The organism is Blautia sp. HCP3S3_H10_2 (assembly GCF_052122375.1).
Taxonomy (GTDB): Bacteria; Bacillota; Clostridia; order Lachnospirales; family Lachnospiraceae; genus Blautia_A.
In genome coordinates this window covers 115344-173014 of the sequence record NZ_JBQKCL010000009.1, presented here as the reverse complement: position 1 = coordinate 173014, position 57671 = coordinate 115344, and the positions used below count along the sequence as shown (strand labels likewise).

Below are 57671 nucleotides of genomic sequence, written 5' to 3'. Positions count from 1 at the left end.
GTTTATACTGCTCCTTCTAGAATATATTACAAATACAGCCTTACCAGATTTTACAGAAATCCATCCTGAATCTTTAGCATTTATTCCATCAATCACATACTCTCCATAATTAGCATATATCCCAGAATCATATTTCCAATCATCTCCAGTGTCAGTTACCAATTCTGTTACATCTGACACAACTATTTTGGCTCGCCCTGAAACTGGTAAATTAAGTTCCAAATAATAATCATTCCCATAGTCCCTACACATTTCATTCATTTTATAATATTTATTGGGTTCAATTATATTAGTAGTATAATACCCATACTTACCAGTCTCAATATTTGTTTGGAATTCTGCGATATCATTCGTGTCTTCTAAAATTTCATCCGTAAATTCAGAATTTTCTTCTATTGACTTATTTTCATCTAATAAACCATTTGACTCATTCTCATTTATCTGATTTATATTACTCACAAATTCACTTTCATCATAATCAGTTACTACATCTTCATCCAATGCAGAAAAACCATTTATCTCCGAATCATCAACAACTACCTCTTGCTCTTCCGCCCAAACTGACGTTCCAGGCACAACTCCCAGTGCCAAGACAGCTGCCATCACTAAACTTAACGCTTTTTTCTTCTTCATGCTTGTCTCCTCCTTGTACATGTTATAGAAATTCAACGCCGTCCGTTTTGTTCTATCGTTAAAATTATACGACACTACATATTAATTTGCAACGCATTATCGTCTAAAATTAACGATATCTTATATAGAAAGTTGGTGATACCGTGGTTCCTGTACTGGATCGTATTACACACTACCGTGATCAGAAAGGTTGGTCTGAATACCAGCTTGCTACCGAGTCTGGTTTGACACAATCTACAATTTCATCCTGGTATCGAAAAAAACTATTACCTTCTATTCCCTCACTTGAAAAAATATGTAATGCCTTCGGTATTACGCTTTCTCAGTTCTTCGCAGAGAGTGAAATGCCTTATACTCTTACTAAAACTCAGGCACAGTTATTGGAGGCTTCCACAGCCCTCTCAGAAGAACAACAGCGTGCATTAATTGAATTTATAAAGACTCTTTAAAAGGCTATGCGTATTCCCCACGCATAGCCTTCTCTTTAATATCTTGTACCATTTGAACCTATTCCCTTCTGCATTCCATAAAAAGCTGAAAGGCACATTTGAATCCTTGTGTAAAACCAATTTCTTCTCCTATCTCAGCAATCGCAAACGCCAGATCAACGCCCTCACGTCCAGTTTTATCTTCCATCTGGATAGAAGCCTTGTTCTTTTCCAGAAGTTTTCTGACTTCTGACAGTAATTTTTCATCCTGCCAGCCGCTCCGTCCCAGTTCTTCCAGTTCCATGTCATACAATTTTCTTATCATACTGTCCATAATGTTCCGAACCTGCTCTGGTTCCAATTCTCCCTTCTATGAGCATATTTAAACTTTCACACCTTGTTGCAAATTTGAATACACAAAAAAAGAGACCAGAACTCTCATTCCAGTCTCTTCCATTCACATATCCTACCATACTTCTTCAAAAATCTCCGAATGATTGGTACAAAATTGGTACAAACTCTCGAAAATTGGTACAAAGCATAGTGTTATTTTTTGATATTCTTTTATTAATACAGTTTAGCACCAGCCGGGATGTGGTTATCAACCATCAGAAGGTGAAGTTTTTCCTCTCCTTCTTCCTCGTGGATTGCACTGAGAAGCATTCCACAGGATTCAATTCCCATCATTGCTCTTGGCGGCAGGTTTGTGATAGCGATCAAGGTCTTGCCTACCAGTTCTTCTGGCTCATAATAAGCGTGGATTCCGCTTAAAATGGTGCGGTCTGTGCCTGTTCCATCATCCAGTGTAAACTGAAGGAGCTTTTTGCTCTTCGGAACTGCAACACACTCTTTAACCTTAACGGCTCTGAAATCTGACTTGCTGAAAGTATCAAAGTCTACATAATCAGTGAACAGCGGCTCAATCTGTACCTTGGAGAAATCAATTTTCTCTTCAACTACAGGTGCAGCCTGTGCTGAATCAGTGCTATTTTTTGACTTTGAGGAAGCCTTGTCAGCATCAAGAGATCTCATTGTCGGGAAGAGCAGCACGTCACGGATAGCCGCGCTGTCTGTCAGCAGCATAACCAGACGGTCAATTCCGTATCCAATACCACCTGTAGGCGGCATACCGATCTCCAGTGCATTCAGGAAATCTTCGTCTGTATGGTTCGCTTCCTCATCACCTGCGTCTGCAAGAGCATCCTGTGCTTTGAAACGCTCTCTCTGATCGATCGGGTCGTTCAGCTCGGAGTAAGCATTACACATTTCCCATGTATTGATGAAAAGCTCGAAACGCTCTACCTTGGTCGGATCAGAAGGTTTCTTCTTGGTCAGCGGAGAAATCTCAATCGGATGATCCATGATAAAGGTCGGCTGAATCAGCTCTTTCTCACAGTATTCCTCGAAGAACAGATTGATGATATCGCCCTTCTTATGACGCTCCTCATATTCAATATGATGCTCAGCAGCAAGCTTCTTGGCTGCTTCGTCATCTGCTACTTCATCAAAATCAATTCCTGCATATTTCTTGATCGCATCATTCATGGTCAGACGCTCGAAAGGCTTTCCAAGGTCGATCTCGATGCCATTGTAGGAAATCTTGGTAGAACCGCAGACTTTTTCTGCCAGATAACGGAACATGGACTCTGTAAGTTCCATCATTCCCTCATAATCTGTATATGCCTGGTAAAGCTCCATCAGTGTAAATTCCGGATTGTGACGGGTGTCAACACCTTCATTACGGAATACACGGCCAATCTCATAAACTCTCTCAAGTCCACCAACGATCAGTCGTTTCAGATAAAGCTCCAGTGAAATACGAAGCTTAACATCTTCGTTCAGTGCATTGTAATGTGTCTCAAATGGTCTCGCAGCAGCTCCACCAGCGTTAGAAACAAGCATTGGAGTCTCTACTTCCATGAAGTCATGGTCTGCAAGGAAGTTACGGATCTCTTTAAGGATTTTGGAACGTTTGATAAATACGTTCTTGCTATCCTGATTCATGATCAGATCCACATATCTCTGACGATAACGCATATCTGTGTCTGTCAGTCCGTGGAATTTCTCAGGAAGGATCTGTAAACTTTTGGAAAGAAGAGTCATGCTCTCTGCGTGAATGGAAATTTCACCGGTTCTTGTTCTGAACGCAAAACCTTCCAGACCAAAGATATCTCCGATATCGGATTTCTTAAAGTCTGCATAGGAATCTGCTCCAATAACGTCTCTTGCTACGTATACCTGGATATTTCCCTGTAAATCCTGGATGTTGCAGAAAGAAGCTTTTCCCATGACTCTCTTGAACATCATACGTCCAGCGATTGTCACGTGGATCGGGCTGGCGTCCATGATACTTCTTCTCTCTTCGTAGTCCTTCTTCAGGACTTCTTTCGCCTGCTCTTCATCAAGACCTGTTACATCTGGCTCAGTGCGGTCCTTAAGGAGCTCAGCCTCATGTGCCTCATAAAGGTTCTTTACTTCCAGTGAATGATGGGTCTGGTTAAATTTGGTTATCTGAAATGGATCCTTGCCATTCGCCTGAAGCTCTGCCAGTTTATCACGGCGGATTTTCAGAAGCTGATTCAGATCCTGATTCTTCTGCTCTGCCACTTTTGTGCCTCCCTTAAATATTACGCTGGATTTCCAGCACTTTGTACTTCATGATACCGGATGGCAGCTCAACTTCTACGATATCACCTGTGTGTGCGCCCATAAGAGCCTTTCCTACAGGAGATTCATTGGAGATCTTGCCTTCCAGGCTGTTGGCCTCTGTAGAACCAACCAGTTTCAGTTCTATATCTTCTTCGAATTCGAAGTCATGTACTTTCACCTTGCAGCCTACGCTGATCTTGTCAAGGTCAACTTCGTCCTCAACTACAACTTCTGCGTTCTTCAGGATTTTCTCAATCTCTTCAATACGTGCTTCGATATCTCTCTGCTCATCTTTAGCTGCATCGTACTCTGCATTCTCGGACAGGTCTCCCTGCTCTCTTGCCTCTTTGATCTTACCTGCTACTTCTTTTCTTTTTACTACCTTTAAATCATGCAGCTCTTCTTCCAGTTTTTTAAGTCCTGCATAGGTTAGTAAGTTCTTCTTTTCTTCCATTTTAGCCTTACTCCCTTTCATTCCGGCGGCTTATATGCCCCGTGTCATACACTTCTTATATGCTGTTTCTCCCGGAAAATTCCATTTTCCCGCTGATGCGGACGCTTAATCCCTTCTAAAAGGGTACAAATTCACTAGGATATTCACAGTTTCACCATTATAGCGAAATCAGGAACCATTGTCAAGACAACAATCTTGCCTTTTTATAAAACCTTTTTATAAACTTTCTATAAACTTTCCCGTAAACCGGGATTCCTACAGAATTTTTAATTTGCTATTACAAAAAAGGCACCCCGGAACCACTTTTATAAATAATTCCGGAATGCCTTTTTAATTATTTACTTCTTATTATATACTGCGTTATACAGCTATCGAAACATTTCCCAAGAGGGGTAACCCTTATCCCTCAATGGCGATATGCTTCTTCTCCTCAACTGCTGGTTTCGCTTCTTTCTTCGGAACGAACAGTTTCAGAATACCATGTTTGAATTCAGCCTTTACATCCTCCTGCTGGACATCCTCGCCTACATAAAAGCTTCTGCTGCAGGCACCTGCATAACGCTCCCTGCGGATGTAACGTCCGGATTCTTTCTCCTTCTCGTCCTTATCCAGGCCCTTCTCAGCACTGATGGTCAGATAACCATTCTCAAGGGAAGCCTTGATCTCATCTTTGGTAAATCCCGGAAGATCCACAACCAGCTCGTATCCGTTATCCATTTCCTTAATATCGGTCTTCATAACGTGGCTGGCTCTCTTACCATAGAGTTTCTTCTCGGTATCTTTCAGTGCTTTATCATCATAATAGAATGGAAATTCATTAAAGAAATCATCAAATAAGTTTTCTCCAAAAATACTAGGCATTAACATAAGTCATCTCTCCTTTTCATATTTAAAATATATGTTGTCTGCCTTTTCAGGTTTTTATTATATTAACGGAACTCTGGATTGGTGAGAACCTATAACCTTTCGTTCTCTTTTTATCCCCTTCCTTTGTTCTATTTGTAATATAGCACTTATTATTAGCACTGTCAAGAGGTGAGTGCTATTTTCACAATTTCTTTACATTTCCCGTAAAATGAAAAAGTAACTTCCACCCTTAGTCTATTTTGTTCTGTACTTAAAAACAAGGGTGGAAGTTAATGCTGCAATCGTTTATTCTATAAGAAATACCAGAGCCACCTCTGGTCATATCCTCCGACTGCCCGGGAACCAGTTCATTTTTATTACACAGGAGGATTTTTTTATGTCTACCAAAGCTATCGGAAACAAAAAACATCTTACTCTCGCTGATCGTGCTGCCATTGAACATGGTATCAGCAATGGAGAGAATTTTACCCAGATTGCTCTCCGGATCAATAAGGATTCTTCTACAATATCCAAGGAGATCCGCCGGCATCTTATATGTGTTCCTCATTTTCAGAACGAGGCACAGCGCAAACGTTCAGAGTGTCAGCATTACCAGAATTGTGAAAAACAGCATATCTGCGGCAACCAGTCCTGCCATTCCTTATGCTGGAAATGCCGGCCTAAACGCTGTTCTATGTATTGTTCTGACTTTACTTCCAGAATCTGTACCAGGCTGCAAAAGCCTCCTTATGTCTGCAATAACTGCACTCAGATACGCAGCTGTTCCCATGATTTTTATTTTTACAGAGCCAATTATGCAAACGATGTTTACACAGAAACCCGGTCCGTTTCCCGTTCCGGTATAAATCAGACCCCTGAATCCCTCGAACAGCTGGACCGCCTGGTTTCCCCTCTTCTCCTGCAGGGTCAGCCTTTATCCCATATTTATGCTTCCAATCAGGAATCTGTTGACTGCTCTATAAGAACTCTATACAACTATATAGACCAGGGATATTTCACTGCGATCAATCTTGACCTTCCACGTAAAGTCCGCTACAAAAAGCGCAGGAAAGTCCATAGGAAGTCAGATAATACAGGATATAGAAAAAACCGCTCCTATCAGGATTTTGAGAACTATCTAAAAGAACATCCTGATACAAGCGTTGTAGAATTAGATGTAGTTGAAGGTGCCGGGGGCAAATCAGAAAAAGTATTGCTGACCATGCTTTTTCGCAACTGTAGCCTTATGCTTATCTTCCTGATGGATGCAGACAGACATAATAATGTACAGGCAGTATTTCAATGGATATATGACCATCTGGGTACTGATCTCTACAGTAGACTTTTCCCTGTTATACTTACAGACAATGGTTCCTCTTTTAAAGATCCAGAGATTTTTGAATGTCCGGGAAATGGACCACTCTTATCTCATGTCTTTTATTGTGATCCAATGGCATCCTGGCAGAAAGGCCGGCTGGAAAAGAACCATGAATTTATACGCTACATTCTTCCAAAAGGAATGACATTTGCAGGTTTAGACCAAGAGCAGGTAACTCTGATTGCAAATCATATCAACAGCGTAGCAAGAGCCAGTTTGAACGGCTGCACTCCGTTCAAACTGGCTCAGTTACTAATAGACAGAAAACTGCTGGATCTCTGTGGCCTGGAAAGTATCCCCGCTAACCAGGTGATTCTTAAACCATCACTATTGAAAAAGTAAACGCAGGATCCATCCCCGAGTATCGGTTTTCTCCTCAGACCGGTGGAAGTTACTTTTGCAAAAAGTTTCCCAGCGGTCCCAAAATGATGCCAATTTTCCAGAAAAAACACTGTTTTCCACCTTTATTATATGCTAAAGCAATAAATTTATCCAGAGCTATCTGGAAGTTAGTCCTGCATCAAAACCTTATTTTTCCAGTTCTAATGCAAGGTTGAAATTACTTTTTCATTCAACCTCTTCACATTTCCCACACATATTTACAGCTTATCCTTAATGCTCTCATAATACTCTTCGGCCACGTCTTCAAAGTCTTCCCCGTCTACGTCACATTTTGCATTCATAGCGATCACATCTTCTTTGGTAAGAAGTGCTGTAACCTTATTGGCGATTTCTTCTGCTTCCGGCCACTGTTCCAGTGCATCATCACGGACCAGAGGGCAGATATAATATGGAGGCCATACACCCTGGTCATCTTTTAGTTCCACAAACTCACCGGTGGACAACATTCCGTTGGTCGTATACTGATTAAATACATCGATCTGTCCGCTTCTGCACGCCTCAAAGTTCAATGCATAATCAATAACCAGCTCATCTTTAAACTTCACATCACCGTAAACATCTTTTATATCCTGATACAGGTCTTCATAAAATTCTCCAAATGCTCCCAGGACCAGAGAATCTGCCTGTTCCCATAACTGGGTATAATCTGTGATTCCTAATTCTTCTGCTTTTGTTTTCAGCATGAATAATCCTTCGGAATCATTTATATCTGTTGAGTCAAGCCATGTGATCTTCCACTTATCTTCATAAGCTTTTTTTACTGTGTCGTAGCATTCCTGTGGATCCTGGATCGTGTCCATTCCAAGACGCGTTATCAGACCCGTACCTGTATAACCCACATAGAAATCCACCTCATCATTTACGATGGCATCATGGATCAGAGAGGAACCGATATTCATTTTTCTTTCCACTTTAATTCCTGCGTCCTCAAAGGCCAATGCGTAAACCTCTCCAAGGACCTGGGATTCTGTAAAATCCTTTGAGGAAACAACAAGTGGGTCTTTGTCTTCTGAGCCAGAAGAACTTCCACAGCCAGTCACTGTTGTCATTGCCATAACTCCTGCTAAAATCGCAGCACACCATCTTCTTTTTTTCATAATAATCGCTCCTCTCATGTTCTTTCCCAAGTTTCAACTGTTCTTCTTACTCATTGTAAAATATTTCCCATTTCATCCGATGTCATAAATGCGTAAATCTTTTTGATTTCTTCGTGCATATTTCTGTTTTCATCCAGGAATGGAATACAGCTTCGGATTGCTTTATAAGCTTTTCCAGTGTATTTTCCAAGCTTCAGCTCTCCGAATTTCATCTGCCGCAAATCCACTGCCTGTGCAGCATAAAGAGCTTCCATTCCAGCCAGATAATATATATTATCCACCATTTTTAATGCTTTTTCTGCTGCCAGTGGCAGATTTGCCCCATGATCCTCGATCATTCCCTCCATTGGATAAAAATCCACAGAAGAAGGATTGGTCAGAAAACGATTTTCCACATCCAGCGCTGTATAGGTATTCTGGATCGTTGCATATCCCAGACTGGAACCGTCCCAGGCCGCCAGATATCTGGTCAGCCCGGTAAAATGCGGATCTGTCATCTTAATCATCCGGTAACTGATTGCTTTTGACATATGGCTTAATGTGATTGCCAGCATCTCCACCGCCGCTGCAAGCGTAGCCGTTTCGAAATTGGCTGTAACAAAGGTGTTCTCTTTTTCCAGTACAATTGCAGGATTATCAGAGGGAGAATTTATCTGTATCGCCAGAAATTTTTCAACCACATGTAACGCATCCAGCACTGTTCCCTGAATGGCAAACCCTCCCCGGAATGTAAGAGAGTCCTGAAGTGCCCGGTTCTCATCCGGCTCATACAGATAACTGCCCTCCAGAAATTCCCTGCATCTGGCTGCGCTTTCCATCTGTCCTGGTAATCCTCTGATCTCATTTACCTCTTTGCACATAGCCTCCACATTTCCATTCAGGCCTTCATAATCCAGACAGTAGATCAGATTCACCAGATCCACCAGCTGCCTTGTTTTTACTGCCAGAAGTGCTGTCAGACCTTCTCCCTGTGCATTTGAAAGGATAATGGTATGGGCATCTTTTAATTTCAGCCTGTATTCCGGAAGCCCTTCCTCTTTAATTGCTTCTTCAGCTGGAACCACTTCCCCATGATAACGGACATCCCCTTCTCCGGAAAAAGCCAGTCCCATATGAGACAGGGTGGTAATATCCGCATCTCCCACAGATCCCCTTTGGGGAATCAGAGGATGAATGCCATGATTGAGAAAATCCCTGTACCGCTTTGCCAGTTCATCAGTGGCACAGGCAGTGCCAATAAGCATATTATTCAGGCGGATCACCATCATCGCCCTTACTTCTTCATCCGTGTGATAAGGTGGAACACCCAGGGCATGTGTCCGGATCAGTTCATAATTATAAGCATCGATTTCATCCTGCGCCACGCAGATATCTTTGTTCCAGCCTACTCCTCTGTTAAATCCATAGATGGCCTTTCCGGAGTCTGCCAGGCTCTGCATAAGCTCCCGGCCTTTTTTCAACCGTCCGAAGGCTTCTTCTGCTATTTCCACTTTTCTGCCTTTGAGGGCCACCTCCGCAACCTCCTCCACGGTAAGCCCTTTTCCATTCAAAATCAGTACATCCACAGCATTCATCCTTTCTCTGCTACAATCGGCCTTCCTTTTTTATTTCAAAATGTTTCCTGCTTCCGTATCATACCCGTCGTAGAAACCACTTCCGGTTTTCATCCCAAGATGCCCTGCATCTATCAGATCTTTTAACTTCTGAGGTGGTTTATCTCTTTCATCCTTGCTGGCTGCATAGTAAGAATTTTCAATATTGTAAACAGTCTGAAGCCCGATCAGATCCATTAACCGGAAGGGTCCTATATCCGTTCCCCACTCGATCATCCAGCCCGGTCAAATTCAGCAGGATCACAATACCCATTTGCCCAGAGATACAGGCATTCCCGTTTAACAGCTCTCCATACCCGGTTTATGGAATATCCCTTTATTTCCTTTTCTGTTATAACAGGCTGGAATCCCAGCTTATGGTAATGTGCCAGTGCTTTTTCCTTTGTTTCTTCCGAGGTCCAGGGATTCCACATCATTTCCAGATAACTATTTCTTACCGGACCGTCATGATCCACTGAAAATGTTTTTGTTTTTCTTTCATCTGATATTCCGGCTGCAATATCACTCATCAGCAGGGAAGATGTATTTGAATTCAGCAGGGTATCCTCCGGACAATATTCATCCAATTTTTTAAATATTTCCTGCTTCAGTTCCAGCTTTTCCGGTACATTCTCCACCACCAGATCTGCATCCTGGCAGCATTTCCTCAAATCGGTAGTATACCGGATCCTTCCTGCCAGTTCTTTAGCTTCATCCGGTGTAAGTCTGCCAGTTTTCACATAATACTGGCCCCACTTCTCTATTTTATTTTTGCAGGTATGTATGGAAGCTTCTGTGCGGCTGTATCCTGTCACGCTTTTTCCATAAAGTGCGTTTCGGAATGCGATCATCGAGCCCTGGGTTCCGACTCCCACAATTGCAACATTTTTTATTTTGTCTTCCACCCTGGTCACCTCTTTCAGTCTTTATATGTGTCTTCTACTGCCTTACCGATCAGGCTTTCATCTGCAAGGTACGGAACTGTGATCTGGCTTTCCCCTTCATATTTTTCGTTATATTCTTTTACTACAGACATTGCATTTTCATTTCGTGCCCAGCTTCTTCTTGCAACGCCGCCCATAACATCCCAGAGGATGGCATCTTTGATAACCTCGTCAACACGCTTGCTTCCATCCAGAACAAGACCAAATCCACCATTGATGGCTTTTCCGATTCCAACACCGCCGCCATTGTGAAGTGCCACCAGGCTCATACCTCTGGCTGCATTTCCTACATAACACTGGACAGCCATATCCGCCATTACATTAGATCCGTCTTTAATATTTGAAGTTTCACGGAATGGAGAATCTGTTCCACTGACATCGTGATGATCACGTCCGATCATGACCGGTCCGATCACTCCTTTTCGTACCAGCTCGTTAAATTTCAGGGCAATGTTTACTCTTCCAATTGCATCCTGATACAGAATTCTTGCCTGGGTTCCAACTACCAGTTTATTTTTCTTTGCATCCCGGATCCAGTTATAGTTATCCAGATCCTGATATCTGCGTTCCTTGTCGATACAGCTCATAGCCGCATGGTCTGTAGTCTCCAGGTCTTCTGCTTTTCCGGAAAGGCATACCCATCTGAATGGTCCATATCCATAATCAAACAGCTGCGGTCCCATAATATCTTCCACATAAGATGGGAAAATAAAGCCATCTTTTACATCGCCTGTTTTTGATACTTCTGTTAATCCCGCGTCATAGACAGCTTTCAGGAATGAATTTCCGTAGTCGAAGAAATAGGTTCCATCTTCATGGCATTTTACAATACACTCAAAATGCTTTCTCAAAGACTTGTCTACCAGCTTGCAGAAGTTTTCCCGGTCATCTGCCAGCATCCGTGTTCTCTCTTCAAAGGTAATTCCCTGTGGACAATAACCGCCTTCATATGGCACATGGCAGGAAGTCTGGTCGGAAAGAAGATCAATGTGGATCTTATGTTCAATGGCATATTCCAGAAGGTCCACAACATTTCCATGATAAGCGATGGAGTAGGCTTCTTTTTTGTCCAGCCATTTCTTCGCAGATGCAAATACTTCCGGCAGGCTGTCTGAATATTCTCTTACCCATCCCTGATCCAGTCTTGTTTTGATTCTGGAGAGATCTACCTCTGCGATAATACCTACTGCACCGGCAATTTCTGCTGCTTTTGGCTGTGCTCCACTCATACCGCCAAGTCCTGAACTTACGAAAAGCTTGCCTGCCAGGTTTCCGTCCATTGGAACACCAAGCTCCAGACGTCCGGCATTCAGAAGGGTGTTGTATGTTCCATGTACAATTCCCTGTGGTCCGATATACATCCAGCCACCAGCTGTCATCTGTCCATAATTGGCAACGCCCATTTCTTCTGCGATCTCCCAGTCCTTCTGATTGTCAAACTCACCGATCATGATCGCATTTGTGGTGGTTACACGGGGAGCTTCCGGACGTGATTTAAATAAGCCTAACGGATGTCCGGATTCCATAACCAATGTGGTATCCTCTGTCAGATTTTCCAGATATTTCTTTATCAGTCTGTACTGCATCCAGTTCTGGCACACAGAACCAGTTTCTCCATAAGTTACCAGCTCGTAAGGATATAATGCCACTTCGAAATCAAGGTTATTGTCGATCATAACCTGAAAGGCTTTTCCTTCCACACATTTTCCTTTGTATTCATCAATAGGCTTTCCATAAATACGTCCTGCCGGGCGGAAACGGTATCCGTAAATTCTTCCATATGTATATAATTCATCCAGGAATTCCGGAATCAGCTTTTCATGGTATTTCGGGTCAATATAGCGGAGTGCATTTTTTAAAGCGGTTTTTGTCTGCTCCTTGGTCAGATGGAAACCTCTGGATGGTGCACGTCTGATTCCAGGGACAAATTCTGGCATTTCGGGGAGCTCATCGTCTAATCTGATCGTCATTACTTTTTCCATAACAAATTCTTCCTTTCTGCTATTCTTTTATATTGAAAAATATTTTTTTATCTCTCTACAATCTCTATCGCCTGTTTGGGACAGGCGGTGCTGCATATTCCACAGCCAATACATTTCTCTGGGTAAAAGGAAACCACTTTATCTTTTTTTACGAATGCTTCCATTGGACATCTTCTGGCACATTTTCCACAATGAATACAGGTATCTTCTTTCCAGCTGGCAATGGTATGTGTGATCGGAAATGTCCCGATCAGATTCAGCTTTTTCGAAGTCCGGTACTCGAAGCAGCAATCTCCGCAGCAGTTACACATTCCTGAAGTTCCTTCCAATGTATGAACCAGACCTTCCTTATCAAGAGCTTTCACCAGTTCTTTTGCTTCATCCCTGCTTATCTCTCTGGCATGTCCCCTGTCCGCCGGGGAATTTATTCCACTATAGAAAGAAATGCAGGTCTCCCTGGAATGTGTGCAATTTTCAAAAATACTTCTGCAGTCGCACAGGCAGAGGTAAAGAGGATCGTCCTGTGCATCCAATGCTTCCAGCGCCTCATGTAACGGCACTACCCTGTCATTTCTTTCACCTTTTTCCCACCGTGGGCGGTTCAGACGGATAAATTCATCCAGATACCAGTTTCCTATTTTCACTCTGTCATCTTCCGGTATCTGATGCCATTTTTCATTTTCAAACTGGCAAAACACACCAAGTCTGGAATAGAAATCTGACGCCCGGTAAGTCAGTGGATTTTCTTCGTCTTTATTAAGTACCGCCCGACTATATGCTGTTTTTATGATTTTTTCTGCCTGTTCTACTTCCAGGTGCATAATTTCTGCAAGCTGGAGAGGAAAGAAATTATTTGTTCCCATATGTGTAAGCATTTCCATTTCCTCACAGGTAAACCATTTATCCAGGTATTTCTGTGCACATACAGGAATCTGGAAAACTTCACATAAGTACTTTTCATCCATCGGCCTTATCACCCGCTTTCCTGTTATTGTGAAATCAAAAAAGTCGTAACTAAAACCTTCCGGTTTCAGTCACGACTTTGTGCCTCTTTGTTTCTATGCCCATTAATATAACAGCAGATAGTCAAAAAAGCGTCAAAATATTCTGTTCTTTCAAGGCCTCCTGGATATGTGCTTCCATACCAGCCTTTAAGCGCTGGCTGTCTCTCAGGTAGAAATCTGCTGATTCCTTTAGCAGCTCCCGGTATTCCTCCGGATGCGTTGCAAGAAGCTTCGCCTGCATCCTTCTCAATAAGTATTTCTCCTTTGGGGAACCGAGCTTCCTGCAGGCTTCCATTGCCTCCTGCATTGCAGTTCCAGATTTTTCAAAATCTCCCTGCTGGCAGTAATACAGACTGCAATATATTTTCGCTGTGCTTCGTCCCATCAGAGTAAATGAATTGTCATAAAGCTCGGATGCTTTCAGGAACATTTTCCACGCATCCTCCTGCTGTCCGATTTCATAATACGTGCATCCAAGATTTGTGTAAAAGGTTGAGCTGGCTGCAATGTTATGCTCTGCACAAATACTCACTGCGTACTGGAAATGATAAACTGCCTCTGTATACTGCTGCCGGGCTCTGGCAAGCTCACCCATATAATTATAAACAGCAGCCTCATTCATCACCATCCCTGGATCATTTCCACTGTATCGCTCGAAAAGATCAATAGATGCTCCAAGTGTCCTTTCTGCGGCCTCGTACTGACGGGTCATAATATAGTAAAGTCCTTCCAGCCTTTTCAAAATAGCTTTTTCTGTCCATAAATCGTGCTCTTCTGCAAGAGCTATACTCTTCTTCAGATAAATCCACATGGTCTCAGGCTCATAAAGCTGGATTCCATAATAGATCATTTCCCTGCAGACTTTAATATAATATGCCGGATGGGACAAAACATACAGATGCTCCAGAGCTGCTTTTACATCCCGCACACCTTCCCCATACTGCCCGGTCAAGATTTCATATCTTCCTGTTGTTATCAACAGCCTGGCAGACAATTCCTGATATAATCCGCCCTCCTCAAACTGACTACCCGATTGTTTCAGCTTCTGGGCAAGCTCCTTGAAATAAGCTCCCATATCTGTTGGCAATGTTTCTTCATATCCCTTTGTCATCGTAGGATATAATTCAAACATGGAAATAGAAATTTCTTCATATGGACAGATCTGATACTGCAATGTTTTGGGAATATTAGATGCTTTACTGAAATGATATACCATCTGATGATAATAATAATCCCGTCTCTCGCCAGTGAAATGTGCTTCCATTGCAAGACCGATCTTGTTATGCAGAACCTTGCGTTTGGTAGGTGGAATCTCTGACACAACATACTTCTGCATCTTTTTCTGCTTGAAAAAAAGCCGGATCTCTTTCTGTACCATCTGTTCCCCGATCAGGGAACGTAATTCCAGCTCTTCCACAGCTTCTACCACATTCATGGTATCCATGCCGCTTACAAGCTCCAGCAATTCCAAAACTGCATAATCACTGAACAGGGATATAATATCCAGCAGCTTTCTGGATTTTGGATTCAGACCTCGCAGGCATTTTCCCAGATTCTCCTTGCCAGATCCCTGGCGCTCCTTCCTGTCTCCCACAGGCTGCACTACCATTCTGGTAAGCTTTCCTTCTCCCTCTAATACATCAAAAAAATTGTCCAGCTCCTGGCTGACAACATCCAGGGAGGTCATTGTAACCAGTAAATGCTCCTGGATTCCTTCCAGCAGCATCAGCAGAAGTCTCCTGCTGTACACGTCTGCATACTGGATGTCCTTCACATTCAACAGCACCGTGTGGTTTTCCGTAATGGTCTGAATAATCTGGAAAATCCCGTTCTGCACAGCGCGGATATTAAAACTGCTGGCCATATCAATAGGAAGAGGTACTTCCACCTTTTCATTTCCAAAGGTAGGGAAAAACTGTGCAACTGCCTGCAAAATGGTTTTGGAAATCTGAAGCCTATTCGCCCTTATATATTCATCAAGCTGCATAACTACCGAATTCCACATAGACAAGGGAATATGCCGGTCTGAGTAATAACAGCCTGCATCTATTTTTAATACTGCTGTTTTATCTATCTTTGCCGTTACTTTCTGCACCAGTTCTGATTTTCCAGCCCCGTACTCTCCCAGTAAAGCTATCGCTTCAACTGTCCCGGAACTGACTCTGTCCATACTTTTCTGAATCTGCAGAACTTCCTGCTCCCTTCCTGGAATCAACACTTCTTCTGCATTTTTTTCCGCAGTATTATTCACCCATTCTACCCGGATTGTCCGGTAAAGTCTGGTAATTTCCGGCCCAGGCACGATTCCCATTTCTTTTTCCAGCAAATGATAAAGACGCTCATAGACATCAATTGCCTTCAGATAAAGGTGATTTTTACTGTAGGCTTTCATCATCCGGCTGCTGACCCTTTCATCGTAGGGATCCATAAGCCAATATCTGGAACATGCCTCTTCCAGATGGGAAAGCTCTTCATCTGGTGTTTCTGAAATATCCCGGTATAACCGGCTGAGATAAATATTACGGTAATAATCCCGCCAGTGTTCCATCCATTCCTCATAAGATTCGGAATTCTTAACAAAAAATCCACTTAAGAAATCTCCTTTATATAAGGAAGTATCGTCCTGTTCTGCAAAATTATCAATATCTGTGATAAGACAGATTTCAGGGCTCAGTCCCAGATTAAAATGTTGTTCAGAAATTACGATTTCAAATCCAAAAGTCTTTTTCAGCATGTAAATCGCATGCCGCAGATTTTTTCTGGAATTCTCTTCATCGGCATCTTCCCACAAAAGTGTAGCTGCCTGCTCCCTGGAAACATGCTTTTCTACTGCCAGGTAATACAGCAGGGCTTCTGCCTTCTTATAAGGGAAAATCACTTTGGTGCCATCCACCGTCACTTCAGGCACCTGCAGAAAATGTATCTCAACCTTATACATTTCTACTTCCTCCCTTTTCTTTATCTTTTCTTTTTTATATTTTCTTCTTTTTTATTTTCGTCCATAATAGCATTCCAGTCCGGTTCTGTAAATATTTTTCGAAATTTGCGCAAAAATCCATCAGACTCTGAACAGTTGCCAGTACCAGCATTGCAGCTTACATTGGTGCCGGCGGTCTTGGAGATCTGGTGTTCACTGGGATCGGGTCCAACAGAACAGACATCCTGCTTGCAGGAGGACTTACCATTGCTATTTTGTCCATCATGACGGATCTGCTTCTTTCCACCGTGCAGGCCTATGTCTGCCGTAATCTTTATACAGTTTAGGTATACCAGGAGGTTTTCATATGAATACAAATACAAATCCAGATGTTCCGGTTTTTCAGTTTATCCATACAAGCAAACGTTTCCCAGGCATGGATTCCTACGCAGTACACGATGTCAGTCTTTCTGTAAAACCAGGAGAGTTTATTACTATCCTTGGCACCAGTGGATCTGGAAAAACCACTTTAATGAAAATGGTAAATCGTCTTTATGACATTACAGACGGAGATATTCTTTTCCATGGACAGAGCGTAAAAGAACAGCCAGAAGTGGAATACCGAAGAAAAATCGGTTATGTAGTGCAGCAGAGCGGTCTTTTTCCCCATATGTCTGTTGCAGATAATATTGCAGTTGTTCCCAAAATCCTAAAATGGGATAAAGCCCGGATAGATGCCAGGGTGAGGGAATTGCTTACTCTGGTTGGGCTGGAGCCTTCTGTATATGCGAAGCGTTTCCCAAGACAGCTTTCCGGTGGACAGCAGCAGCGTGTTGGAATCGCACGTGCCCTGGCAGCCAATCCCTCAGCCATGCTTATGGATGAACCATTTGGCGCAATTGATGCGATCACAAGGGAAACTCTTCAGAATGAGCTTCTGCGTATTCAGAAATCCACTCAGAAATCCATCCTGTTCGTCACACATGATATTGGGGAAGCCTTTAAACTAGGCGATCGGGTTATCATCATGCATGGCGGGGAATTACAGCAGTTTGATACGCCTGCAAATATTGTCCTTCATCCGGCCAATGAATTTGTTTCCCGACTTGTTGGCGCGGATGATCCAATGGAACGGGTAAAAGTTGTCTGTGTATCCTCACTGGCTGATAAAAGCCGCATAACAGACAGTAAACTCAGCCTGGAAGGAAGCAGCACCATCAATGATACCCTTCCATTTTTGCTTGCACATCCCTCAGAGGATATCGCGATCTGCAACAACGGCGAAGTGATCGGAACCCTTGACCGTGACCGCCTCGCTGATCTGATGAAAAAATAGGAGGCTGCGCTATGGAAAAATTTTTTAACTATGCTGTCCGGCACTATGATAAAATGCTTGGTTATCTGGGAGACCATATCATGATGTGCGTTTCAGCTCTTCTTCTCTCCCTTTTAATCGCAATTCCTCTTTGTGCCCTGCTAATGCGGAGCAAAAAAGTAACGAAGATTGTCCTGACCATCTACAGCCAGTTTATTCTGGTCCGCAATATTCTGGCAGGCTTTAATGGAATCGATAGTTCCCTTCTGGAAGCAGCAAAGGGAATGGGAATGTCTCCTGTGCAGATTTTTTTCAAGGTACAACTTCCACTGGCTATGCCCGTTATCGTCAGTGGAATACACATTGCCTCAGTTGTCATTATCGGAAGTGCCACAATCGCACAGACTGTCAATGCAGGAGGCATCGGGGTTTTGCTCTTCGAGGGACTCCGTACACAGAATTATGTAAAAATGATCTGGGGCACGATCCTGACCGCTGCCCTGGCTCTCAGTGTCAATTATCTGCTGGCCAGACTGGAAAAGTTCGCCCAGCGAAAAGCTAAAGGAGGTATCGCATGAATTACACAATTTGTATTGCCCGCCAATTTGGAAGTCTCGGCCGTCCAATTGCACAAAAGCTGGCACAGAAGCTTGGAATCGAATACTATGACCGTGATATTGTAGAAGCCGTTTCTGCTGAAATGCATCTTCCCGTTTCCACCATCAGCGATCTGGAGGAAACTGCCGGAAAAACCACTTTCTTTAATATGCGTTTTCCACTTGGTACACAGACCAGTGCGAAACAGGATATGATCTTTGATGTACAAAAGGATGTTATCCTGTCTCTTGCAGAAAAGAAATCCTGTATTTTTGTAGGACGCTGCTCTGATTACATTCTGGAAAACCGTCCTAACAATCTGAATTTTTACATTTATGCTCCGTATAAAGCCCGTCTGGAAAACTGCACCGGATACCTGAAAATGTCTCTGGAAGAAGCGGAACGTTCTATTGAGGCAGTGGACCGGGCCCGAAATGCCTACCACAAGCGATATGCCGGATATCTTCCAGATGACTGCCTGCACAAGCATATGCTTCTGGATTCCAGTGTGCTTGGAATTGATGGTTCTGCTGAATTATTAGCCCAGATGGTTCAGCAACGTTTCTTTTCCTAGATTATTAACTTCTATCTTTCCAACACTTTCCCGATCAGGCTTGTTACCAGAAATGCCACAATATCTACCGCTACGATGGTAGAACCCACCGGCGTACCGCCCAGAATGGAAACGATGATTCCAAGGAAAGCACACACCACTGACAAAACTGCGGAACAGATGATCACAGCCCCGAACCGTTTGTAAATCCGCATCGCAGACAATGCCGGGAAAATGATCAGTGCCGAGATCAGCAGGGAACCTACCAGATTCATAGCCAGCACAATGATCACCGCTGTGATCACCGCAATCAGCAGATTATATACATCCGTCTTTGTTCCAGTCGCTTTCGCGAAATTTTCATCAAAGGTAACTGCAAAGATCTTATGGTAAAATACGATAAAAAGTGCAACCACAATTATTGATACTGCCACACACAGCCACACCTCAGCAGTCGTCAGGGTGAGTATGGAGGTGGAGCCAAACAGGCTGCTGCACACATCTCCGGAAATATTGGAGCCTGTGGAAAATACATTCATCAGCAAATATCCCACTGCAAGTGCCCCAACAGAGATCATGGCAATCGCCGCATCTCCTTTGATCCTGGTGCTCTGCCCGGTACGAAGAAGCAGTACTGCACAGATCACAGTTACCGGCATCACAAACAGCATATTATTGCTGAAATTCAGTACAGATGCAATGGCCATGGCACCAAATGCCACATGGGAAAGTCCATCACCGATAAAGGAAAAACGCTTCAGCACCAGTGTTACACCAAGAAGGGAGGAACAAAGGGCAATGAGCACACCTACGATCAGTGCATACCACACGAATGGATACTGGAAATAAAATGCCAGCTTCTCAAATATTCCGCTCATGCTTTTTCCTCCTCTCCTGCGTCTACCAGACGTTTTCCGATCTTACTGTTCAAATATTCCTCTTTCGTTCCGAAAAAAACCTTCTGTCCGATATGCAGCACATGGCTTGCATAAATGGCCACCTCACTGATATCATGGGAAATCATTATGATCGTAACTTTATCTTCTTTATTTAATTCATTAATAATCTGATACATATCCGCCGTCGCCACCGGATCCAGACCAGAGACAGGCTCATCCAGAAGAAGGATTTTCCTGGTGGCACAAAGAGCCCTGGTAAGAAGTACTCTCTGCTGCTGTCCACCGGAAAGCTCCCGATAGCATCGTTTCGCCAGATCTGCGATCCTGGTTTTTTCCATAAGCTCGTAAGCTTCTTTTTTCTCCGCTTTATTGTAAAAAGGACGAAGTCCCATTCTGCCAAGGAAGCCAGACATTACGATTTCCTCCACAGAGGCCGGGAAATCCCTCTGAAGAGCAGTCTGCTGGGGCAGATAACCGATTTCATTGATTTTCAGCCCTTCTCCCATAGTGATGCTGCCGCTCATTGGGGGCTGCAGATGAAGAAGGGTCTTCATCAGGGTAGATTTTCCAGAGCCGTTTTCTCCTACAATACAAAGATAATCTCCGGAATTTACCGTAAAATTCAGTCCGGACAAAATCGCCTTTCCTTCATATCCTAATGTGAGATTTTCACAGGTTATCAGCTTCATAATGCCTCCTTCAGGACCTGCAGATTGTTTTCCATAATAGAAAGATAGGTGGTTCCCTCTTCCACTTCCTGTGTTGTCACAGACTGCATGGAATTCAGGGACAAAATCTTCTGATCCTTGGTTTTCGTATTTTCGATCACAGCCTTCGCCACTTTCTGATCAGAGTTCTCAATGGTAAGCACCACGGGAAGCTTCAGCTCGTCCAGTTTGCCAGCAAGAAATGTAATCGTCTCAAAGCTTGCATCAGTCTCTGCAGAGCAGCCGGTAAAAGCGGCATAATAGGTAAGATCATAATCATCTGTTAAATAACGAAACGGAAAACGGTCTGCAAAAAGCAGGGTTTTCCACTGGGACTGATCCACAGTCTGTTTATATTCCTCGTCAAGAACCGCCAGCTTTTCCTCGTAAGCATCTGCATTCTTCTGATAAAGCTGCGCATGCTCCGGGTCAGCCTGGCCAAGGGTCTCTGCAATGGTATCACAGAAAAGGGACGCATTTTTCAGGGAAAGCCAGACGTGTTCATCGTATTCCAGGTCTTCATGGTCGTGTTCGTGTGCAGACCCCGAAGTTGTGTCTGCATGCACCTCAGCACCATCGGAATCTGTCTCTGCGGATGATTCCTCATTCTCCTGCGCGCTCACATGTGTATGCCCATCCTCGTCCTGCATACCATCAACAACCTCTTCCTCTTTCACCTGATCTCCCAGTACTTCCATCAGATTGATTGCCGTCCGATCCGGATTGCCTGCGCCTTTCAGTGCATCCGCTACCCAGTTGTCTGATTCTCCACCTACATAAATAAATACATCACAGGTGGATACCTTCAGAATGTCTTCCATCGTTGGCTGAAAGCTGTGCATGTCTGTTCCGTTTCCAAGGAGCAGGGTAAGCTCTACATTATCAGCCTGTTCGCCCAGAATTTCCTTTACCCAGTCATATTCCGGGAAAATGGTGGTCACTACCTGGAGCTTCTGTTTGTCGCCGGCCTGGGCACTCTGGTTTCCAGACGTTTCCGCTGAACTGGCTGCTGGATTTTCCGCTGAATCTCCCACTACATTTCCCGCTACATTTCCCGCACCGCAAGCGGTAAGCATAAATGCCGCGCCTGCTGCAACCGCTGATAGTAACAGCTTTTTGACTTTACTTTTTGAATTATATATTTTTTTCAATTTATGCATCTTATCCTCTTTTATTCTAAACGGACATGTCTGCTAATACTCCATCCAGACAGTACGGCTACTGGTCGGATGAAGTACTAGAGCATGTTGGAAAAAGGCTTTCTCTTTCCGCCTTACTTCAATCCTTCAGTTGCTCTGCATTCCTCACAGATTCCATAAAACACAGTTCTGGTAAAATCCCACTGGAATCCATGATCTGCCAGCATATGCTCGCCCAGATGCGTCATCTCTTCACATTCCAGATGAATCACCTTCCCGCATTTTTCACATTTACAGTGGAAGCATACATGTTTATGGCAATGCTCCTCATGTCCAAGATACTCAAAGCAGGCGCTGCTTGTACCATCTACCACATACTTGGCGACCAATCCCTGCTCCACCATCCGGTCAAGCTGCCGGTACACTGTAGTCGTCCCAATGGAAATGCCCTGACTTTTAAAGTATTTACAGATATCACTGACCGTAACGTGTTTCCCCTCCATGGAACACAGATAATTCTCAAGCTCTGTGATCTGCCGGGTACGGTATTGTGCTTTTTCACTCATTCTTTTGCCTCCAAAGTAACATTGCGCTTCCTTTATTTCAAAGATTACCGTTCACCGCAATCTCTAAACAGCTTCTGTTTCTTTCAATTTGAAAATCATTTTCATATTATAGCAGTTTCTTTTTCAAAGTCAATATGAAAATCGTTTTCATTTTATCTTTTTCTCACAATTTATCCAATCTGGAACGTGTTTGAAAAGTTTTCTGCAGGAATGATTTTTCAAACAGACTCTGGTATTTTTTACAGTGCAATCAAAATTTCTCTTGTTTCTAAAACATACAAGTGCTATCCTTATTCACAAGTTACTATGAAAGTCCTGTGCAGCAGCCATGAATCCAGCATGCTTGCATGTTGGATTTATGGATATTGCACAGGCTAGACTGTATGAGTAAGTAGGGCGATAGCCCGGATTACGAATACAGTCGGCGATTGCGGGAGCACCATAGGCGGGTCGCAATCGACTTTCATTTACGCGAGCAACGAGCCAAAGTTCGTGCTTGCACGAAACCTTGGCGACTGCCGCGATAATCATAAGAAACTCGCAATGCGTGTTTCTTATGATTTATGGTGATGTCTGCGTAAACAGACATGTCCGTTTAGAAATAAACCACCAAAATGGAGTGTGCCGATTGAAGACTGCTTTTCCTCACGCTCCAGAGCATATAAAAAGGAGACTGACATCATGGAAAACATAAGTTATGGAAAAATCGTACTGATCGGTGCAGGTCATGTGGGTTCCGCCATTCTGGATTCCCTCCTGCGAATGAATCTTGCTGATGAGATTGTTGTGATAAACAGAAATGAGAAAAAAGCTCTGGGTGTGGTGCTGGATGCCAGCCACACTACTGCTTTTGCATACAGCGCTAACGCCAATATCCGGGTAGGCACTTACGAGGACTGCAAAGATGCCCAGATTATCATTAATACCGCAGGTCCCAGCATCCAGCCTGGCAATTCCAGAGACCGTATGGTTCTTTTGCAGACCAATGTCAAAGTTATGAAAGAAATCATGACACAGATCACCACTTACACCCGGTCCGCCATTATTATCAATGTTTCGAATCCAATGGACATTCTGACCTATATTGCACAGAAGGAATTTGACTATCCGAGAAATCTCCTGATCGGCACCGGTACCCTTCTGGACACCGCCAGATTCAACAAAATGCTGGCTGACCTTTGCGGCGTAGACGCAAAAAATGTCACCGGATTCGTACTTGGCGAACACGGTGGCACCAGCTTCATTCCATGGAATGCAGTTAATATTGTAGGAATTCCTTTTTCCGATTTTCAGAATCAGTTTGGCTTAAAAGAGCCCATCGACCGTGAAAAACTGCTTCACGAGGTAAAAGTCAGTGGACTTGACATTGTAGAATTAAAGGGCTACACAAGCTCCGGCATCGCCTTAAGTGTGTGCCGTCTTGTTGGTGCCATTATGAGAAATGAACGCGCCGTTGTACCGGCTTCCGTTGTTCTGGAAGGGGAATATGGACTAACCGGAATCGCAATGAGCCTTCCATGCGTCATTTCCAGAAATGGTGTGGAACGCACCTTGCAGATTCCGTTGGATGAAGAAGGGGAGAAAAATTTGAAAGCATGCTACGATTATCTTCGTGGTGTGATTGAGAGTATTTCCTAAAATATATTCCAAACGCATTCTGCACATTACACGCTGTAAGTGATTCCATAGCAGCAAAAAATAACCAATACCTGCCAGTTGTAAAAACAATTTACATTTGGCAGGTATTTTTAATTGTAGGTTTTTTAACGCCTCACTCCACTTTTAATCGCATGCGCCGGACACGCCTGCTTGCACCGTCCACAGCGGATACACTCACAGCTGTTGGGATTTTCCACAGGGTTGACCTCCATTCGGCAGGCTTTTGCACATTTTCCACAGTGGATACATTTATCCATATCCACACTGTACCGATAAATGGACACTTTATTAAATATGGAATAAAACGCACCAAGCGGGCAGATATATTTGCAAAATGGCCGGTATATTATAATAGAAAGAATAATCGTCACAATAAGGATCATATTTTTCCATATGTACAGCCATCCGATCGCACCACGCATTGCCTTATTCAAAAGAACAAGCGGTAGTCCACCCTCCAGAGTGCCCGCCGGACAGATCAGCTTGCAGAAATAAGGAGCGCCCTGTCCCATTACGTCTGTGAGCACCAGCGGAAGCAGGATTACAAACACCAGGAAAATCACATACTTCAATTTTCGGAGCACCTTGTCCCATTTAAAGGTACGGATTTTCTTCGGAAAGGGAATCTTGTTCAGCAGATCCTGGACCAGTCCGAATGGGCACAGGAATCCGCAGACCAGTCTTCCCATAAGCGCACCAATGAAAATCAGAAATCCCACCACATAATAAGCAAATTTAAAGTTCCAGCTTCCGATCACTGCCTGCAACGAGCCAATAGGACAGGCACCTGTAGCTCCGGGGCAGGAATAACAATTCAGCCCCGGCACACATAGGTTTTTCGTTTTTCCAGTATAAATCTTTCCCGTTACAAAACCAGCTACATGGGAATTTGTAAATGCAGCCCACAAAGCCTGTATGGTATGTCTGGGCCAGTCTTTTATATTCGTTTTTTTATCCAATTCCAATACACTCCATACAGATATTTACAGCTTTCGTCAGGACGACTTCCATCTCGCCCCTGTATATGCCAAATGCCATCATCAGAATCCCCACAGCTACAAGGGCGATTCCGGTCCATCTGGTCTGTGTTAATTTTTTCATACGCTTAATTCCATCTTTCCTAAACAGTTTGCCTTTTATTTGCCTGCGTTAATTTTCTCCAGTTCGTCCTTAACCGCAGCTTCCCACTCTTCCAGGCTCCTGCTTCCCATGATTGGGTCTCCTACAATGTTTCCATCCTTGTCTACAAAGAAGGATTCGGGAAAACTACTCAATCCACTGATACGACCGTTGAAATTTCCTTCATCTGGAATCAGAAGCGGATAGGTAACTCCTGTTTTTTCCCGCAAAACCTGCGCCTTTTTCACTACGTCCTCGTCCGTTTTTCCATCATCTCCAATGGTATCCATTACCATTCCGACTACGCCGACGCCCTGCTCTTTCATTTCCTGATAAAGCTTATCCAGATCCGGCATTTCATTGACGCATGGGGAACACCAGGTGGTAAAAGCATTTACAAGGGTCAGGTCATAATCGCTGAACACTTTTTCTGTGTATTCATTTCCATCAATATCCGTGGTTGTAAAGGTGCCAACATTCGTTGCATCCGGATTGATATTTTCTGCAGGCTGATCAAAAACAGACAGGTTTGAATTAAATTCAGTCATATCTGTAAGTGTAGTCTCTATTTTTTCAATTTCATCTGTTAATTCTGATTCTGCGTTTTTGTTGATGCTGAGATAGTATTTATATTTTCCGTCTGCGCTGGTTCCCAGTTCTTTATGCTCATTACAGCCGGTAATGGAATCCAGGTCGTCAATCACATCTGTGCTGTAAGCACCCAGTGTACCAATTCGTTCAATACTTGCAAGCCAGTCCTCAAATCCGGTTCCCAGCATGTTTACGTCTTCATCTTTCTGTTCTTCTGTAAGCTTATCCCAGTGAAGGAATCCATAATCAAATCCGGACATATCATCCTTCCATTTTTCAGCTGTAATCATAACCACATCCGAATTATCCATCTGTTTCTTCAGTTCATCCGGAAGAACCGCTTTTAAACCAAGATATGGATATTCATAGGAATCCTGGGATTTCATACTGATGCTGCTGGCTTTCACTGTTTTTTCCAGCGGTGTTCCATCCTCGGAAAATACCATAGTCTCGGAATTATCTGACGCCTCATCAGCGGATACTGCGACACCGGCTCCATCAGCGGATACGGTCACTCCGGCTGCATCGGCAGACACGGCCACTCCGGCTTCGTCAGCAGAAACCGCTGCACCAGTTTCCTCTGCAGACTCTGATTTTTCTGCCGTATCAGCTGCCAGAACTCCCGTCAGATTTACAGATGTCATTGTAAGCATTCCCGCTGCCAGGAATGCGAGAAGTCTTTTTTTATTCATTATATTAAATCTCCTTTTTCTGCTTTATTCCCTCACAGAGTTGACAGGCTGTTGCGGTTTATGCTCTGCATTTTCTTCATCTCTGTGCTTTTATCTGAGCATATTCTAACACCCTTCCTATAAAATCCGTGTTAAGATTTCCTGATTTCACAGAAAAAACATATAAAATTTTTAAATCATACCACTTGAAGCGACACCCCAATACTTTATTCCACATCCGCACTCTCATCTGCAATATACTCAAAGAAATCAAAATCTGCCGTATGCTGATGCATCATGCGGTCACCACAGGTAATTCCCACAAAAGCCCCTGTAAATTCTCCAAATTCTGAATACTCATCCGAGAATTTCGTAGTATCGAAACGTGGCCCGATTTCTTTGTAATTTTCCCCATCCAGCGACCATTCGAAATAAGATTCTCTTCCTTTTACTTCCAGTCTCATCCAGATGTCCTGACCATTCTCCACATAAGTCCGCGCTTCCGGAAATTCCCGTTTGGTTCCGTTTTCCACCTGCATAACAGAAATGGCGCTGTGATTCAGGGTATCGCTGAAATATTTGTATAAATACACAAAATTCATATTGTCATAGTAAAGGATCAGACCAGCTGTGTGCTGATAACTAAGTGGCGTGAAATCAAGTTTCGTCGCAACTGTTGCCTGTACACTGGTTAACTTTCTCGCCAGAATACTTGCTTTATTTAAAGAGCAGCCAGATTCCTGCCCGCGCAGACGGATCCAGCCTGGTCTTGCTTTCAGATCAACAAAGGTCTGAGGATCAATGCGTGGTGCATAATATCCGATTCCAAGAGTTTCGGAATCAAAATCATCCTTCTGTGAAAGTTTCTTCACAGGATACTCTGGCAGCTTGCTTTCCTCTACAAATTCCTGTGCCAGATTCCCGCCACCTTCCATCCGAAGCCAGCCATCCGCTGTCCATTTCATACGCTGGATGGCAGTCTCACGGCCAAGTGTGCAGCGAAGCTCCGGTACAAAAGGTCTGGCAGTAAGATGCACAAGCCAGGTCTCACCATTTGGAAGATCCACATAGCTGGCGTGACCGGATTTCTGCAGCTTGCTTTCCGGATTATAATAACGGGGCTTCAGATGATCCCAGTCAGCACGCTCATTGTGCGCTTCCGGAGAGGAGGTCAGGATCGGATTGCAGGGATCTGCCTCATAAGGTCCCCAAACATTTTTTGAACGCCCCATTGTTACACTGTGATAATAACCAGTGCCACCTTCTGCACACATAATATAGTAGTAATCCCCATGCTTCGTCAAGTGAGGCGCTTCGATACAACCACGGTCAGTTCCGCCCCGCCAGAAAGCCTTTGGCATTCCCACTACTTTTTTCTCTTTCGGATCATACTCTGCAATACAGATCGGGCCAGGCTTCTCATACTCCGCTCTGGTCTCCCACTCCAATGCCACAATATATTTTTTCCCATCATCATCATGAAACATAGAGGCATCAAAGCCGGAGGAATGAAGGTAAACCGGCTCACTCCAGGGTCCCCGCAAATCTTTCGCTGTGATTAAATAATTATCTACGTCAAAATATCTGGCATTCATGGAGTTCATAACTCCATAAACCACATAAAACAGGTCATCTTCCTCACAATAAGTCAGACAAGGCGCCCAGATTCCCTTGGCACTGGGCAGCTTCTTCAGATCGGGATCCTCAGCATTGGTAAGTGCATGGGAATAAAGTTCCCAATTTTTCATATCTCTGGAATGGTAAATGGGGATTCCTGGAAACCACTCAAAAGATGAAACTGCAATATAGAAATCATCGCCTTTGCGACAGATACAGGGATCAGCATGGAAACCTGGTAAAATCGGGTTGTGAATCATAATAAAAGCCTCTCTTTCTCAAAAAACATCCATACATACAGGACTTTCACAGTAAATTCAGCATAAATTACTTGCCAGCAATTTTCAAGATATGATAGTATCTAAGTAATAGGTCAATATTCTCTTTTTCACGGTGACAAATATTATGAAAAAAATATTTACAGAATCAAATTATGAAGTAATTCCACTGGACACCAGAACTAACGTATGTTTTTACACCTCCATCGACCCCCAAAGCTATGTCCCACCACACTGGCATGATGCAATTGAAATCATTTACCTTCTTGAAGGCGAGTTAAAAATTATTTCAGATGGAATCACCCAGGAATTGCAGCACCGTCAGTGCATACTGATACAGCCCAACAAAATTCACGCCACTTTATGTACCCGCCCCAATAAGGCCATTGTTTTCCAGATTCCTCTGTCCTTTATGGAAAAATTTGTTCCGGGGGCTTCCAGACTTACTTTTCAATTAAATGATTCTCCTGGATTTTCCGCTTCTGACACACTGGACTTATATGTGGAAAATATTAGGAAACTAAAGAGAAATTTGGAAGAAATGCAATTTATAATGGACACGAAACCAGATGGCGCAATGCTCTTATTTAATGGACTTCTTTTCCAGGTTCTTTATCAGCTGTATCATGATTTCAGTTCTTCCCAGCCAGCCGCCTCCAATAACAGACAGGTTCGTAATCTGGAAAAATTAAAACCGGTTTTGGATTATATCAATGACAATTACAGGCACCCAATTGCTTTAGAAGAAGTTTCCCGGATTGCCATGTTTGACTCCAAATATTTTTGCCGTTTTTTCAAAAAATGCATGGGGACTACTTTTCTGGAATATCAGAACCAGATTCGCCTTTCCCATATTTACCAGGATCTGATTTCCACAGATGATAAAATAGGAGATATATTAGAGCGGCATGGTTTTACTAATTACAAATTGTTTCGCCGAATGTTTTTTCAGCATTTTGGATGCACACCCACAGAAGTACGGAGGAGAATCTCATGCACATTTTAATTATCGAAGATGAAGAACAGCTCTGCCGCTCTATCGCAGAAGGGCTTCGCATAGACGGATATGAGGCAGATGTCTGTTTCGACGGCGCAGAGGGATTTTCCCTTTGCACAACTGAAAACTATGACCTGATTTTACTGGATCTGAACCTCCCTGGAATGGACGGGCTGGAAATCCTGCGCCAGTTCCGCAGGCAAAATTCCAATACTCCTGTTCTCATTCTATCTGCCCGCGACCAGATTCAGGACAAAGTGGATGGACTGGATCTGGGAGCCAATGATTATCTTACCAAACCTTTCCATTTCGAGGAGCTGGAGGCACGGATCCGCAGCCTTACCAGGCGAAGGTTCATCCAGGAGGATGTATGCCTGAAATGGGAAAATCTGGTCTTTGATACCAGAACCCGGGAAGCTGCTGTAAATGGAACACCACTTTCTCTTACCAGGAAAGAAAGCAGTCTTCTGGAATATTTTCTCCTTCACCAGAACCGGGTGATCTCACCGGAGGAAATGATTGAACACCTCTGGGATGGCAGCGTAAATAGTTTCAGCAATTCCATCCGTGTGCATATTTCAGCCCTGCGGAAAAAGCTGAAAGCGGCACTTGGAACTGATCCGATACAAAATAAAATCGGACAGGGATATATATGGGAGATACATTAATAGAAGGTGCGTTAACAGGAGGTGCATTGATGAACACGATAGACGAAACATTAACAAATAATACTTTAACAGATAATACATTAACCGCAGGCACATTGGACAACCATAAATCAAGGTCTTACATCTCCCTCCAGTGGAAGCTCACTTTTCTATTAACTTTATTAATGCTGACAGCCTGCATTCTCATGTATTTCTTCATCAGTCGTTCTGCCGTCAGCGGAATGGATGGACTGCAGGACTATATGATCCAGCTGGATCCCCAGGATGGGGAAAATCCCATTACACTCAATGTAAATCCATTGGCCATGTTTCCACAACTTGAGGAAGAGGTTCAAAATACCAAAAATCAGTTCATGCTGCAAAGTATTCTGGCTACTGGGATTATTATTCTCCTATCCAGTTTGTGCACTTATTTCATTACCAGAAAAACACTGGGACCCCTTCAAAAGCTGAATCAGGAAGTGCGTCACATTCAGGTGCAAAATCTTTCTACCCAGCTTGCCGTTCCAGCTTCAAAAGACGAAATTGCCCAGCTCACCAGCTCTTTCAATGAAATGCTCACCCGCCTGGACAATGCTTTCAAAGCACAGAAACAATTTTCCGCAAGTGCTGCTCATGAATTACGACCCCCCCTTGCTGTGCTTCAGACCAATTTAGAGGTTTTCCAGAAAAAAACTGATCCTGATTCTTCCGAATATAAGCAGCTTTTCTCCATGATCCAGGCGCAGACTGCCAGACTTTCCCATCTGGTAGAGACTCTTCTGGATATGACCAATTTGAAATCCATTCCAAGGTCTGACCAGGTGATACTTGACGAGCTTATAGAGGAAGTTTTCTGTGATCTGGATCCCGTAGCGGAGAGGGCAGGGATTACGCTGGTTCAGGAAAATAAAAGTAAAGAGACTGCTTCGCCTTCTACAGTCACCGGCAGCTATGTTCTTCTTTACCGTGCAGTTTACAATCTTGTGGAAAATGCCATCAAATATAATCGTGCTGGCGGAATGGTCACTGTTACACTTAAGCACGGCGATCCCCAGTCCAGCGATTCCCAGTCCAGTCAGATCACGGTTCTGGTCAAAGACACCGGCATTGGCATTTCCTCTGAAAACCAGGAGAAAATTTTTGCTCCCTTTTTCCGTATAGACAAATCCCGAAGCCGTGCCATGGGCGGCGCCGGACTGGGATTGGCACTTGTGGATTCCATTGCCAGGGAACATGGTGGCACTGTAAAAGTGGTGGAAAGCAGTGAAAAAGGCAGCACCATTGGACTGACGCTGCCTGTAGGTCAATAAGCATATTTATTTCTATAATAGGACATTTACTTTCTTTTTCCAGCTATCTCTTTCCTTCTTTTTCTTTAGAAAGTGAATGTCCATACATTTTTTTATAAAGATTGTACAGATAATGCCAGTCCGAATATCCTACTAATTCTGCAATTTCATAAATTTTCATGTCACTGTTTAAATACAGATTTCTTGCCTGCTCCATTCGCAGCTTTGTAATATAATCTACAAACTTTACTCCCATACTCTCCTTGAAAATTTTACTGAAATAATTTTTGCTCACACCAATTTTATCCGCTACCATCTGTAGCGAAAGCTCTTTATTTCCAATATTTTCACCTATATAATTCAATGCCTGAATCACTTCTTTTTTCATAGAACCAGCAATGTCCGAAACGCCGGAAATACGAATTTTATTTACCTCTGTATCTGCCCGTGCACACAACTCCGTTGCATGAGCATAATTCCGCGCCAAAAACTCTGTACCTTGCGTCAGGTCGCTAATGCCTGCTGCCACCTCAATTTGATAATATAGTTTCAAAAATGTAAATCCAGAGTTGAGTTTATTATAAATGCGCTCGATAAAGAGTTTTCTGCTCTCAATCTCTTTAGTTTTACAACAGATGATTGCACATTCTTTATAGTTAATTCGATAGAGAAAGCATTCGCCATCTTCACTTATAACCTCTTCCAGCACATTTCCTATAGAAAACTGCATAAGACTCAAATCATCTCCAAACACCCGCGTCAAGCATTCCTGATATTTTATCAATTGAATACAAACGACTGCAAACTCTGTATTTTCCAACTCCTTCCATTGTTCAGCAGTCATCCCGGAACTCGATTTAGAAACCTTCTCCCCTTGAAGAAAACATTTCAAAATATCTTTTTTTGAAACTGTATGAACACTGTTATTTTTTATCTCTTTTTTCTTTTCCAAAACTCTCTGTACTGATTCCAAAATATCGCCAGGCATCATAGTTGGCTTAAATAAATAATCTTCAGCACCTAGCTGCATTGCACTTCGAACCAGTTCAAACTCATTATAACTGCTCAGCATAATTACGGCTGGAGATATTCCCATTTGATTTACCTTTTCCAAAAGTTCCAATCCCGTCATTGATGGCATACGTATATCTGTCATTAATATATCAACCGTATATTTTTTCATAAATTCCAGTGCCTCTTTTCCACTGGATGCCTGGTAGACTTCCACACCATATTCAGCCCATGGGATTGTATTTACTACTGCCTGCCTTGCATACGCTTCATCGTCAACGATCAGTAAGACTTTCATTTGCAGTTTTTCCTCCTTCAACGATGGGAAATACTACTGTTACACAAGTTCCCTCGCCAATTATGCTATGAATCCTCATTTCAGATTCTTTTCCAAAATTAATTTCCAATCTGTCTTTTATATTATTTAAGCCAATTCCGGTAAGCTTATCAAATCCTTCATACTGAAAGCCGCAACCATTATCATATACACAAATCTTTAGTTGTCCGCTCTTTTTCGCACAAGTTACTGTGATTATATTTTCCTTTCCATTATTATCAAAAGCATGAATTAAAGCATTTTCCACGATTGGTTGTAGCAGCATTTTAAGTACCAGACATTCCTCACACCCTTTTTCAACCTGATATTTCACAGCAACATTGCTTCCATATCTCATGTTTTGAATGTAAATATAATCCTCAATAAACCGTATCTCCTCTTTAAGCGCAACCATGTCCACAGTATTTTTACAACTATATTCCAAGATTTTGGTCAATGCCACAATACTGTTTGCAATATCCATCTGGTTCTGGGAAATTGCCTGCCACTTAATAGTATTTAAAGTGTTATACAAAAAATGAGAATTGATTTTCGCATTTAACGCCATCATCTCCATTCTGGTTTTTTCATGTTCTTTCTGAATATTCTCCTTCATCAGAACATCAACTTCCCGAATCATGGTATTAAATCCTTCCACCAGTTCTGCCAAATCCTTATTATCTGGCTTATCTACCTGAATATCAAAATTACCCTGGCTGACTTTTCCCATTCCCTTAATCAACACAGCAATCGGCTTCGTGATACTATGCGACAGACTAAGGGATAATCCAAGCGCACAGAGCAAACAGATTGTAAATACCAATAGCCAGGTATTCTGGATCTTTCCAAGCTCTTCCCGAAACATAGCATCGCTATTCACCTGAATCAGATACCATTCCTTGTTAGATAATTCCACTCTTTTTATCAGGCTCTTCTCTGCATTTTCTTCATCTTGGCCGCATTTTGTCACAAGCTCTCCCAGATTATACTTTCCGTAGGTAATATTTCCAGCTTCTTTTCCTATATCCGAAGAGTCAGGAGCATAAATCAGATAATTATCCTCATCAACAATAAAAGAAAAATCACTTTCTGTCATTTCCAGCAATTCTACGGATTTTCGAATTTTTTCATAAGGAATGTCCATCTGAATCAATCCTATAGCTCCGCTTTGTGTATACTGATTCAAATAGATCAACAGACTAACCATATAAGGAGCCTTATCCGCATTTCCACGATATCGATATGTAGCCCGGTGTGGTGGAAGTACTACCTTTTTTCCTTGTTGCATCTTAGACAAAGGCTCTTCCAACTGTGTCTTATAAAGTTCCTCATTCCATTCGCTGTTAGAGCTAAAACCATTTCCATCGAAATCCAGTATATAAATATTATCTACTGTATCATTTGAAATACAGATGTTCGTAAGCTGGGATGTTATTTTCCGATATAGGAGCAAACGATCATATGTACTTTTTTCCGAATAACCTTCAAATTCTGAAGATAAAACTGCCAGTCCAAGTACCTGATCAGAAATTGTATCAATTTGCCGCAAAATGTTATTTACATTAGCCGTCATATTTTTTCTGTTATTTTCCTGAAATATGGCGACCTTTTCACGGTAAAATTCTCTTGTATAATTATAATAAAACCCCAGAATAACCAAACTGGACAAAACTGGCGTAACCAACATCGCAATCGCCATTTTCTTTTGTATGGAAATTGTTTTAAATTTTCCTATCCATTTTCTCATTCCAGGATCATCTCCTTTTACTTTCTTAGCATTAGAAATTCCTGTCTTTTATTATAACATGACAAGATAAATCAGAGAATTCCTTTTCCAGATTCTTTTTCACCCTTTCAAGCTTGTCCCAATCGTCTCCATATCGTCCGGAAGTTGTCAATATCTTTATTTTATTCTCCCTTACCACCAAAATACAATTAAAATATAATTTTCCTCTATCTCTTACCCACAAAAGATATACACCATCCTTTGTGATCCACTTTTTTAATGGTTGAAAAATATGCTGTGGAAAATTATTTTTCCTTAACACTTGAATTCCTTCTGTTTCTTCCAGTGCCTTGTATTGATATTCCAGATAATCGTCAATATCCCAGTCATAAATTTCGGGAGCCTGCAGTTTTTTATCATAGCAATCCATTGCAGTTTCTGTATAAATGCGTATTTCATCTAACTGGGGAAAATGTTCTAACAGGTTATGAGGATGTTCTAAATATCTGCAATCAAATTCTACAGGTTCTCCATCCTGCATAACAGCATGATATTTCTTTCCCTTTCTTAAGACGTGAAGGATCTTTACAGGTGGGCAATACATATTCAGAATTTCATTCAGATGCGTCCACAACTCTGGTTTCAGACATTCTACGGATATATTTTTATCAACCATTTTAGCTTTCCTCCATTTTGACTTTCCAGATCTGAATTTCAAAGGGATGTAGTGTAATATCCAGATGCTCTATTGCTGTTTTGCAAGTATTATTTTGTACATCTGTAAATCGTTGTTTTCCCTGAAATTCCACAGAAGCTTCTATTAATTTATCCGAAGAATTGGCCACAAAAAGTAGATCAGAGGCATCTTTCTCTCTTTTGTAAACTGCAAGTTCACAGTTTGTTGCTTTATATCCGGACAAAGGAAGAATATCTAAGGATATTTCGTCTGGGTTACTAATTACATTTACTGACTTTTCTTTCCTTAGCAGCTGGCATGCCTCTCCTCGCCTGTCAATATCCGGTACAGTTGGGCCCAGATATAGCTTTCTTCCTGGAAGTTTTGCAAAATTCGAAAGTTTTTCCTGTATCCATCCTTCCATAAAATTATAAGAAGCTGCAAATATTACGTCATACTGTGCCATTTTTTCCGATGTCACATAGCAATCTGAAATGTCATATTCAAATCCCATTTTGTCCAATGCAAACATAATTTCCTGTACCCAGGTTTCTCTGTCATATCCGCCAGAGCAATTATCCATCTCCAATTTACCTGCATACTTTTCCGTTTTCCAGAGATTATTGGGAATATCTGTTCCTTTTATAAAGCAGTTAGAGGAAAACGTATTACGATTTCGAACAAATGTAAGTGCACGCAATCGCCCCATGTCATAGTTTTTCAAAACAAGGATTTTGGTTGTTCTGGAATATGTATTTAATTCTGCTTTATTTAGGATGTTTAATAAATCGCAAAACATTTTATACCAGTTTTCCCGAATTGAACCATCATTTCTAAGGGGACACCCTGTCCAACGGTCACGATCTGCAAGCATATAGAAATTTACTGCTTTCATTCCATTCATAAACGCATACAAGTAACCAAACTTTTCTTCTTGGGGACTGAGTAGCTGTTCCCTGTCAAACCAGGAACCAGAACCAAACTCTGGTACAAAGGGAAGCCTGCTGCTTCCGGCTAGATAACGAATTCTCTCCTTCAGCATAGATGTGTCGCCTGGATCCGGATATGCATCAATTCCGGCTACAGACAACCCCGGAATTGCCTCATCCCGCTGAACCGATATAGGAGTATAATTCTGGTAGGCACAGTTATGAAAAATAGGAATTGGTAGTTTTAATTCCTCCAGAATTCCAACCATTTTTCGTAATGCTTCCAAAATCTGATACTCTTTATATTCCAACCAGTCGAAATAATATTCCAGGTTCTCATCACCTTCCTGATAGCCGGAAGGAGGAGAAACTTCTTCGAAGTTTTCATAGGTCGAGCAGTAAACTTTATTAAGTATATGTATTTCCTGATATTTCTCTTTCAGATATCCATGATAACCCTGTATGGATCCTTCTGAATAATCCATGATATACGGCTGATCTCTAAAAAAATTACAGGTCTCATTATCTGCCTGAATCGCGATGATTCCTCCCTGTGGATAACAATGTCTCCTCAGAATTTCAGCAAAACTCTTAAAATAAATTCTTGTCTCTTCATATAATTTTGAACCAGCATAAGATGGGATAGGAAACGCGCCTGTAACATATGGATATACCACAGAAGTACCAAACGGTGTTTTGGCTTGTATTTCCGGCATTCTAAGAAGCCACTCCGGATATCCAAACCATGTCATTTCGGCATTAATATGTGGTCCCGGCCTTACAATTACATATAGTCCAACCTTTTCACAAACATCCAGAAATTTATTTAAATCTTTCCTTGGATCCTGATTTCCATAATCAAATACACCTCTCTCCGGTTCATGTACACTCCATGGAATATAAGTTTCTACAATGGAAAATCCCATTTTCTTTATATTAATCAAAATAATTTCCCACGTTTCAGGAGCCATCCGCCAGTAATGAACAGAACCGCTGTACAATGGAATCTCCTTTCCCGCTTCTTTTTCTCCTTCCAAATAGATTCCATTTTCTGTAAATCTTACATTTGTATTCATATCAGTACCATTATCCTTTCACTGCACCTGCCGTCATTCCGGCAATAACCTGTTTCTGAAAAAGCAGATACATAATAACAACGGGAACTATGGATATTACGAAACCCGCGCACAAAAGACCATATCTTGTCGCATAAGAGCCTTTTAGTGCAGAAATTGCCAGAGACAAGGTTTTCTTTTGTGGGGACGATATCAGGACAAGCCCCATAAGCAGATCGTTCCAGCAATTCAAAAATGCCAGTGTAGCAACTGTTGCAATACCCGGCTTTGCAATTGGAAAGATAATTCTTAGAAAAATCTGACTTCTAGAACATCCATCAATTGTGGCTGCTTCATCCATTTCTCTTGGTATACTGTCAAAAAATCCATTCATAATGTACATACTTAATGATATATTTGTTGCAGTATACATCAACACAAGAGAAAACAAATTATCTGTTAATCCTATTTTTTTGAAAATCAATACAGATGGAATCAAAAGTGCATGAATAGGTATCATAATTCCAAGAGAAAAATATGTAGAAAGGAATGTACTTTTCCATACACGAGTAAGAATATAACATCCCATAGACGTAATAATAATTAAAATTACCAGCGTTGCAAGACAAACAAGCATACTGTTAAAGAAATTACGTCCTACATCAGCCCCGGCCCACACTTCTTTATAATTTTCAAAAGCAATTTTCACCGGCATTCCAAAAGGATCTCCAAAAATAGAATTATTATCTTTAAAAGAAGAAATCAGTACCCATATAAATGGATATAAGGATACTATCGCTACTATTATCAAAAACAAATACTTAACAATTGTTGATACCTGATATTTCCAGGATTTACGAAAAAATCTCATAGTGCCTCCTATCTTTTCTCTCGCCAGGCAGAAATTGCATTAAATAACACTGTGATAACAAGAGATAACAACACAATTGTTACTGTAATCGCACTTCCAGTTCCAAAATCAGAGTTTACGAACGCAGTTTTATACATATAAACACCAAGATATGCTGATCTCACACCTGGTCCTCCACCTGTCATAATCCAGGAATGCTCAAACGCTTTCAAAGAACCACTCACACATAGAATTACGCATATATTGGTAAAATTTGCAATTTCAGGAAGAACAACATGGAAAAAAGTCTGAGTTCTATTTGCGCCATCAATCTGAGCACTTTCTGATAATTCTTCTGGCATTGATTGCAATGCCCCCAGAAATATGGTCACATAAAGTCCTATATATTGCCATACCTGCGGTACCATTACTGCGTATAAAAGTGTATGAATATTAGAAAGCCAATTTGTAGCCAGACTTCCCAGACCAATTGCTTCTAGAATTCTGTTAAACACACCAATTTCACTATTATAAAAAAGAGAAAACATCAAAGATATAGCGACAGGAGCAATAACAACTGGAAGAAAGAAAATGGTTCGGAATATTTTCATTCCTTTTACCTTGGAGTACAAAAGGTATGCCAGAATAAGCCCTACTGGAATTTGGATGAGTAGACTGATTATAACCAATTTGATCGTATTCCAGAACGTTATCCAGTAATCACCGTTTTCAAACAAGGCCTTAAAATTATCCAAACCCACAAAAACTTTTTCTGTTACCCCATTCCAGCTTGTCAGACTGTAATATGCAGACTGTATAAGCGGAACAAATAAAAATATGGTATAAATCAAAAATACCGGTAATAAAAATCCTATGCAAACAGGAACTTTTTTGTATCTATTCATAATACCCCCTCATTCATAATGTAAAATCTGCGGATCACATGTCCATTGGGATACAAAAAGGCTGCCACATCTGAATGTTCATCCGCGGCAACCTTTTATTAACGTTACTTATCCCTAAAAGCAGCTACCGTTTATTTTTCCTTATCCAGTACTGCCTGTACCTTGTCTACAAATTCCTGTCCAGTAAGAGCGTTGATAAACAATTCGTCAAGGCTGGAATCCATCATGGTAATTGCCTCTGCACTTGGCATTGTCGTATAGTGAACCTGAACAAGAGTTTTATCAGCCGCATAATCAAGTGTTTTCTGCATGATCAGTTTCTGGGAAGCTTTATCAACTTCTACTTTCTTACATGGAATCATACCACTTTCTGTAAGTGATTCTGTTAATTCATCAGATGCAAGCATGTCACACACCTTCAAAATTGCATCATGTTTCTCCGGATCCTCATAAGCTGCTTTATTAATCATAAATCCATATACTGTAAATCCAGTTTCAATTGTTGCAGGATCAATTGTTGCATCTGGCATTTGCGGAATCGGAATAATATCACTGCATTCCTGGATATCATCTGGAATTGATTCATACATCCATGGATATGTATAAGTCATAGCCGCCTTTCCATCTGTATAAAGCTGAAGGCTTGCAGACCAACCGCCATTCGCCATTGTATCTTCCGGAAACAGCTTGTTATCAATCATATCAAGAAGAGTATCCGCAACCTTCACTGCATTATCAGTATTAAAGTTTCCGCCAGAGGCAAGTGCTGCAATCTCATCTGCGCCGCCCTCATACTGATTGTACAACTCACTATAGAAAAATTCTGAAGGAGTACCACCATTACTTCCAATTGCCATTGGAATAATTCCGTTATCATTAAATACTTTTCCAACTTCCAACAGTTCTTCATATGTTGTCGGATATTCAAGATTATACTGTTCAAAAAGATTTTTATTTGCCAGAAGAACACCTCTTGTAGACTCAATCGGGATTCCGTATGCATTTCCGTCTCCTGCAATATAATAGTCAAACGCACCGTCATCAAAATCTTCTCTGGTTACATTTTCGCTATCAGCAAAATAGTCATCAACGTTCAGGAGTAAACCAGCATCAACCATATCCTTCATCATGCCGCCACCCCAATAGGTAAATACGTCTGGAAGATCTCCGGAAGCAGTCTGTGTTTTAATTTTAGTTTTATAATCCTCAGTACTATATGTCTGAAGAGTTATATCCATTGTATCAGCATTTTCTTCCTGGAACTTCTGGAACACAGGATAGAAATAATCATATTTCGAATCACCTTCACCCCAATTGGTAGCTACAACAATAGAAACCTTATCATCTGCCTTAACTTCCTGACTACCATAAACCGCAAATCCACCAGTGCACATTACAGCTGCCATACTTAATGAAACCAGTTTTTTTCCTTTCATTCTACTATAACCTCCCTATATATTCTTTTTCGCTTTTGTTGAGATTTACCGGTGCCTCTCTTTTATGCTCTTATTATTACAGAAATTTTACTTTTTTAAAATACAAATATTTTCCTTGAAATGTTATAGATTCTTACACTTCGTGCTAAAAAAGAATGAATTTAGACAGAATATCTCAATAACCTTGCTCTCAGACACATTATTAAATAGATTACTGTATTGGTAAAATTAAAAAGCCAGGAACAATTTATACTGCTCCTGACTTTTTTATTCTTGTTCTATTAAATCTCATAATCCGAAAACGGCACTGGCTCCGTAGATACATCATAAAAATGCCACCATTCGCATTCATATGCCTGGAAACCGACGGATTCCATTACTTTTTTCAGATATTCACCGTTTCTCCTTCCGATTTCAGAGTGACCGGCATAGCTTAAAGCTGCGCGTTCATCCATAGTGTCAAACGGAGATGGCATTTCAATTTCATTGCCTTCATTATCTGTCAAAGTAACATCAACGCACATTCCGTTCATATGGGTAGGTCGAAATGTCTTGATTTTCGCCATGTCCGGTGGTCGGGCGATGAAGTCGTCGTTTGGCATAATTTCCCAGAATCTTTTCTGCGCACGAATGGGTCGGTAGGCATCCCAGACTTTCACACGGTAACCGTCTTTTTCAAAAATTTCCTTAGCTTTTATCAGAATCTGAGCCGTGTGCTCGTCCAGCCAGCATTCTGCGGACTGGTACACCTGCACGCCGGTGAAATTATCCGATGTGGCATATTTCAGATCAATGATAAAATCAGAGGACATATCGGTAAGTTTGACAAGATTTCCTTTTCTTTCCATGTAAGTCTTTTCCTCATAGTTAACTATTGTAAATTTCAAGTGACGATTCACTTCTCATTAACACAAGCCCAAATGCATTCTTCATCTTCAGTGATGGCATTTAGGCTTGTAATACGATTTACTGAATAGTTACAATTTTATGTACACGCAACTTCTTTTAGAACCCAATTCCAGTAGCAATTCCCAGCAAAATCGCCTGCGCTGCAAACAGCATCAGAAACAGTGGTGTGAACCACTTATACCATTTCTGCAGGGAAATTCCACCCAGGCCACAGATGATAACGATATCCGCCGTTGGCCAGAAAATGTTGGAAAGTCCGTCACCAAACTGGAATGCAAGAACCGCTGTCTGTCTGCTTACTCCGATAATATCCGCCAACTGCGCCATGATTGGCATAGTTGCAGAGGCCTGACCTGTTGCAGATGGAATAAAGAAGTTGATCAGTGTCTGAACTACCAGCATTACCTGCGCCGAGACTGCGTGTGGTGCATTTTTCAGTACATTTGACAATCCATAAATAACAGTATCCATAATCTGCGCATCCTGCATGACAACGGTAATGGCCTTCGCGATACCAGTCAGAATGCAGCCCCACATAGCAGTCTTGGCGCTGTCAATAAACTCGCTGCACCATTTATTCGGAGACCATTTGCAGATTGCTGCAGCGATCATGGACATGAGGAGGAACAGACCGCACAGCTGCGGGAAATCCCAGCCCCATTTGATCAGACCAAGCATAAGTACTACCAGCACAACCAACACGTCCAGCAGAACCAGACCGTCTTTTAAGGTAAAGCTATACTCGTTCAATTCATCTCTGTCAAAAGCATGAATATTTTTTTCTCCAAATACAACAGAAGCACCTGGATTTTTCTTAATTTTTCTACCGTACATCATTACATAAATAATGGAAATTACCATGAAGATCACGAAACAGATTGCACGGTATCCTGTTCCTGAATAAAGCTCCACCCCGGAAATAGTCTGAGCGATTCCAACAGAATAAGGGTTCAGGGTTGCCCCCATGAATCCAACAAACTCACCAACTGCAATAATTGCAAATCCGAACATTGCATCATATCCAAGAGCAACTCCCAGACCTACGATCAATGGATAAAATCCGTAGAACTCACTTGCCATACCAAATACAGATCCGCCTAAACCAAAGATCATCATAATAATCGGCACAAGCAGGATTTCTTTTCCCTTTAGTTTCTTCAGAATGGTTCCGATTCCCGCATGAAAGGCGCCGGTTTTTACCACCACACCAAATGTTCCGCAGCAACAAAGTATCATGAAGATTACGTCAGCGGCTTCCACGCAGCCTCTGTACAGAACGCTGAAGAATCCAAGAAATCCGGTAGTTGTAACCTCGGATTTATCAATAGTGTGATAGGTTCCATCAATGGCTACGTTTCGAATTCTCCCATTGATGTCCATTTCCTGATAATCGTAGGTTCCAGATGGAATGATCCATGAAAGAATCGCCACCAGAAGTACCACCGATGCTACGATGATCAAAGTGTCCGGCATTGCCAGTTTCCTTTTTCTCTTTCCAGTCATAAATGACTCCCCCTTTATGTAGATAGATTCTAGTATTCTATCCCGACAGTACAATTACTGGCAAATAGAAAGCTAATACAGCGGAAATTAAGTTTCTGCTATATTGACGCAGATGAAAAATCAGACAAGTCAATATGGCGGCAACTTAAGATTCACTGTACTAATTACCAGTTAAATTCATAATACACTGTGCATAATATGGAGTCAACAAAAACTAATAAACCCAAAATATTATCGCTAACCAGCAGCATTTGCAGAAACAAAAAATGCCCCGCCAGAGGAAATGATGAAGTTTCCTTTGGTGAGACATTAAAAACGTTATGTTAAGCTGCCGATCCGCGCATATCTTTCCCTCCCATTAAGACTACGAACTTATCAGCTATGATTGTTATTATAATGATTCCTCCGATTTTTTCAATAGTTTTTAAAATATGACTTGTTTTTTCAGTATTTGACCTCATAAAAAGTACGGAACATGAAAATTTTACAATTCAATATAATACGGACAAATATCTTCATATTCTCCATTCTTCAATCGGAAGCCTCCTGGAATTACACCCAACTGATGGAAACCCACTCTTTCATAAAGATGTCTTGCATGAATATTTGTCGCCACAACTGCATTAAACTGCAGAACACGAAAGCCATGCTCTTTTCCCTGCTTTACACAGTCTTTCACAAGCTTCTCTCCAATATGGAGCCCGCGGCTGTCACGGGATACGGCATAGCTTGCATTGCAGATATGTCCGCATCTGCCTACATTGTTTGGATGAAGGATGTACAATCCCAATACCTGGCCATTCTCTGTATTTTCCGCTACTGCGGTGTAGGTCTGGGCTGCAAAGAACTCTGCACCACTACTCTCATCCAGACATTCCTCCTGCGGAAAGGCTACTCCATCCTCTACTACTTCATTCCAGATCCGGGTCATGGCTGGGAGATCTTCTTTCTGATATTTTCTGATTATGATTTTATTCTCCATTGGTTGATTTTCCATTGACTGCTTTTCCATTATTTAATTCTCCTTTGTCCCAAATTCATCCATACACTTTTTCTTTTTGTCTTATTATAGTACAAGCGATGTTATTTGCAAGACAAAACAAAGGGGATGTCACACTAACTCAAACGAAAACACAAGTTAATGCTACAAGCCCCTTCAGTTCTTTTATCTCATACTATTTTATTTCATATTCTTCCATCAGTTTTTCACGATACTCCAAATCATCTAAAGCAAGCTGTAGTTCTACAACCTTATTATCATCCAGAAGCCTCTTAGTCAAAGTTGCCATTCTCGCGCTCCCTTTTTCTTCTCCATCTCTCACTCCATCGTCATACAACATCTGGCCTAATCTTGTCATCGCCACAACCTCCTTTATTTCTTCCAGATCATTCCCTTGCAGGAATTTGTCTGCCAGGGTATATAGCATCGCCATCGTTTTCTCGGCAGCTTCTCCATCATCTTGTTTCGTAAGCAATATGGCTGTTTTTATCGTGTCTTTCTTTCCTAGCCCACTGGCCATTAATGGCGTTAGTGATAGCTTGGCAAAATCTTCATCTGTAAATTTCTCCCCGGCAGTCTTCTTCTCCTGAAGATACCGGAATATTTCATCTGCATTCTTCTGCGTCAGGTAGATAGGTATAACCTTGTACTCGTAGATTCCACAATCCAAAGTATCCATTGCATTTGTTATCCCACCGGAATAGATTACATATGTAATCACCTTCTTCCCGGTTTCATGGGAAAACACAGCTTCATATGCATGAAACCTCCGCAAATCTTTTTTCTCAGAATCCGTAGTCTGAAACTCCACATGAATATAAAAATCTCCTGTCGTCAGAAATGTAAAGTCCATAGACAACGAGTGAATGGTTAATTCTACAAGCTCTGTCGGGCCAATGTCTACATAGTCGTAGTCAATTCCCAGCATTTTCAGTATCTGATCACGAAAATAGTGGAAACCCATTTTCATGATCGCGTCTTCATGTTTCGTGTTTGACATGAGCATTTCCTTTCGTTAAATTCAGTATCGTCATCTCATGTACTTTATTTTCTTCTCTGACTGTATTTTATAAAACATATAATAACTGCTAATACACCTAAAAAGTTTTCTATAGGATGCATACCGCAATTTGTAAAAATATTCTTCGTTTTATCTTATGTGAAAGTATCAGTTAGTACTACGTCACCCTCTTTCCATAATTCTTACTTTTATTGTAACAAAGAGATTGATAAAATACTATATCAATTTCCAATTTTATAAAGTTTTCATAATTATCGTATCTGCCTTATTCGAAAATTATTTTTTCTACAAATATACTGCAAAGCAGGTTTCGCAGATTGCAGAAATATTTTTCCCACTTCTAGCAACACTCCCAGAAGGTCTCTGTACAAACAGAATCCCAAGCTTATCCTGTTCCATTAAATATGGGCAAAAAATACAGCTGAAGTGCAGCACCACACCTCAACTGTATTCTTAACATTTCATTCTACTACCTATCGTTACCCGACAAGTGCAACTTTGCGATTACATTATTTCTCCACCATATAATCCTTAATCACATCATGATCCCGCAATACCTTTTCTACCAGTGTTCCCTTAATTGCTTTCAGCAGCGGTTTCTTCACCAGGTTCAGCGGTCCTGGGAGCTCGATTTCAAGTGGGGATCTGCCGTCCATAAGTTTCACGCTGGCGTCAAGAAGCTCTCTCACATCATAAACGCTTCCCCACACTTCCGGAACGCCACGGTCTACGCCCATAAGGCCATATACCGCCTCCATTGCAGTACGAACGGAATACTCTGTGGTGAAAATGGTATCTCTTGGAGTCTCAGCGAACTGTCCAAGGAATGCGAAGTTTACACAGCCATCCGGGATAACATCCGGTCTGTCACCTTTTGCTCTTGGCATGAAGAATGCGGTAATGTAAGGCATCATGGTCGGTACGCAAACTGCGCTGTTCTCAGCCAGATCCTCAATCTGATCGGTCGGTACACCAAGATGATACAGCCACTCTTCTGTGATTTCTTTACCGGTACAGTCTTTCATCGGTTTCTTTACATAGTCGCCAGGTACATCTGTGAAAAGACCATAAACCCAGACGCACACTTTATCTTTGTCCTGATCCTTGAACTGACCCTGACGGTTGATGGTCCAGCTTAACAGCCAGCTGGAATCCTGGCAGCTTACGATACCGCCGGTAACAACCTTTCCGCTCTTCGGATCTCTCTTGCAGATGTCTGTGATATAAGGAATGATCTTGTCATCCAGTGTGGTAACCGTTGCAGATTCCCAGTTTGTTTTTGCAATATCAGAACAGAATTTCTCCGGATGTCCGAAGGACGGATCCTGTTTCGCAATGTTTTTCCAAAGGCTCCAGCAACCGCTTGTACGAACCTCAGCATCTCCGTTTGGAGCGTGATTCTGATCCCCGTAAATGGTTCCCTCTGTACAACTTCCGTTGGTAACAAATACATAATCATTTTCTGTAAGGAGGATTCCCTTCTCCACGCCTTTTATCTTACACTCAATGGCTGTTGCCACTTTTTTGCCATCATGGATATCAAAAATTACGTTAGTTACCTCTGTGTTAAACTGGAAGTCAACGCCTGCATCTTCCAGATATTTCTTCATTGGAAGAATCAGGGACTCATACTGGTTGTATTTGGTGAATTTCAGGGCACTGAAATCCGGAAGTCCGCCGATGTGGTGGATGAAACGCTGGATATAAAGCTTCATTTCCAGTGCGCTGTGCCAGTTTTCAAATGCGAACATGGTTCTCCAATATAACCAGAATGTGGAATTCAACACCTCATCATCGAATACATCCTCAATGGTCTTATCGTAAAGATCCTCATCCTTTGTGAAGAACAGCTTCATGATCTCCATGCAGCCCTTCTGGCTAAGGTTGAATTTTCCATCTGTGTGAGCATCTTTGCCCTGATTTACAGTTGCACGGCAAAGGGAGTAGTTCGGATCATGTTTATTCAGCCAATAGTACTCGTCCAGAACAGATGCGCCCGGTTTTTCCAGGGATGGAATGCTGTGGAAAAGATCCCAGAGACATTCGAAATGGTTTTCCATTTCACGGCCGCCTCGCATTACATATCCTCTCATCGGATCAAAGATACCGTCGCAGGCACCTCCTGCGATGTCCATTGCTTCCAGAATGTGAATGTGATCACCAGGCATCTGTGCGTCTCTTACCAGGAAGCAGGCTGCTGCCAGGGAGGCAAGTCCGCTTCCTACCAGATAGGCATGCTTGTCATCCACACCTTCCGGTTTCTCCGGACGGGCAAATGCTTCGTAGTTACCGTTTGTATAATAAATGCCTTTGCTGTTTTTCTCGTTTTTACCACGTTCTGTATTGCGGTAATTCGGGTCTACATGTGCTTCTGTGATTTTTTTCTCCTCACGGCTCTTATTTGCCAGGACTGCTGCTCCGGCACCTGCTGCGGCAAGTGCTGCCACACTTAATACGGAATGTTTCTTTGACATAAAAATTACCACCTTTCTGTAGTTTACAGTTATCTGCGCTTATTCGCGTTCCGACTCATCAAATCTGCTTTTTAATGCAGATTATCTTGTCTTTCTTGTTACTTAGTATTTCCTATTTCCGTTCACAGAAAACATTCTGTGAGATTTTTTTGTTTCTGATCGTATTCTATATCTAAACTATTTTTTCCTCAATTTACAAAATAAGACGGATGACAAAAAACTTATCATCCGCCTTGTTTTGTAAAGTTACTTGTAAAAAATCAGGATGTGTTCCGAAGTCAGCTGCAGCAGCTTTACGGTAGCCTGAAAGCTATCTGTGTTTCTCCATATTCCGCAAAGAATTCCCAATATTTCCATGCATGGTCACACTGATCAGATCCGCCATTTCCTTGGGCGGTTCTTTCATTCCCCGTTTGATCCAGTCCAGCATTACGCCTACGAAGCTGTATTTATAAAAATCTGCGATAAATTTCTTCTGTTCCTCTGTCACCATCAGATTTTCACTTTGCTCTTCTACCACATCCTCGATCAGCTGATAGGTCAGACTGTACAGGTAATTTTCCACCCGTTCCCGGCTTACCGTGCGGTACACATTCATAATAAACGGTTTATTCTCCAGAACTGCCTCGAATATCTGGAGAAGTCCCTCCTGCCAGGTATCATACGTCTTTTTCCCCTGCAAAGCCCGGGTAGCGTCCTCGATACAGGACCATTCTACCAGATCATAAATATCCTTGAAATGATAGTAGAAAGCCATCCGGCTGATTCCGCAGTCAGCAGTCAGATCACTGATGGTGATCTTATCCAAAGGCTTCTGAAGGAGAAATTTCTTCAGGGATTCTTCCAGTGCGTTTTTCGTAATATTGTTCATTCAGATGTGCTCCTCCTGGTTTTTGTGATTGTGTATTGCAGTCAATAACTTACTCTCTTTATAATTCTTTTGTTAAATCTTGTCAACCTTCCTTTCTCCTGCAAACCGTAATGTATTTCTACCGGGTTTATTTTCTTTACAAGAAAAAGCCACAATGCTACAATACTTTTCAGATAACCGACGATAAAAAGAATGTGCCTTGGCACAGCCCCTCACAAGGGCAGACTATAAGGAGAACACTATGGAACTAAAGCTTGAGAACGGACGTCCCGCAGATACCACGGGAAGACTTGAAAAAGAAGTGCGTACTTATGATTTTCTTGATGCGCTTCAGGTACCTTACCAGAGAATTGACCATGAAGCCCTGATGACAATTGAAGCTTGTAAAGACGTGGATAAAGCACTTGATGCAATGATCTGCAAAAACCTTTTCCTCTGCAACCGCCAGGAAACTAATTTTTACCTGCTGCTCCTTCCAGGAGACAAGAAGTTTAAGACGAAAGAAGTGTCTTCCCAGCTGGGAGTTGCCAGACTTTCCTTCGGAAATGAAACCTATATGGAGAAATTCCTTGATATTACACCAGGTTCTGTCAGTGTACTGGGACTTATGAATGACAAAGAAAATCACGTACAGCTGCTGATCGACGAAGATCTTCTGAAAGAACCCTATATAGGCTGTCACCCTTGCATTAACACTTCCAGCCTGAAAATTGATATGAAAGATATGATGGAAAAGATCATTCCGGCGATGAACCATAAACCGGTTTTCGTGAAGCTGGGACAGCAAGAATAGTTACTGTACAGTTCCCTTCACCGTTACCCCCCATATCTGCTGCAGGCACTTTTTAATAGGATGTTAGAGCCTTTTCAAACACTCTCCATAAGAGAGACATTCGGCTCCTGACATCCTATTTACTTCACAGCCAGAAGGTCTTTATCCTTTCTGACCAAGTACCTTCATAATTTCTTCAAAATCCACCAGCTTTACATTTCCCAGATTCTCTGCTGCCTCTACACAGCCCTCCGTAAAACCACTTTTTGAAAACAAATACAGGCAGGTGCTGGAATAATGAAACAGCTGACTGCGCGATATCAGAGTCTCCAGAACTCCCACATCCACTTTCTCATTTTTCCATTTACACTCAGCAAATAAAGCAGTATTCTTATCTCCTTCCCCCATAATGTCAATCTCCGTCTGACTTCTGGTTCTCGGATCATTCCCCCACCAGCGCCCTAAATCGGAAAATTCCACCTGACATTCACCTGTTAACAACAGCTTCCAGAGATACTGCCGGCATATTTCTTCAAACACCAACCCCATATATTCGGACAAATGTGATTTGATTCTGCTATATGCCAAATCCGTTGCACCTCTGGCTATAATCGAACTGTTTTCCGGCACAAAACGATACCAGAAACGGAATAGATTATCATCTATCTTATATATTGACTTCTTTGAGTTATTTTCTCCATAAGGGTTCTCTTTCTCAATAAGACCAAGTGCTATCAGATTCTTCAGATATGTGGAACAGGTGCCGGTGTTCTCTCCTACTTTCGTGGAAATCTCAGACAAGCGCGTAGCTCCCATAGCAATCGCCGTAATAATCGCATTATAAAGTGCCGGCTCACGCACTTCCTGTTTCAAAAGATTTTCCGGTTCTTCAAATAAAGAAGAGGTAGGATTCAAAAAAGTATTTTTAATATTCTCTTCCACATTCAAATCGCTTCGTACCTGCAGCAAATACTGAGGAGTCCCCCCTACCATTCCATATAGCAAAGCTTTATCCTCATCCGAAAACTTCTCCAGGTATCTGCAAGTGTCCTCGAAATCAAAAGGCTGTATTTTCATCTGTGCTGTACGTCTGCCATATAAAGGAGCCTTATATGCTAATACATGATCCTCCATATAAGACATGGACGAGCCGCACAAGATAAGCATCAGCCTGGAATTATCCTTATATTTGTCGATCAGCATCTGCAAAGTAGATGCCAGACTCTCTGATGCACGCGCTACATAAGGATATTCGTCAATCGCAAGAACCAGGCGCTCATTCTCTCCTAATTTAAATACATATTCCAAAGCAGCCTGAAAGGAAGAAAAAGAAGTATCCGCCAGAATCCCGGAACTATATTCCAGAATACTCTTACTGAAATTCTCCAGGTTCTGCTTCTCATTACTCTCTACTCCCATGAAATAAACAGCTTTTTTATCTTTAATAAATTCACTGATAAGCGCTGTCTTCCCTACCCGGCGGCGGCCATATATGACTGCAAATTCAAACTTTTCAGATGTATATAAACGATTCAACGCCGTCAAATCTCTCTCTCTTCCTATAAACATATAGATTCCCCCCTCGTTTTTCTCTTATCAGTTTAACACTTCACTGCAATTTAGTCAATTACGATTTAGTAAATCATAATTGACTAAATCGTATTGCAGTAATTCTTAACATAGCAAAATTCTTTCACAGTCTATATTCTGCAAATCATTTTCTGATTATCCATTAGAGCATGTTTGAAAAAGACTTTACACTCTAGTATTTCCACAAAAAAATAAGCGGATACACCAAAAAGTGTATCCGCCTGCGACATTTCTTTCTTCTTATTTACTCTTTCTCTCCTTCACCAGTGCAAATACACTCTGCAGAACAATGAAGAAGCAAAGCAGAATCGCTGTTACGATATTTGACCAGGAGCTGATCAGCTTTCCATTGGTTTTTACCAGGGTGGAAATGGTACCGTTGATCAGTACACCAAACAGAGATCCAAGTACATTTCCTACACCACCTGTAAGAAGGGTACCTCCGATGACTGCGGAAGAAATCGCATCCATTTCAAGACCTGTTGCCTGTGTGGTCGTACCGGCCATTGTATTCAGACAATAGCAGATTCCGCCGATGGAGGTAAGGAAGCTGGAAAGTATGTATGCCTTCATCTGGGTTTTCTTGACATCAAGACCCATTAAGGTTGCTGACTGCTGATTTCCACCCACCGCGTAAATGCTGCGGCCAAAACGTGTATATTTCAGCATCAGGTAAATAGCAAGAACTACGATCAGAGCAACCACTACTGTTACACGAAGGTATGGGTACTGCATAACGCCCTTTTTGTTCAGATATCCACCGAAAGGAAGGGAAATCTTAAAGCTGGAAAGCGTAGTAAAGATTTTATCTGAAACAATACTTACCTGCTCTTTACAGATAACCGCTGTCATACCTCTGGCAAAGAACATTCCCGCCATGGTTACAATAAACGGCTGGATTTCCAGATAAGAAATACAGAAGCCCTGGACAATTCCAAATACCACACCGATCACAAGGATCAGAATCATAAGTGCCGGGCTGGACCATCCCCCCTGTTCAATACCAACTGCCAGGATCATACAGTCCATGGCAACCAGGGAACCTACAGAAATATCAATTCCACCGGTAAGCATAACACATGTCATACCTGCTGTGATACAGATAAGACCTGCATTGTTGATCAGGATGTTCAGAAAAGTCTGAAGACGGGTAAAACCTTTGTCCGCATATACGATACATCCTGCTGCATACATTACAAAGAATAATACAATGGTGATCAGCAGCAGTAGGCTGTTGCTGTTTATCTTTTTCTTTTTCATGCCCGAGCTGCCTCCTTTCCGGATTTCTTTGTCAGCTTCTTGAAGAATGCTTTGGCTGGCTCAGCCTGAATAACTACGATAATGATAACTACGATAGCCTTGAATACCGGCGCCTGTGCAGAGGAAACTCCAAGTGCATACAAAGTTGTGGTGATTGCCTGGATGGTGTAAGCTCCGATAATGGAACCTGCCAGGGAGAATTTACCACCGCCAAGGCTGTTTCCGCCAAGTGCAACAGAAAGAATCGCATCCAATTCCATGTTCAGACCAATGTTATTGGTATCAGCGGAATAAATCCTGGAGGTTGCCACCATACCTGCAAGACCTGCGCAAAGACCACAGATTGCATAGCACATCAGGATGATCTTCGAGGAGTTAAAGCCTGCGATACGGGAAGCTTTTTTGTTAATACCAACACTCTGGATATAAGTTCCAAGTGCTGTGTAACGAAGTACGATAGAAGCAATTGCCACGCATACAGCAGCCACAATGATCGGTGTTGGAATGATTCCGCAGTAACCGCCAAGCTTCTGGAAGGACGGTACACGTACATAAACAATCTGGCTGTTGCAAAGAAGAAGTCCAATAGCACGTCCTGCTGACCAGAGAATCAATGTGGCGACCATAGGCTGGATATTCATATACGCAACCAGGAAACCATTAAACAATCCGCAGATCAGAGTGATCAGAAGACCAGCTCCGATACCAACCAGAAGCGGATGTGCATATTCCTGAACGTTTACATTTCCATATCCTGCAAGAATCATACAGCACACACCTGCATAAAGACTCATAACAGATCCAACAGAAATATCGGTACCACCGGAAGCAGATACAACCAAAGTCATACCAATAGCCAGGATGGCAATCTCACTTCCACGATTCAGAATATCAATAAGTCGTCCGTAAAGTACACCATTTTTTATGGAGATCATAAAGAATCCAAGCGGTGCACTGCCCGTTGCAATATCATATACCACGTTGATCAGCATGACCAGGATCATACTGAAAACCGGAAGGAACAGACGTTTCTGCGTCAGTTTTTTTATGTTACCCATCACTGCTCACCTCCTGCGATTGCTTTCATTACATTCATCTGGTTCATATCTGCTTCATCAATCTCTCCAACCTTCTGACCATCACGGAGAACTGCCATACGGTTACAGGTACGAAGCATTTCCTCGATTTCTGAGGAAATGAAGATCAGGCTCTTGCCCTCATCAGCCAGCTGCAGTACCAGCTTCTGGATCTCTGTTTTAGTACCAATATCAATTCCTCTGGTCGGCTCATCCAGGATCAGGAAATCCGGGTTTGTGGCAAGCCATCTTGCCAGGATTACCTTCTGCTGGTTTCCACCGGAAAGCTGCTTGATCAGGGTCTCACGGCTTGCACATTTAATCTGAAGCAGATCGATATACTTATCTGCGATCTCACACTGCTTTGCCATTGGAATCTTTTTCAGTATGCCCTGCTTCGCCTGTACTGCAAGAATAATATTTTCCCTTACAGACAGATCTGCGATAATACCTTCTGCCTTACGGTCATCCGGGAGAAGCCCCATACCAAGGTGCATGGCGTCAATAGGATTTTTCACCTTTACTTCCTGACCTTTTACTTTCAAAGTACCGGTCTGGGCACGGTCAGCACCGTAAATGGCTCTGGCCAGTTCGCTTCGTCCGCTTCCAAGCAGTCCGGTAAGTCCGATGACCTCTCCTTTGTGGATGTCCAGGTCAAAAGGTTTGATAGTTCCTGCATGGCTTAAGCCCCTGGCTTCAATTACCATCGGCTCTTTTCTCTTATCTCCTGTAGTCTCTGGTTTAATAGAAGCAAGATCATCAAAATCTTTTCCCATCATGGCTGCTACCAGCTTCACTCTCGGCAGATCTGCGATCTCATATTCTCCAACCAGCTGACCATTTCTAAGAACGGTGATTCCATCACATACCGCATATACCTGCTCCAGGAAATGGGTAACAAAGATGATTCCTACACCTTTCTCTTTCAGCCGGCGCATCATGGTAAAAAGCTTCTCAACTTCACGGTCATCCAGTGAAGAGGTCGGCTCATCCAGGATCAGCACCTTACAATCCATATCTACAGCACGGGCAATTGCGATCATCTGCTGCAATGCCAGTGAATATTCTTCAAGATTACGTGTTACATCCACATCAAGCTCCAGCTGCTTCATAAGCGCTGCTGCCTGACGGTTCATGGCCTTCCGGTTAACCGTACCAAGCTTTGTCAGCGGTTCACGGCCTATGTACAGATTCTCTGCCACCGAAAGGTTCGGACAGAGGTTAACTTCCTGATATACAGTGGAAATACCCTTTTTCTGGGCATCCATGGTATCCTTATTTACGATGGGATGATCAAATCCTTCCAGATAGATCTCCCCGGCTTCAAATTTATTTACGCCGGTCAGGCATTTGATCAATGTGGATTTACCCGCGCCATTTTCTCCCATCAGCGCACGAATTTCGCCTTTTTTCAATGTCAGATCTACGTTCTCCAGTGCCTTTACGCCTGGGAAAGTCATGCAGATTCCCTGCATTTTCAATACTACTCCTGCCTCCAACGCGATTCCTCCCTTCCCGTTATCAACATTTTTTCGTAACTGTTCAAATATTAAGGGGAAGAAAATCCGCTCCGGGACTTTCCTCCCCTATCCATTCATCTTTATTGACCTTCAGCAGCCAGCTGATAATCAATTTCGACTTCTACGGATTGTTTCACAGCTTTGCTGTTTTCACAATTTCCGGTTTTTCTTTATGACTACAGCTTTATCAGCAGTCATGAATTTTTTGCATTTCTTAATTAGTAAGCACGTCCAGCCAGAACATCGTCTGTCATAGTTGTTGCATATTCGCTTTCGATTCCAGGTGCTACGAATGCCTGATCCTCAACAAGTGTTGTCTTCTCATAGTCTTCGCCAGCCTGCATTTTCTCGATAACGCCCTTAACGGTCTCAGCCTGGATCGGGTTGCACTCAACGTCACAGTTGATCTTTCCATCTAATGTGTACTGAAGTCCATCATGTGTTGCGTCGAAGGAAATAAGTGTTACATCTCCGTCTACACCATAGGTGATACCAGCTGCATCCATTGCATCCATTGCGCCGTATGCTTCGTTATCATTCTGGCAGATAACTACGTTGAACTGTCCCTCGTAAGATTTGATGAAGGACTCCATAACTTCCTGTCCACCAGCCTGTGTGAAGTCACCGGACTGGGAATCAAGGATCTTCCAGTTGTCATGATCTGCTGCTACCTGGTTAAATCCATCTGTACGTCCAAGTGTTGCGGAAGCTCCTACAGAACCTTCGATTACAAGGATGTTAGCATCTTTATCGCCAAGGTACTCTGCCAGCCAGTTACCTGCTGTGATACCTTCGTTTGTTGTATTTGTTCCAACCCATGCGTCATATAAATCGTCGCTTGCTTCGATTTCACGGTCTGCAATGATTACCGGGATTCCAGCGTCCTGTGCTTCCTGAAGAACGGTATCCCATCCAGCTGACTGGATCGGAGCGATTACGATGTAGTCCATATCTTTACTGATGAAAGTACGAACTGCTTCAAGCTGTGCAGCGTTGTCATTGTCGCAGTCTACAAGGTCAAGGCTGTATCCGGCATCTTCTGAGAAAACGTCCTGATAGTTCTGGGTGTTTGCGGTACGCCAGTCTGACTCATGTCCAACCTGTGCATATCCTACTGTTACCAGATCGTCTGCATAAACTGGCATAGCCATCATGCTCATTGTTGCTGCTGCGAGTGCCATAACTGCTAATTTCTTTTTCATAGTGATAATTCCTCTCTTTCTTTTTTTAAAGATTTACGTTTTTCTTGATGTCTATAATTTAGCGAAAATCAACAGAAAAATCAATTGTGCATTTATGGTTTTTGGCACTTTCGTCAGTTCGGACAATACAAATTCATTTATTTCGATGGTGAAATCAATACAAATTTGTATTATAATAGATTATACATAGTAAAAAGTGGAATTTTTTATGATTTTTAAACGGAAAAGTAGGTTTTTTTATGATTCTGTGAAAATTTTTTCCCTTTTTTCGCTAATTACCGCTTTGGCAAACTGTCTAACAGACATCCCTAAAGTTTGATTCTTCAAAAACAAGGGGGATTTTCTTTGTTTTTAGATCTGAAAATTTCTTATTATTTCGGAGAATGAACAAAATTACTATGAAAATTTTAACTTTCCAAAAGTACATTTTTGCAAGATTTTCGGCCAGATAATTTTTCAAACAGGTTCTGGTACGAAGTGCTTTCTTCAGGAGAAAACTATGACGATCAAATATAAATGGCTTGCCAGCCAGCTAAGAGAAATGATCCAGGAATCTATACAGAAAGGAATCAACAAGCTTCCAACAGAGCAGGAGCTGTCGAACCGGTACCGGGTCAGCCGGCAGACAGTGCGTGCCGCCCTGGCTGTTCTGGAAGAAAACCGGGAGATTCGGCGCATTAAGGGAAGCGGCGCTTACATCACCGGTGTTTCCAGCCTGGAATCCCGCAATGTTGTTGGTATTTTGATTCCAGATGAACAGCAGTATGAATATCCGGCTCTTGTAAATGATATCCGTACCACTCTGGCATCAGAAGGTTTTACCTGCAAGGTTTATCCCACACTGGGCCACGCAGACCAGGAGCGGCAGATTCTGCAGTTTCTTCTGAAAAGCCCCCTGCGGGCCCTTCTGGTGGTTCCTGTGAAAAGTGCACTTCCATCCTTAAACACAGAGCTTTACCAGAAGCTGCTGCAAAGAGGAACTTTTATCCTGTTTCTCGGTTGTGCTTACCCAGAGCTCCCACAGGTTCCAGTACTCTATGAAGATAATCTTTATGGCGCTGAGCTTCTGGTGCGCAGCCTTATGGAAAAAGGGCACACCTCCATTGCAGGCATTTTTCAGATGGATGACCTGCGCGGGCATCAGCGTTTTCAGGGCTTTTTTAACGCAATGCAGAATCATGGTCTGACCATCCCAGACCGGAATATCGGCTGGTTCACCACTCAGGATCTGGACGATTTCCATCAAAACCGGGATATTCGTTTTTTGAAGGATTTTCTAAAAAGAGTTACTGCAGACTGCACTGCTTTTATATGCCAGGACGACTTCATCGCCTGGCTTTTATGGGAGGAATTTTCCCTATCCCAAGGTCACGCAGATGCAACTGATTTCGCTGGTGACAGTTTCACAGGCAATGTCCCATCCCCTGCTCTGGCAGCCTTCAACACCAGTTACCTTACAAACTCCGGTCTGCTTCGTGCCACCACACTTACCCACCCGGTGCACCAGCCTGGCGCACTGGCAGCCCAGTTGATTATGGATAAACTAAAGGGACTCCCTGTCTCTTCCCAGGAAGTCCCATGGCAGCTTTCGCCGCATAATATACGTTTCTGAATTATTTGCTCCGGTATTCTCTGGGGCTGCAGCCGGATTTTTTCTTAAACACATAACTGAAATAATGGGGATCCTTATACCCTACCTCCTGCGCGATCTCACCGGAAGATTTGTCCGTCTCACGCAGGAGCTTTTTCGCCTTATCCACTCTTTTGCAGGTAATATACTCCACAAAGGTTTTCTGCATATTCTGGCTGAAAATGGCACTGAGATAATTGGCACTCATATTGACTGCATCTGCAACCTCATTCAGGGAAATGGTTTCATTGTAGCAATTCTCGTCGATATAATCCAGCACCTTTTTCATGGCACTTGTTCCCTGAGACTCATTTTTCTCATCCCGGATATCAATGGCATTCTGGAGCAGGTCCACACAATACTGCGCCACCTGGGAGGGCTTTATACTTGTATCCTGATATTTTCCCTCGATCCGCGATTTATATTCCTCTTTTGCAACACCGATGGATTCCAGATACATAATGGTAGTAAACCGGATGTGAAGCACCACATAATCCCGGAACATCCTGGACTCCAGTGCCTTTCCCATTCCGCCAAGATATCCCTGGACGAAATCCTGTATCTCACAGCTGCTGCCTTTTGTAAGAAAGTCCTTGATAATCTCCGGGTTCAGCTGGGAAGATTCCACTCCCTCCAGACGGTTTTCCCCTTGTGAGTTTACATAACTCTCCAATGTCTTTTCTGTAAGCACATGAACCCCGGGAACCATGAACCGGTACGCAAAATAATGGTTTACACTCTGGTAGCACTGGGAAAGCAGGCTTAACCGTTCTACCGGCTGGCCCACAGCCACATACCATTCCATCTGCTCTTCCTCTCCACAGATCCGCTTTATATATTCCACGCAATTCTCTGTCAGCTCTGCAAGCTGGGACATTTCCCCTTTCACCAGAACCCCATAGCTGTTTACATTCCAGCGGAAAAGCAGATACTGGGGATAACGGAGAAAATAGTGGAGCACTTCAT

The 57671-nt window shown here is 42.4% G+C and carries 51 protein-coding genes (2 of these 51 cut by a window edge); 12 read left to right on the top strand and 39 right to left on the bottom strand.

All coding sequences use genetic code 11. The features are described 5' to 3' along the window. Positions 1-633, bottom strand: the beginning of a protein-coding gene (locus tag ACTQWB_RS11850) for an Ig-like domain-containing protein (RefSeq protein WP_441501862.1). 1785 nt of this gene lie to the left of the window's left edge; the window shows 633 of its 2418 coding nt (coding positions 1-633); the start codon lies at positions 631-633; its stop codon lies off the left edge, out of view. 143 nt (positions 634-776) lie between these two features. Between ACTQWB_RS11850 and ACTQWB_RS11845 the strand changes: the two genes are divergently transcribed. Beyond that, positions 777-1082, top strand: a complete 306-nt coding sequence (locus ACTQWB_RS11845) for a helix-turn-helix domain-containing protein (protein ID WP_441501861.1) — start codon at positions 777-779, stop codon at positions 1080-1082. Positions 1083-1140: 58 nt separating this feature from the next. Here ACTQWB_RS11845 and ACTQWB_RS11840 read toward each other — a convergent pair whose 3' ends face one another. From ACTQWB_RS11840 to ACTQWB_RS11825, 4 genes are all read right to left on the bottom strand, one after another. Then, on the bottom strand, positions 1141-1395 hold the full coding sequence (locus ACTQWB_RS11840) for a hypothetical protein (RefSeq protein ID WP_441501860.1): 255 nt from the start codon (positions 1393-1395) through the stop codon (positions 1141-1143). 233 nt (positions 1396-1628) lie between these two features. Beyond that, positions 1629-3668 carry a lysine--tRNA ligase gene (gene lysS / locus ACTQWB_RS11835; RefSeq protein ID WP_441501859.1) on the bottom strand — a complete coding sequence of 680 codons (2040 nt, stop codon included), beginning with the start codon at positions 3666-3668 and terminating at the stop codon, positions 1629-1631. Positions 3669-3681: 13 nt separating this feature from the next. Then, positions 3682-4164 carry a transcription elongation factor GreA gene (gene greA, locus ACTQWB_RS11830; RefSeq protein ID WP_342978533.1) on the bottom strand — a complete coding sequence of 161 codons (483 nt, stop codon included), beginning with the start codon at positions 4162-4164 and terminating at the stop codon, positions 3682-3684. A 399-nt stretch (positions 4165-4563) separates the two neighbouring features. Beyond that, on the bottom strand, positions 4564-5031 hold the full coding sequence (locus ACTQWB_RS11825) for an Hsp20/alpha crystallin family protein (RefSeq protein WP_441501858.1): 468 nt from the start codon (positions 5029-5031) through the stop codon (positions 4564-4566). A 376-nt stretch (positions 5032-5407) separates the two neighbouring features. Here ACTQWB_RS11825 and ACTQWB_RS11820 point away from each other — a divergent pair, with 376 nt between their 5' ends. After that, entirely contained in the window at positions 5408-6730 is a 1323-nt protein-coding gene (locus ACTQWB_RS11820; RefSeq protein WP_441501857.1) for an IS30 family transposase, read from the top strand. A gap of 257 nt (positions 6731-6987) precedes the next feature. On the opposite strand, the gene ACTQWB_RS11815 is transcribed toward ACTQWB_RS11820, so the two are convergent. From ACTQWB_RS11815 to ACTQWB_RS11785, 7 genes are all read right to left on the bottom strand, one after another. Then, positions 6988-7887, bottom strand: coding sequence for an ABC transporter substrate-binding protein (locus ACTQWB_RS11815; RefSeq protein ID WP_441501856.1), 900 nt, complete (start codon positions 7885-7887; stop codon positions 6988-6990). Positions 7888-7937: 50 nt separating this feature from the next. After that, positions 7938-9461 (bottom strand): HAL/PAL/TAL family ammonia-lyase, encoded by a 1524-nt coding sequence (locus ACTQWB_RS11810; RefSeq protein WP_441501855.1) that lies wholly within the window; start codon positions 9459-9461, stop codon positions 7938-7940. 30 nt (positions 9462-9491) lie between these two features. Next, positions 9492-9716, bottom strand: a complete 225-nt coding sequence (locus tag ACTQWB_RS11805) for a 3-hydroxyacyl-CoA dehydrogenase family protein (protein WP_441501854.1) — start codon at positions 9714-9716, stop codon at positions 9492-9494. Beyond that, positions 9713-10384 carry a 3-hydroxyacyl-CoA dehydrogenase family protein gene (locus ACTQWB_RS11800; protein WP_441501853.1) on the bottom strand — a complete coding sequence of 224 codons (672 nt, stop codon included), beginning with the start codon at positions 10382-10384 and terminating at the stop codon, positions 9713-9715. Before ACTQWB_RS11800 ends, ACTQWB_RS11805 begins: the two co-directional genes overlap by 4 nt. Positions 10385-10398: 14 nt before the next feature. Then, positions 10399-12405 carry a urocanate hydratase gene (locus ACTQWB_RS11795; protein WP_441501852.1) on the bottom strand — a complete coding sequence of 669 codons (2007 nt, stop codon included), beginning with the start codon at positions 12403-12405 and terminating at the stop codon, positions 10399-10401. Between the two features lie 47 nt (positions 12406-12452). Then, positions 12453-13370, bottom strand: coding sequence for an ATP-binding protein (locus ACTQWB_RS11790; RefSeq protein WP_441501851.1), 918 nt, complete (start codon positions 13368-13370; stop codon positions 12453-12455). Between the two features lie 121 nt (positions 13371-13491). Beyond that, positions 13492-16347, bottom strand: coding sequence for an AAA family ATPase (locus ACTQWB_RS11785; protein ID WP_441501850.1), 2856 nt, complete (start codon positions 16345-16347; stop codon positions 13492-13494). A gap of 188 nt (positions 16348-16535) precedes the next feature. Between ACTQWB_RS11785 and ACTQWB_RS11780 the strand changes: the two genes are divergently transcribed. The 4 genes from ACTQWB_RS11780 to ACTQWB_RS11765 are packed head-to-tail and all read left to right on the top strand — an operon-like array spanning position 16536 to position 18812. Continuing rightward, positions 16536-16673 carry a hypothetical protein gene (locus tag ACTQWB_RS11780; RefSeq protein WP_441501849.1) on the top strand — a complete coding sequence of 46 codons (138 nt, stop codon included), beginning with the start codon at positions 16536-16538 and terminating at the stop codon, positions 16671-16673. A gap of 20 nt (positions 16674-16693) precedes the next feature. Then, complete coding sequence (locus ACTQWB_RS11775; protein WP_441501848.1) at positions 16694-17662, top strand: ABC transporter ATP-binding protein; 969 nt, start codon at positions 16694-16696, stop codon at positions 17660-17662. A gap of 11 nt (positions 17663-17673) precedes the next feature. Further along, a complete protein-coding gene (locus tag ACTQWB_RS11770; protein WP_441501847.1) occupies positions 17674-18219 on the top strand; it encodes an ABC transporter permease in 546 nt (181 codons plus the stop codon). Next, positions 18216-18812 (top strand): AAA family ATPase, encoded by a 597-nt coding sequence (locus ACTQWB_RS11765; RefSeq protein WP_441501846.1) that lies wholly within the window; start codon positions 18216-18218, stop codon positions 18810-18812. Before ACTQWB_RS11770 ends, ACTQWB_RS11765 begins: the two co-directional genes overlap by 4 nt. Before the next feature lie 11 nt (positions 18813-18823). On the opposite strand, the gene ACTQWB_RS11760 is transcribed toward ACTQWB_RS11765, so the two are convergent. The 4 genes from ACTQWB_RS11760 to ACTQWB_RS11745 form a co-directional block, all read right to left on the bottom strand. Next, on the bottom strand, positions 18824-19669 hold the full coding sequence (locus tag ACTQWB_RS11760; protein ID WP_441501845.1) for a metal ABC transporter permease: 846 nt from the start codon (positions 19667-19669) through the stop codon (positions 18824-18826). Beyond that, positions 19666-20379, bottom strand: a complete 714-nt coding sequence (locus ACTQWB_RS11755) for a metal ABC transporter ATP-binding protein (protein WP_441501844.1) — start codon at positions 20377-20379, stop codon at positions 19666-19668. The genes ACTQWB_RS11760 and ACTQWB_RS11755 overlap by 4 nt, the downstream gene beginning before the upstream one ends. Next, on the bottom strand, positions 20376-21557 hold the full coding sequence (locus tag ACTQWB_RS11750) for a metal ABC transporter substrate-binding protein (RefSeq protein ID WP_441501843.1): 1182 nt from the start codon (positions 21555-21557) through the stop codon (positions 20376-20378). The genes ACTQWB_RS11755 and ACTQWB_RS11750 overlap by 4 nt, the downstream gene beginning before the upstream one ends. Before the next feature lie 113 nt (positions 21558-21670). Next, on the bottom strand, positions 21671-22102 hold the full coding sequence (locus tag ACTQWB_RS11745; protein ID WP_441501842.1) for a Fur family transcriptional regulator: 432 nt from the start codon (positions 22100-22102) through the stop codon (positions 21671-21673). 681 nt (positions 22103-22783) lie between these two features. On the opposite strand from ACTQWB_RS11745, the gene ACTQWB_RS11740 reads away from it, so the two are divergent. Continuing rightward, a complete protein-coding gene (locus ACTQWB_RS11740) occupies positions 22784-23740 on the top strand; it encodes an L-lactate dehydrogenase (protein WP_441501841.1) in 957 nt (318 codons plus the stop codon). Between the two features lie 125 nt (positions 23741-23865). On the opposite strand, the gene ACTQWB_RS11735 is transcribed toward ACTQWB_RS11740, so the two are convergent. The 4 genes from ACTQWB_RS11735 to ACTQWB_RS11720 all read right to left on the bottom strand — a co-directional run bounded on the left by ACTQWB_RS11735 (position 23866) and on the right by ACTQWB_RS11720 (position 28019). Further along, the gene (locus ACTQWB_RS11735) at positions 23866-24720 is read right to left on the bottom strand and encodes a 4Fe-4S binding protein (RefSeq protein ID WP_441501840.1); all 855 of its coding nucleotides are present in this window, start codon (positions 24718-24720) and stop codon (positions 23866-23868) included. After that, positions 24713-24862 carry a CD1871A family CXXC motif-containing protein gene (locus ACTQWB_RS11730; RefSeq protein WP_441501839.1) on the bottom strand — a complete coding sequence of 50 codons (150 nt, stop codon included), beginning with the start codon at positions 24860-24862 and terminating at the stop codon, positions 24713-24715. Before ACTQWB_RS11730 ends, ACTQWB_RS11735 begins: the two co-directional genes overlap by 8 nt. A gap of 35 nt (positions 24863-24897) precedes the next feature. Next, positions 24898-26163 carry a TlpA family protein disulfide reductase gene (locus tag ACTQWB_RS11725; protein ID WP_441501838.1) on the bottom strand — a complete coding sequence of 422 codons (1266 nt, stop codon included), beginning with the start codon at positions 26161-26163 and terminating at the stop codon, positions 24898-24900. Positions 26164-26369: 206 nt separating this feature from the next. Further along, positions 26370-28019, bottom strand: coding sequence for a glycoside hydrolase family 43 protein (locus ACTQWB_RS11720; protein WP_441501837.1), 1650 nt, complete (start codon positions 28017-28019; stop codon positions 26370-26372). A 145-nt stretch (positions 28020-28164) separates the two neighbouring features. Between ACTQWB_RS11720 and ACTQWB_RS11715 the strand changes: the two genes are divergently transcribed. The 3 genes from ACTQWB_RS11715 to ACTQWB_RS11705 are packed head-to-tail and all read left to right on the top strand — an operon-like array spanning position 28165 to position 30994. Next, positions 28165-29043, top strand: coding sequence for a helix-turn-helix domain-containing protein (locus ACTQWB_RS11715; protein WP_441501836.1), 879 nt, complete (start codon positions 28165-28167; stop codon positions 29041-29043). Beyond that, complete coding sequence (locus ACTQWB_RS11710) at positions 29031-29702, top strand: response regulator transcription factor (RefSeq protein ID WP_441501835.1); 672 nt, start codon at positions 29031-29033, stop codon at positions 29700-29702. The genes ACTQWB_RS11715 and ACTQWB_RS11710 overlap by 13 nt, the downstream gene beginning before the upstream one ends. 29 nt (positions 29703-29731) lie before the next feature. Further along, positions 29732-30994: a sensor histidine kinase gene (locus tag ACTQWB_RS11705; protein ID WP_441501834.1), complete on the top strand. Its 1263-nt coding sequence runs from the start codon at positions 29732-29734 to the stop codon at positions 30992-30994. A gap of 43 nt (positions 30995-31037) precedes the next feature. On the opposite strand, the gene ACTQWB_RS11700 is transcribed toward ACTQWB_RS11705, so the two are convergent. From ACTQWB_RS11700 to ACTQWB_RS11640, 13 genes are all read right to left on the bottom strand, one after another. Continuing rightward, entirely contained in the window at positions 31038-32282 is a 1245-nt protein-coding gene (locus ACTQWB_RS11700) for a response regulator transcription factor (protein WP_441501833.1), read from the bottom strand. Then, on the bottom strand, positions 32260-34047 hold the full coding sequence (locus tag ACTQWB_RS11695; RefSeq protein ID WP_441501832.1) for a cache domain-containing sensor histidine kinase: 1788 nt from the start codon (positions 34045-34047) through the stop codon (positions 32260-32262). The genes ACTQWB_RS11700 and ACTQWB_RS11695 overlap by 23 nt, the downstream gene beginning before the upstream one ends. Before the next feature lie 31 nt (positions 34048-34078). After that, positions 34079-34702, bottom strand: a complete 624-nt coding sequence (locus ACTQWB_RS11690) for a hypothetical protein (RefSeq protein ID WP_441501831.1) — start codon at positions 34700-34702, stop codon at positions 34079-34081. Position 34703: 1 nt separating this feature from the next. Continuing rightward, positions 34704-36707, bottom strand: coding sequence for a beta-galactosidase (locus ACTQWB_RS11685; RefSeq protein ID WP_441501830.1), 2004 nt, complete (start codon positions 36705-36707; stop codon positions 34704-34706). A gap of 10 nt (positions 36708-36717) precedes the next feature. After that, a complete protein-coding gene (locus ACTQWB_RS11680) occupies positions 36718-37557 on the bottom strand; it encodes a carbohydrate ABC transporter permease (protein WP_441501829.1) in 840 nt (279 codons plus the stop codon). Between the two features lie 8 nt (positions 37558-37565). Further along, positions 37566-38441, bottom strand: a complete 876-nt coding sequence (locus ACTQWB_RS11675) for a carbohydrate ABC transporter permease (RefSeq protein WP_441501828.1) — start codon at positions 38439-38441, stop codon at positions 37566-37568. Positions 38442-38572: 131 nt separating this feature from the next. Then, positions 38573-39877 (bottom strand): ABC transporter substrate-binding protein, encoded by a 1305-nt coding sequence (locus tag ACTQWB_RS11670; RefSeq protein WP_441501827.1) that lies wholly within the window; start codon positions 39875-39877, stop codon positions 38573-38575. A gap of 281 nt (positions 39878-40158) precedes the next feature. Continuing rightward, on the bottom strand, positions 40159-40725 hold the full coding sequence (locus ACTQWB_RS11665; RefSeq protein WP_441501826.1) for a M15 family metallopeptidase: 567 nt from the start codon (positions 40723-40725) through the stop codon (positions 40159-40161). Positions 40726-40882: 157 nt separating this feature from the next. Next, a complete protein-coding gene (locus tag ACTQWB_RS11660; protein WP_441501825.1) occupies positions 40883-42289 on the bottom strand; it encodes a YfcC family protein in 1407 nt (468 codons plus the stop codon). Between the two features lie 484 nt (positions 42290-42773). Continuing rightward, positions 42774-43301 (bottom strand): GNAT family N-acetyltransferase, encoded by a 528-nt coding sequence (locus tag ACTQWB_RS11655; RefSeq protein WP_441501824.1) that lies wholly within the window; start codon positions 43299-43301, stop codon positions 42774-42776. Positions 43302-43464: 163 nt separating this feature from the next. Beyond that, positions 43465-44289: a hypothetical protein gene (locus tag ACTQWB_RS11650; RefSeq protein WP_441501823.1), complete on the bottom strand. Its 825-nt coding sequence runs from the start codon at positions 44287-44289 to the stop codon at positions 43465-43467. Positions 44290-44819: 530 nt separating this feature from the next. After that, positions 44820-46784: an oleate hydratase gene (locus tag ACTQWB_RS11645; RefSeq protein WP_441501822.1), complete on the bottom strand. Its 1965-nt coding sequence runs from the start codon at positions 46782-46784 to the stop codon at positions 44820-44822. A gap of 310 nt (positions 46785-47094) precedes the next feature. Further along, a complete protein-coding gene (locus tag ACTQWB_RS11640) occupies positions 47095-47655 on the bottom strand; it encodes a TetR/AcrR family transcriptional regulator (RefSeq protein WP_441501821.1) in 561 nt (186 codons plus the stop codon). A gap of 241 nt (positions 47656-47896) precedes the next feature. Here ACTQWB_RS11640 and ACTQWB_RS11635 point away from each other — a divergent pair, with 241 nt between their 5' ends. Then, positions 47897-48448, top strand: a complete 552-nt coding sequence (locus ACTQWB_RS11635; protein ID WP_441501820.1) for a prolyl-tRNA synthetase associated domain-containing protein — start codon at positions 47897-47899, stop codon at positions 48446-48448. Between the two features lie 141 nt (positions 48449-48589). Here ACTQWB_RS11635 and ACTQWB_RS11630 read toward each other — a convergent pair whose 3' ends face one another. From ACTQWB_RS11630 to ACTQWB_RS11610, 5 genes are all read right to left on the bottom strand, one after another. After that, positions 48590-49996, bottom strand: a complete 1407-nt coding sequence (locus ACTQWB_RS11630; protein ID WP_441501819.1) for an ATP-binding protein — start codon at positions 49994-49996, stop codon at positions 48590-48592. A 261-nt stretch (positions 49997-50257) separates the two neighbouring features. Beyond that, the gene (locus ACTQWB_RS11625; RefSeq protein ID WP_441501818.1) at positions 50258-51277 is read right to left on the bottom strand and encodes an ABC transporter permease subunit; all 1020 of its coding nucleotides are present in this window, start codon (positions 51275-51277) and stop codon (positions 50258-50260) included. Continuing rightward, positions 51274-52335, bottom strand: coding sequence for an ABC transporter permease (locus tag ACTQWB_RS11620; protein WP_441501817.1), 1062 nt, complete (start codon positions 52333-52335; stop codon positions 51274-51276). The genes ACTQWB_RS11625 and ACTQWB_RS11620 overlap by 4 nt, the downstream gene beginning before the upstream one ends. Next, complete coding sequence (locus tag ACTQWB_RS11615; protein ID WP_441501816.1) at positions 52335-53852, bottom strand: sugar ABC transporter ATP-binding protein; 1518 nt, start codon at positions 53850-53852, stop codon at positions 52335-52337. Before ACTQWB_RS11615 ends, ACTQWB_RS11620 begins: the two co-directional genes overlap by 1 nt. Before the next feature lie 239 nt (positions 53853-54091). Further along, entirely contained in the window at positions 54092-55075 is a 984-nt protein-coding gene (locus tag ACTQWB_RS11610) for an ABC transporter substrate-binding protein (RefSeq protein WP_441501815.1), read from the bottom strand. A gap of 499 nt (positions 55076-55574) precedes the next feature. On the opposite strand from ACTQWB_RS11610, the gene ACTQWB_RS11605 reads away from it, so the two are divergent. Further along, positions 55575-56687 carry a GntR family transcriptional regulator gene (locus tag ACTQWB_RS11605; protein ID WP_441501814.1) on the top strand — a complete coding sequence of 371 codons (1113 nt, stop codon included), beginning with the start codon at positions 55575-55577 and terminating at the stop codon, positions 56685-56687. 1 nt (position 56688) lies between these two features. Here ACTQWB_RS11605 and ACTQWB_RS11600 read toward each other — a convergent pair whose 3' ends face one another. Continuing rightward, positions 56689-57671, bottom strand: partial view of a response regulator transcription factor gene (locus ACTQWB_RS11600; protein ID WP_441501813.1) — the 3' portion only. Its footprint extends 613 nt past the window's final position; 983 of the gene's 1596 nt are visible here — the last part of the coding sequence; its start codon lies beyond the right edge, outside the window; it ends in the stop codon at positions 56689-56691.

Bases quoted from the DNA above. Each gene is read 5' to 3' on its own strand.
- ACTQWB_RS11840 (WP_441501860.1), bottom strand. From the start codon at position 1,395: ATGGACAGTATGATAAGAAAATTGTATGACATGGAACTGGAAGAACTG.
- greA (WP_342978533.1), bottom strand. From the start codon at position 4,164: ATGGAAGAAAAGAAGAACTTACTAACCTATGCAGGACTTAAAAAACTG.
- ACTQWB_RS11825 (WP_441501858.1), bottom strand. From the start codon at position 5,031: ATGTTAATGCCTAGTATTTTTGGAGAAAACTTATTTGATGATTTCTTT.
- ACTQWB_RS11820 (WP_441501857.1), top strand. From the start codon at position 5,408: ATGTCTACCAAAGCTATCGGAAACAAAAAACATCTTACTCTCGCTGAT.
- ACTQWB_RS11815 (WP_441501856.1), bottom strand. From the start codon at position 7,887: ATGAAAAAAAGAAGATGGTGTGCTGCGATTTTAGCAGGAGTTATGGCA.
- ACTQWB_RS11810 (WP_441501855.1), bottom strand. From the start codon at position 9,461: ATGAATGCTGTGGATGTACTGATTTTGAATGGAAAAGGGCTTACCGTG.
- ACTQWB_RS11805 (WP_441501854.1), bottom strand. From the start codon at position 9,716: ATGATCGAGTGGGGAACGGATATAGGACCCTTCCGGTTAATGGATCTG.
- ACTQWB_RS11795 (WP_441501852.1), bottom strand. From the start codon at position 12,405: ATGGAAAAAGTAATGACGATCAGATTAGACGATGAGCTCCCCGAAATG.
- ACTQWB_RS11790 (WP_441501851.1), bottom strand. From the start codon at position 13,370: ATGGATGAAAAGTACTTATGTGAAGTTTTCCAGATTCCTGTATGTGCA.
- ACTQWB_RS11785 (WP_441501850.1), bottom strand. From the start codon at position 16,347: ATGTATAAGGTTGAGATACATTTTCTGCAGGTGCCTGAAGTGACGGTG.
- ACTQWB_RS11775 (WP_441501848.1), top strand. From the start codon at position 16,694: ATGAATACAAATACAAATCCAGATGTTCCGGTTTTTCAGTTTATCCAT.
- ACTQWB_RS11770 (WP_441501847.1), top strand. From the start codon at position 17,674: ATGGAAAAATTTTTTAACTATGCTGTCCGGCACTATGATAAAATGCTT.
- ACTQWB_RS11765 (WP_441501846.1), top strand. From the start codon at position 18,216: ATGAATTACACAATTTGTATTGCCCGCCAATTTGGAAGTCTCGGCCGT.
- ACTQWB_RS11760 (WP_441501845.1), bottom strand. From the start codon at position 19,669: ATGAGCGGAATATTTGAGAAGCTGGCATTTTATTTCCAGTATCCATTC.
- ACTQWB_RS11755 (WP_441501844.1), bottom strand. From the start codon at position 20,379: ATGAAGCTGATAACCTGTGAAAATCTCACATTAGGATATGAAGGAAAG.
- ACTQWB_RS11750 (WP_441501843.1), bottom strand. From the start codon at position 21,557: ATGCATAAATTGAAAAAAATATATAATTCAAAAAGTAAAGTCAAAAAG.
- ACTQWB_RS11745 (WP_441501842.1), bottom strand. From the start codon at position 22,102: ATGAGTGAAAAAGCACAATACCGTACCCGGCAGATCACAGAGCTTGAG.
- ACTQWB_RS11740 (WP_441501841.1), top strand. From the start codon at position 22,784: ATGGAAAACATAAGTTATGGAAAAATCGTACTGATCGGTGCAGGTCAT.
- ACTQWB_RS11730 (WP_441501839.1), bottom strand. From the start codon at position 24,862: ATGAAAAAATTAACACAGACCAGATGGACCGGAATCGCCCTTGTAGCT.
- ACTQWB_RS11725 (WP_441501838.1), bottom strand. From the start codon at position 26,163: ATGAATAAAAAAAGACTTCTCGCATTCCTGGCAGCGGGAATGCTTACA.
- ACTQWB_RS11720 (WP_441501837.1), bottom strand. From the start codon at position 28,019: ATGATTCACAACCCGATTTTACCAGGTTTCCATGCTGATCCCTGTATC.
- ACTQWB_RS11715 (WP_441501836.1), top strand. From the start codon at position 28,165: ATGAAAAAAATATTTACAGAATCAAATTATGAAGTAATTCCACTGGAC.
- ACTQWB_RS11710 (WP_441501835.1), top strand. From the start codon at position 29,031: ATGCACATTTTAATTATCGAAGATGAAGAACAGCTCTGCCGCTCTATC.
- ACTQWB_RS11705 (WP_441501834.1), top strand. From the start codon at position 29,732: ATGAACACGATAGACGAAACATTAACAAATAATACTTTAACAGATAAT.
- ACTQWB_RS11700 (WP_441501833.1), bottom strand. From the start codon at position 32,282: ATGAAAGTCTTACTGATCGTTGACGATGAAGCGTATGCAAGGCAGGCA.
- ACTQWB_RS11695 (WP_441501832.1), bottom strand. From the start codon at position 34,047: ATGAGAAAATGGATAGGAAAATTTAAAACAATTTCCATACAAAAGAAA.
- ACTQWB_RS11690 (WP_441501831.1), bottom strand. From the start codon at position 34,702: ATGGTTGATAAAAATATATCCGTAGAATGTCTGAAACCAGAGTTGTGG.
- ACTQWB_RS11685 (WP_441501830.1), bottom strand. From the start codon at position 36,707: ATGAATACAAATGTAAGATTTACAGAAAATGGAATCTATTTGGAAGGA.
- ACTQWB_RS11680 (WP_441501829.1), bottom strand. From the start codon at position 37,557: ATGAGATTTTTTCGTAAATCCTGGAAATATCAGGTATCAACAATTGTT.
- ACTQWB_RS11675 (WP_441501828.1), bottom strand. From the start codon at position 38,441: ATGAATAGATACAAAAAAGTTCCTGTTTGCATAGGATTTTTATTACCG.
- ACTQWB_RS11670 (WP_441501827.1), bottom strand. From the start codon at position 39,877: ATGAAAGGAAAAAAACTGGTTTCATTAAGTATGGCAGCTGTAATGTGC.
- ACTQWB_RS11665 (WP_441501826.1), bottom strand. From the start codon at position 40,725: ATGGAAAGAAAAGGAAATCTTGTCAAACTTACCGATATGTCCTCTGAT.
- ACTQWB_RS11660 (WP_441501825.1), bottom strand. From the start codon at position 42,289: ATGACTGGAAAGAGAAAAAGGAAACTGGCAATGCCGGACACTTTGATC.
- ACTQWB_RS11655 (WP_441501824.1), bottom strand. From the start codon at position 43,301: ATGGAAAAGCAGTCAATGGAAAATCAACCAATGGAGAATAAAATCATA.
- ACTQWB_RS11650 (WP_441501823.1), bottom strand. From the start codon at position 44,289: ATGTCAAACACGAAACATGAAGACGCGATCATGAAAATGGGTTTCCAC.
- ACTQWB_RS11645 (WP_441501822.1), bottom strand. From the start codon at position 46,784: ATGTCAAAGAAACATTCCGTATTAAGTGTGGCAGCACTTGCCGCAGCA.
- ACTQWB_RS11640 (WP_441501821.1), bottom strand. From the start codon at position 47,655: ATGAACAATATTACGAAAAACGCACTGGAAGAATCCCTGAAGAAATTT.
- ACTQWB_RS11635 (WP_441501820.1), top strand. From the start codon at position 47,897: ATGGAACTAAAGCTTGAGAACGGACGTCCCGCAGATACCACGGGAAGA.
- ACTQWB_RS11630 (WP_441501819.1), bottom strand. From the start codon at position 49,996: ATGTTTATAGGAAGAGAGAGAGATTTGACGGCGTTGAATCGTTTATAT.
- ACTQWB_RS11625 (WP_441501818.1), bottom strand. From the start codon at position 51,277: ATGAAAAAGAAAAAGATAAACAGCAACAGCCTACTGCTGCTGATCACC.
- ACTQWB_RS11620 (WP_441501817.1), bottom strand. From the start codon at position 52,335: ATGGGTAACATAAAAAAACTGACGCAGAAACGTCTGTTCCTTCCGGTT.
- ACTQWB_RS11610 (WP_441501815.1), bottom strand. From the start codon at position 55,075: ATGAAAAAGAAATTAGCAGTTATGGCACTCGCAGCAGCAACAATGAGC.
- ACTQWB_RS11605 (WP_441501814.1), top strand. From the start codon at position 55,575: ATGACGATCAAATATAAATGGCTTGCCAGCCAGCTAAGAGAAATGATC.